54 protein-coding genes and 2 pseudogenes (1 of these 56 running past the window's edge) are annotated in these 57,671 nt (G+C 59.5%); 30 read left to right on the top strand and 26 right to left on the bottom strand.

The features are described from left to right. Positions 1-126: 126 nt before the first annotated feature. On the bottom strand, positions 127-1,035 hold the full coding sequence (locus tag J1N02_RS03975; RefSeq protein WP_256221100.1) for a hypothetical protein: 909 nt from the start codon (positions 1,033-1,035) through the stop codon (positions 127-129). 126 nt (positions 1,036-1,161) lie between these two features. Here J1N02_RS03975 and J1N02_RS03980 point away from each other — a divergent pair, with 126 nt between their 5' ends. Further along, on the top strand, positions 1,162-2,283 hold the full coding sequence (locus J1N02_RS03980; RefSeq protein WP_098479014.1) for a lactonase family protein: 1,122 nt from the start codon (positions 1,162-1,164) through the stop codon (positions 2,281-2,283). Positions 2,284-2,345: 62 nt separating this feature from the next. Here the strand turns inward: J1N02_RS03980 and J1N02_RS03985 are convergent, their stop codons facing one another. The 3 genes from J1N02_RS03985 to J1N02_RS03995 all read right to left on the bottom strand — a co-directional run bounded on the left by J1N02_RS03985 (position 2,346) and on the right by J1N02_RS03995 (position 6,134). Further along, the gene (locus tag J1N02_RS03985; protein WP_027604029.1) at positions 2,346-4,403 is read right to left on the bottom strand and encodes a methyl-accepting chemotaxis protein; all 2,058 of its coding nucleotides are present in this window, start codon (positions 4,401-4,403) and stop codon (positions 2,346-2,348) included. Positions 4,404-4,714: 311 nt separating this feature from the next. Next, entirely contained in the window at positions 4,715-5,410 is a 696-nt protein-coding gene (locus tag J1N02_RS03990) for a tRNA (adenine(22)-N(1))-methyltransferase (RefSeq protein WP_421147168.1), read from the bottom strand. Between the two features lie 13 nt (positions 5,411-5,423). Beyond that, entirely contained in the window at positions 5,424-6,134 is a 711-nt protein-coding gene (locus tag J1N02_RS03995) for a FadR/GntR family transcriptional regulator (protein ID WP_027604027.1), read from the bottom strand. A 339-nt stretch (positions 6,135-6,473) separates the two neighbouring features. On the opposite strand from J1N02_RS03995, the gene J1N02_RS04000 reads away from it, so the two are divergent. The 4 genes from J1N02_RS04000 (at position 6,474) to J1N02_RS04015 (ending at position 10,515) form a co-directional block, all read left to right on the top strand. Continuing rightward, the gene (locus tag J1N02_RS04000; protein ID WP_027604026.1) at positions 6,474-7,835 is read left to right on the top strand and encodes an MFS transporter; all 1,362 of its coding nucleotides are present in this window, start codon (positions 6,474-6,476) and stop codon (positions 7,833-7,835) included. Between the two features lie 19 nt (positions 7,836-7,854). Further along, complete coding sequence (gudD, locus tag J1N02_RS04005; RefSeq protein WP_092354974.1) at positions 7,855-9,180, top strand: glucarate dehydratase; 1,326 nt, start codon at positions 7,855-7,857, stop codon at positions 9,178-9,180. A gap of 243 nt (positions 9,181-9,423) precedes the next feature. Next, complete coding sequence (locus tag J1N02_RS04010; protein ID WP_421147169.1) at positions 9,424-9,969, top strand: hypothetical protein; 546 nt, start codon at positions 9,424-9,426, stop codon at positions 9,967-9,969. Positions 9,970-10,068: 99 nt separating this feature from the next. Then, the gene (locus J1N02_RS04015; RefSeq protein WP_027604021.1) at positions 10,069-10,515 is read left to right on the top strand and encodes a hypothetical protein; all 447 of its coding nucleotides are present in this window, start codon (positions 10,069-10,071) and stop codon (positions 10,513-10,515) included. A 15-nt stretch (positions 10,516-10,530) separates the two neighbouring features. Here J1N02_RS04015 and J1N02_RS04020 read toward each other — a convergent pair whose 3' ends face one another. The 4 genes from J1N02_RS04020 to J1N02_RS04035 form a co-directional block, all read right to left on the bottom strand. Next, entirely contained in the window at positions 10,531-10,773 is a 243-nt protein-coding gene (locus tag J1N02_RS04020) for a hypothetical protein (RefSeq protein WP_027604020.1), read from the bottom strand. A gap of 12 nt (positions 10,774-10,785) precedes the next feature. Then, positions 10,786-11,265 (bottom strand): hypothetical protein, encoded by a 480-nt coding sequence (locus tag J1N02_RS04025; RefSeq protein WP_027604019.1) that lies wholly within the window; start codon positions 11,263-11,265, stop codon positions 10,786-10,788. Positions 11,266-11,402: 137 nt separating this feature from the next. Continuing rightward, positions 11,403-11,909 (bottom strand): peptide-methionine (S)-S-oxide reductase MsrA, encoded by a 507-nt coding sequence (msrA, locus tag J1N02_RS04030; RefSeq protein ID WP_027604018.1) that lies wholly within the window; start codon positions 11,907-11,909, stop codon positions 11,403-11,405. Positions 11,910-12,004: 95 nt separating this feature from the next. Next, complete coding sequence (locus J1N02_RS04035; RefSeq protein WP_421147170.1) at positions 12,005-12,190, bottom strand: CGNR zinc finger domain-containing protein; 186 nt, start codon at positions 12,188-12,190, stop codon at positions 12,005-12,007. Positions 12,191-12,683: 493 nt separating this feature from the next. Here J1N02_RS04035 and J1N02_RS04040 point away from each other — a divergent pair, with 493 nt between their 5' ends. Further along, a complete protein-coding gene (locus J1N02_RS04040) occupies positions 12,684-13,022 on the top strand; it encodes a DUF6124 family protein (RefSeq protein ID WP_421147171.1) in 339 nt (112 codons plus the stop codon). Between the two features lie 98 nt (positions 13,023-13,120). Here the strand turns inward: J1N02_RS04040 and J1N02_RS04045 are convergent, their stop codons facing one another. Then, on the bottom strand, positions 13,121-14,848 hold the full coding sequence (locus J1N02_RS04045; RefSeq protein WP_405125572.1) for a chemotaxis protein: 1,728 nt from the start codon (positions 14,846-14,848) through the stop codon (positions 13,121-13,123). Continuing rightward, complete coding sequence (locus J1N02_RS04050; RefSeq protein WP_405125571.1) at positions 14,845-16,569, bottom strand: hypothetical protein; 1,725 nt, start codon at positions 16,567-16,569, stop codon at positions 14,845-14,847. The genes J1N02_RS04045 and J1N02_RS04050 overlap by 4 nt, the downstream gene beginning before the upstream one ends. 579 nt (positions 16,570-17,148) lie before the next feature. Here J1N02_RS04050 and J1N02_RS04055 point away from each other — a divergent pair. Then, a complete protein-coding gene (locus tag J1N02_RS04055; protein ID WP_405125570.1) occupies positions 17,149-17,496 on the top strand; it encodes a DUF6124 family protein in 348 nt (115 codons plus the stop codon). A 155-nt stretch (positions 17,497-17,651) separates the two neighbouring features. Here the strand turns inward: J1N02_RS04055 and J1N02_RS04060 are convergent. From J1N02_RS04060 to J1N02_RS04075, 4 genes and pseudogenes are all read right to left on the bottom strand, one after another. Beyond that, positions 17,652-18,368 (bottom strand): annotated as a pseudogene (locus J1N02_RS04060) (class I SAM-dependent methyltransferase). Positions 18,369-18,640: 272 nt separating this feature from the next. Continuing rightward, positions 18,641-18,811 (bottom strand): annotated as a pseudogene (locus J1N02_RS04065) (TonB-dependent siderophore receptor); the annotation flags it as partial. A gap of 246 nt (positions 18,812-19,057) precedes the next feature. Further along, positions 19,058-19,993, bottom strand: a complete 936-nt coding sequence (locus J1N02_RS04070) for a DUF4435 domain-containing protein (RefSeq protein WP_421147172.1) — start codon at positions 19,991-19,993, stop codon at positions 19,058-19,060. Further along, entirely contained in the window at positions 19,993-21,348 is a 1,356-nt protein-coding gene (locus tag J1N02_RS04075; RefSeq protein WP_405125568.1) for an AAA family ATPase, read from the bottom strand. Before J1N02_RS04075 ends, J1N02_RS04070 begins: the two co-directional genes overlap by 1 nt. 596 nt (positions 21,349-21,944) lie before the next feature. Between J1N02_RS04075 and J1N02_RS04080 the strand changes: the two genes are divergently transcribed. The 7 genes from J1N02_RS04080 (at position 21,945) to J1N02_RS04110 (ending at position 30,127) form a co-directional block, all read left to right on the top strand. Beyond that, positions 21,945-23,966, top strand: coding sequence for a methyl-accepting chemotaxis protein (locus J1N02_RS04080; RefSeq protein WP_027604013.1), 2,022 nt, complete (start codon positions 21,945-21,947; stop codon positions 23,964-23,966). Positions 23,967-24,060: 94 nt separating this feature from the next. Continuing rightward, on the top strand, positions 24,061-25,101 hold the full coding sequence (locus J1N02_RS04085) for an alpha/beta hydrolase family protein (RefSeq protein ID WP_027604012.1): 1,041 nt from the start codon (positions 24,061-24,063) through the stop codon (positions 25,099-25,101). A gap of 87 nt (positions 25,102-25,188) precedes the next feature. After that, positions 25,189-25,434, top strand: coding sequence for a helix-turn-helix domain-containing protein (locus J1N02_RS04090; RefSeq protein ID WP_027604011.1), 246 nt, complete (start codon positions 25,189-25,191; stop codon positions 25,432-25,434). Next, on the top strand, positions 25,427-26,662 hold the full coding sequence (locus J1N02_RS04095) for a type II toxin-antitoxin system HipA family toxin (protein ID WP_027604010.1): 1,236 nt from the start codon (positions 25,427-25,429) through the stop codon (positions 26,660-26,662). The genes J1N02_RS04090 and J1N02_RS04095 overlap by 8 nt, the downstream gene beginning before the upstream one ends. A gap of 114 nt (positions 26,663-26,776) precedes the next feature. Beyond that, positions 26,777-27,295 (top strand): DUF2569 domain-containing protein, encoded by a 519-nt coding sequence (locus J1N02_RS04100; protein WP_027604009.1) that lies wholly within the window; start codon positions 26,777-26,779, stop codon positions 27,293-27,295. Between the two features lie 205 nt (positions 27,296-27,500). Continuing rightward, complete coding sequence (locus J1N02_RS04105; RefSeq protein WP_027604008.1) at positions 27,501-28,727, top strand: MFS transporter; 1,227 nt, start codon at positions 27,501-27,503, stop codon at positions 28,725-28,727. Positions 28,728-28,738: 11 nt separating this feature from the next. Further along, the gene (locus tag J1N02_RS04110) at positions 28,739-30,127 is read left to right on the top strand and encodes a PLP-dependent aminotransferase family protein (protein ID WP_027604007.1); all 1,389 of its coding nucleotides are present in this window, start codon (positions 28,739-28,741) and stop codon (positions 30,125-30,127) included. Here J1N02_RS04110 and panB read toward each other — a convergent pair. Continuing rightward, entirely contained in the window at positions 30,115-30,930 is an 816-nt protein-coding gene (panB, locus tag J1N02_RS04115) for a 3-methyl-2-oxobutanoate hydroxymethyltransferase (RefSeq protein ID WP_421147173.1), read from the bottom strand. The genes J1N02_RS04110 and panB overlap by 13 nt on opposite strands. Positions 30,931-31,094: 164 nt before the next feature. On the opposite strand from panB, the gene J1N02_RS04120 reads away from it, so the two are divergent. Next, positions 31,095-31,256, top strand: coding sequence for a DUF2986 domain-containing protein (locus tag J1N02_RS04120; RefSeq protein WP_092355016.1), 162 nt, complete (start codon positions 31,095-31,097; stop codon positions 31,254-31,256). Position 31,257: 1 nt separating this feature from the next. Here the strand turns inward: J1N02_RS04120 and J1N02_RS04125 are convergent, their stop codons facing one another. Further along, complete coding sequence (locus J1N02_RS04125) at positions 31,258-32,469, bottom strand: YeeE/YedE family protein (RefSeq protein ID WP_414887374.1); 1,212 nt, start codon at positions 32,467-32,469, stop codon at positions 31,258-31,260. 130 nt (positions 32,470-32,599) lie between these two features. Here J1N02_RS04125 and J1N02_RS04130 point away from each other — a divergent pair, with 130 nt between their 5' ends. Genes J1N02_RS04130 through J1N02_RS04140 form a run of 3 tightly spaced genes read left to right on the top strand, consistent with a single transcriptional unit; the run spans position 32,600 to position 33,980 of the window. Beyond that, on the top strand, positions 32,600-32,875 hold the full coding sequence (locus J1N02_RS04130; protein WP_098479004.1) for a metal/formaldehyde-sensitive transcriptional repressor: 276 nt from the start codon (positions 32,600-32,602) through the stop codon (positions 32,873-32,875). A gap of 5 nt (positions 32,876-32,880) precedes the next feature. Further along, a complete protein-coding gene (dmeF, locus tag J1N02_RS04135) occupies positions 32,881-33,774 on the top strand; it encodes a CDF family Co(II)/Ni(II) efflux transporter DmeF (RefSeq protein WP_413682400.1) in 894 nt (297 codons plus the stop codon). Positions 33,775-33,800: 26 nt separating this feature from the next. Further along, the gene (locus J1N02_RS04140) at positions 33,801-33,980 is read left to right on the top strand and encodes a DUF1289 domain-containing protein (RefSeq protein ID WP_027604002.1); all 180 of its coding nucleotides are present in this window, start codon (positions 33,801-33,803) and stop codon (positions 33,978-33,980) included. 9 nt (positions 33,981-33,989) lie between these two features. Here J1N02_RS04140 and J1N02_RS04145 read toward each other — a convergent pair whose 3' ends face one another. Further along, entirely contained in the window at positions 33,990-34,787 is a 798-nt protein-coding gene (locus J1N02_RS04145) for a DNA/RNA non-specific endonuclease (RefSeq protein WP_027604001.1), read from the bottom strand. Positions 34,788-34,880: 93 nt separating this feature from the next. Next, entirely contained in the window at positions 34,881-36,098 is a 1,218-nt protein-coding gene (locus tag J1N02_RS04150; protein ID WP_027604000.1) for an MFS transporter, read from the bottom strand. Positions 36,099-36,220: 122 nt separating this feature from the next. Between J1N02_RS04150 and J1N02_RS04155 the strand changes: the two genes are divergently transcribed. Beyond that, a complete protein-coding gene (locus J1N02_RS04155) occupies positions 36,221-36,874 on the top strand; it encodes a TetR/AcrR family transcriptional regulator (RefSeq protein WP_421147174.1) in 654 nt (217 codons plus the stop codon). A 12-nt stretch (positions 36,875-36,886) separates the two neighbouring features. Here J1N02_RS04155 and J1N02_RS04160 read toward each other — a convergent pair whose 3' ends face one another. Then, positions 36,887-37,783 carry a LysR family transcriptional regulator gene (locus J1N02_RS04160; protein WP_421147175.1) on the bottom strand — a complete coding sequence of 299 codons (897 nt, stop codon included), beginning with the start codon at positions 37,781-37,783 and terminating at the stop codon, positions 36,887-36,889. 122 nt (positions 37,784-37,905) lie between these two features. Between J1N02_RS04160 and J1N02_RS04165 the strand changes: the two genes are divergently transcribed. From J1N02_RS04165 to J1N02_RS04180, 4 genes are all read left to right on the top strand, one after another. Then, positions 37,906-38,568 (top strand): RraA family protein, encoded by a 663-nt coding sequence (locus J1N02_RS04165; RefSeq protein ID WP_065940452.1) that lies wholly within the window; start codon positions 37,906-37,908, stop codon positions 38,566-38,568. A gap of 11 nt (positions 38,569-38,579) precedes the next feature. Then, positions 38,580-39,788: a pyridoxal phosphate-dependent aminotransferase gene (locus J1N02_RS04170; RefSeq protein ID WP_421147176.1), complete on the top strand. Its 1,209-nt coding sequence runs from the start codon at positions 38,580-38,582 to the stop codon at positions 39,786-39,788. A gap of 93 nt (positions 39,789-39,881) precedes the next feature. Beyond that, on the top strand, positions 39,882-41,159 hold the full coding sequence (locus tag J1N02_RS04175) for a cation:dicarboxylate symporter family transporter (protein ID WP_027603995.1): 1,278 nt from the start codon (positions 39,882-39,884) through the stop codon (positions 41,157-41,159). A 369-nt stretch (positions 41,160-41,528) separates the two neighbouring features. Next, on the top strand, positions 41,529-42,164 hold the full coding sequence (locus J1N02_RS04180; RefSeq protein ID WP_421147231.1) for a DUF3800 domain-containing protein: 636 nt from the start codon (positions 41,529-41,531) through the stop codon (positions 42,162-42,164). Between the two features lie 51 nt (positions 42,165-42,215). Here J1N02_RS04180 and J1N02_RS04185 read toward each other — a convergent pair whose 3' ends face one another. Next, positions 42,216-42,674, bottom strand: coding sequence for an Hsp20 family protein (locus J1N02_RS04185; protein WP_027603994.1), 459 nt, complete (start codon positions 42,672-42,674; stop codon positions 42,216-42,218). Between the two features lie 256 nt (positions 42,675-42,930). Between J1N02_RS04185 and J1N02_RS04190 the strand changes: the two genes are divergently transcribed. The 7 genes from J1N02_RS04190 to J1N02_RS04220 are packed head-to-tail and all read left to right on the top strand — an operon-like array spanning position 42,931 to position 52,256. Then, positions 42,931-43,746, top strand: a complete 816-nt coding sequence (locus tag J1N02_RS04190) for an ABC transporter permease (RefSeq protein WP_421147177.1) — start codon at positions 42,931-42,933, stop codon at positions 43,744-43,746. Next, positions 43,736-45,004 carry an ABC transporter ATP-binding protein gene (locus J1N02_RS04195; protein ID WP_027603992.1) on the top strand — a complete coding sequence of 423 codons (1,269 nt, stop codon included), beginning with the start codon at positions 43,736-43,738 and terminating at the stop codon, positions 45,002-45,004. The genes J1N02_RS04190 and J1N02_RS04195 overlap by 11 nt, the downstream gene beginning before the upstream one ends. Further along, positions 45,001-46,323, top strand: coding sequence for a polysaccharide pyruvyl transferase family protein (locus J1N02_RS04200; protein ID WP_421147178.1), 1,323 nt, complete (start codon positions 45,001-45,003; stop codon positions 46,321-46,323). Before J1N02_RS04195 ends, J1N02_RS04200 begins: the two co-directional genes overlap by 4 nt. Next, entirely contained in the window at positions 46,316-47,020 is a 705-nt protein-coding gene (locus tag J1N02_RS04205; RefSeq protein ID WP_421147179.1) for a 2OG-Fe(II) oxygenase family protein, read from the top strand. Before J1N02_RS04200 ends, J1N02_RS04205 begins: the two co-directional genes overlap by 8 nt. A gap of 11 nt (positions 47,021-47,031) precedes the next feature. Then, complete coding sequence (locus tag J1N02_RS04210) at positions 47,032-49,188, top strand: glycosyltransferase (RefSeq protein WP_421147180.1); 2,157 nt, start codon at positions 47,032-47,034, stop codon at positions 49,186-49,188. A 19-nt stretch (positions 49,189-49,207) separates the two neighbouring features. After that, positions 49,208-50,185 (top strand): class I SAM-dependent methyltransferase, encoded by a 978-nt coding sequence (locus J1N02_RS04215; protein WP_421147181.1) that lies wholly within the window; start codon positions 49,208-49,210, stop codon positions 50,183-50,185. Positions 50,186-50,198: 13 nt separating this feature from the next. Continuing rightward, positions 50,199-52,256 (top strand): glycosyltransferase, encoded by a 2,058-nt coding sequence (locus tag J1N02_RS04220; protein WP_098478995.1) that lies wholly within the window; start codon positions 50,199-50,201, stop codon positions 52,254-52,256. Here J1N02_RS04220 and J1N02_RS04225 read toward each other — a convergent pair whose 3' ends face one another. From J1N02_RS04225 to J1N02_RS04250, 6 genes are all read right to left on the bottom strand, one after another. Continuing rightward, on the bottom strand, positions 52,257-53,120 hold the full coding sequence (locus tag J1N02_RS04225) for an SDR family oxidoreductase (RefSeq protein ID WP_098478994.1): 864 nt from the start codon (positions 53,118-53,120) through the stop codon (positions 52,257-52,259). Beyond that, complete coding sequence (locus J1N02_RS04230; RefSeq protein ID WP_027603986.1) at positions 53,113-54,024, bottom strand: glycosyltransferase family 2 protein; 912 nt, start codon at positions 54,022-54,024, stop codon at positions 53,113-53,115. Before J1N02_RS04230 ends, J1N02_RS04225 begins: the two co-directional genes overlap by 8 nt. Then, positions 54,002-55,108: a glycosyl transferase gene (locus tag J1N02_RS04235; protein WP_193603316.1), complete on the bottom strand. Its 1,107-nt coding sequence runs from the start codon at positions 55,106-55,108 to the stop codon at positions 54,002-54,004. Before J1N02_RS04235 ends, J1N02_RS04230 begins: the two co-directional genes overlap by 23 nt. Then, positions 55,105-56,208 (bottom strand): non-hydrolyzing UDP-N-acetylglucosamine 2-epimerase, encoded by a 1,104-nt coding sequence (gene wecB / locus J1N02_RS04240; RefSeq protein WP_043293325.1) that lies wholly within the window; start codon positions 56,206-56,208, stop codon positions 55,105-55,107. Before wecB ends, J1N02_RS04235 begins: the two co-directional genes overlap by 4 nt. Positions 56,209-56,615: 407 nt before the next feature. Then, positions 56,616-57,095 carry a YbaK/prolyl-tRNA synthetase associated domain-containing protein gene (locus J1N02_RS04245; protein ID WP_027603983.1) on the bottom strand — a complete coding sequence of 160 codons (480 nt, stop codon included), beginning with the start codon at positions 57,093-57,095 and terminating at the stop codon, positions 56,616-56,618. Positions 57,096-57,111: 16 nt separating this feature from the next. Beyond that, positions 57,112-57,671, bottom strand: partial view of a sulfite exporter TauE/SafE family protein gene (locus tag J1N02_RS04250; RefSeq protein WP_027603982.1) — the 3' portion only. The gene runs 199 nt beyond the window's last position; only the last 560 of its 759 coding nucleotides appear in the window; its start codon lies beyond the right edge, outside the window — the gene reads right to left on this strand; its stop codon occupies positions 57,112-57,114.

A 57,671-nucleotide genomic window follows, 5' to 3' on the forward strand; every position in this document is an offset into this window, starting at 1 on the left:
CCCATCAAGAGCACCACGTTTTTCCAGGTAAATCCGGATAACAGCTTTTGGGGCCGCTTCGCAGCCCGGCGCGGGGCAAGCCCGCTCACCACAGAAGCCCGCTCACCACAAAAAGTCCGTTCACCACTACGCGGGCGTACAACCCGTTCCCCCGGCCACCTCGCCATCGGCTTGTGCCTTGTCCAACAGTTGCTGCACCCACGGCCCGTTCCGGGGATTGACCACGCCATAGCGGTCCGGGGGGAAAAACGCCCAATGATGGGCGATTGCAGTAAGGCGCTTGAGCTCATCGGCCGCCAGCCAATACCCGGTGTCCAGCAAGGGCAGCGGTTCGCCGTCGAAACGTCGGCCCAGCATCAGGTTGGTGCCGGGGGCGAAGGTAAAGGCCAGGTCCTGGCAGGGTTGCAGTTGTTTGTCCGGTGCCGGCATGCGGCCGACTCGGTTGTAGGTGAAGTCACCGGGGTATTCGTCCTTGAATACCAGCCAGTGGCCCGCCGTGGTCTTGGCGACGATCCACTGCGACACCCCGCTGCTCTGGGTGCGTTCGAGCTGGCCGTTTTTCCATTGCATCAGGGCGTTGCAGTCGGGATCGTAGTCCGAGGCCCACAGGCTGGTGCCCGATACCAGCCTGTGGCGCTCCAGCTCGACCACGCCCTGGTCCGGCATGGCCTGCCAGTAGCGCTTGATGGGATCGCGGGTATCACGCAGGTAGTTGCGCAGCCCCCAGGCCGCCGTAAAGACCACCGCCGCCAATACCTGCCAGGCAAAGGTGTCGCCGATGACACGGTCCACGTCCAGCCCTGGCGCGAACGCGGCCCCGTACAGCCACACGCCCAGCATGAACACCAGGCTGGGCAGGAACACACCAAAGCACAGCGGCGGCAGCAGCACTTCGATCCAACTGAAGTGATGCCCGGCTGCATGCTCCCGTGCCCAGGCCTGCTCCTGGGCGAGCATCGGTGCCTGTTCGCGCGGGCCAATGCCGGGATCGGGGGCCTTGAAGCGCCAGTAAAGTGCTATGGGATCGTTATGCATGCCGCGCATCATGCCCTTGGCGCGGGCAGAGATACAGCGCCCCGACCACCGATAAAACAATCATTGCCGAGACCCGCCTACAGTCATACGATGACTGATCACACCCATAACAATAAAGGATCACCTGTGAACAAACCCCTGCTCCTGGCCGCCGCTGTGGTCTGCGGCCTCAGTGCCCACGCCCACGCCGCCACGTTTGCGTACATCTCCAGCCCGGTTGACGGGCTGATTTCCCAGTACCGCCTCGACGAAAGTAACGGCGCCCTGAGCCTGGTCGAGCAAGTGACGGCCGGCGACCAGGTCAACCCCATGGCCCTCAGCCCCGACGGCAAGACCTTGTTCGCGGCGTTACGGGTCAAGCCGTTTCAGGTCCAGGGCTTCAGCATCGACCCGACAACCGGCCGCCTGACGCCGCAGTCCAAGGCGCCACTGGCCGAAAGCATGGCGTACCTGGCCACCGACCGCACCGGGCGCTATTTGCTCGCGGCGTCCTACGGTGCCGATACCCTCAGCGTCCAGCCCATCGACAAGCCTGAACCTATCCACACCTACAAGACCGGCCTGCATGCCCACTCGCTGCGCACCGACCCCAGCAATCGCTTTGCCTACGCCGGCAATCTGGGCACGGACCATGTGCTGCAATACCGCTTCGATGCCAACACCGGCGCACTCACCCCGATCGGAAGCGGCTTCGTGAGCGTGCCGGCCAATACCGGGCCTCGGCACCTGGCGTTTTCGGCCAACGGCAAGTACCTGTATGTGGTCGGTGAAATGAGCGGCACTGTCACCGCGTTTGCCATCGATGACAGTACCGGCGCGCTGACCCAGATTGGCGTGGCCAATGGCATTCCCGAGCGTTTGAAACTGGCCCATGGTGAAGTGCGTGACGCGCGCAACAATGACCTGAAAGACGACCCGACGCCGCGCATCTGGGCGGCCGACCTGCGCCTGTCGCCGGACGGCAAGCTGTTGCTGATGAGCGAGCGCACCAGCAGTTCGGTGTCGGCGTTTGCGGTGGATACCGCCACCGGCGGCCTGCGCTATGTCGACAACTACCCGGTCGAGGAGAAGCAGCCGCGCAATATCGCGTTCTCCCCCAACGGGCATTGGCTGCTGGTGACCGGCGAGAAAAGCGACAAGGTCGGCACCTATGCAGTCAGCGCCAGCGGTGCGTTGAAGCGGGTGGGGGAAGCGGCGTCGGGCAAGGGGGCGCTGTGGATTGAGGTGCTGCATACCTCGGCCAACTGACCTGAACCTGTGGGAGGGGACTTGCCCCCACCACAGGGTTGGATCTTGAGGGTTTACAGGCCTCAGCTCAGGCGAAAGCGTGCGGTGTTATCACTCAACGCCTGGCTGCCCTTGCTCAAGGTGTCCGCCGCACGGTTTACCGCGCGGGCACCGTCCAGCAGGCGCCCGGCGGCCTGGTCGACTTGCTGGATATTGCCGCTCACTTCATCCGCCGTCGCTGCCTGCTCCTCCACGGCCGTGGCGATTTGCGCCAGGGTGTCGGTGACGTTCTGCACCGCGCCGGCAATCTCGCCCAGGCGCGTGCCCAGGCCGGTGACGGACTCGGCATCGGTCAACGCCTGCTCACACGCGGCGCCCATCAGCGTCACCGCCTGGCTCACGGTGGCGCGCAGGCTGTCGACGGTGCCGGCGATCTGCGCCGTCGAGGCCTGGGTGCGTTGCGACAGGCTGCGCACCTCATCGGCGACCACCGCAAAGCCCCGGCCCTGCTCGCCTGCGCGTGCAGCTTCAATGGCGGCGTTAAGCGCCAGCAGGTTGGTCTGCTCGGCGATGCCACGAATGGTGTCGACCACCGATTGAATCTGCTGGCCTTGCTGGCTGACCTGCTGCAAGGCGTCCGAGGTGTCGGTCAGGCGCTGGTTGAGCTGCTGGATGCTGGCGGTGGTGCGCTGGCTGTCGCGGCTGCTGTCCTCGGCGATGCGCCGGGTCTGCTGGGCACTGCCCGAGGCCTGCTCGCAGCTGCGCGCGACGCCCATGGACGTGGCGGCCAACTGCGTGGCGGCGGCGGCGATCTGGCTGATCTGGTGCTGCTGGTCCTCGACTTCGCTGAGGGTGCTGCCCGATTGCGAATTCAGAGTAAGCACCGCCGAGCCAAGCTGCTGGGTTTCGTGATTGACGCCGAGCAGGCTGGTGCGCAATTGCACCACCGCGACGTTCAGCGCGGTGCTGATCGCCGCGAGTTCGTCGCGCCCTTCTACCGTCACGGCCACGCACAGGTTGCCGTCGCGCAGGGACTCGGCCAGCGTAGTGATGCCGCTGGCGCTTCGACGGATGGACGCTTGCAGGCACATGAACAGGTACAGCGCCGCCAACGCCAACAGGCTGAACGTTGCCGCCATCGGTATGAATTGCGTGTTCGCGTGCTCGTGGTAGTAGTCCAGGCGCGCATCCATCGACGTCAGCGACTGAACACGCAACGCGCCAAGCGAGGTAAGCATGGCGTCGATACTGCGCTCGAAACCGGCCGTATCCAGCTTGATGCTGCCGCCGAACACGCCGTCGTCGAGCACTTTGAGTTCGTTATCCAACAACTGCAGGCTGGTGTCGTATTGCGCTGTCCACGGTTCCATCCCGGCGTATTGCTTGGCCTTGAGCGAAGCCGCAGCCTTGACCAGTTGATCCCGCGCATCGCCGATGCGGCTGCGCAAGTCGCGCATCTGCAAACGGCTCTGCAAGGTGAACTGCCCCGAGGAAATCGAGGACTGCCCCACACTGGCCATCCGCCCGATACGCTCGATCAGGTCGGGCGTTTGCTGGGTGCCCATCTGCATGAGCATGTAGGTTTCCAACCAGGGATCGAGGATCAGGCCGGCGTCGAGGGTGATCTGTTCGCGCAGGGCCTGCATCGCCGTCAGCGCGGCGGTGAAGCGGTCGTAGCCATCCGGCCACCAACCCACGGTGCGCAGGGACGCCGAGTCCATGCCCTTGACCGTGGCCTGCAAAGCCTCGAAGCGGGCCAGGACGTCAGCGCCGGCGTTCTGGGTTTTCAGGGCATCACCGAGGGCCTGCAGGCTTTGCAGGATCAGCGGGAAATTGGCATCCACCTTATCCATCGCCGCCTTCGCCGCTGGCGTCGGGGCATGCAGGATGTCCGCCGCTTTCCAGCGCGCAGCCAGGTTACGTTGGACGGTCAATTGGCCATCCAGCGCGTCCAGGGCCAACAGTTGACGAAGGCCGGACTGCTCAGCGGAAATCACGCCTAACTTGTCGCGATAGTCCTGGCCGATCATCCACAGGCTGCCCGCCAGGGGCAGCATGAACAGGAAGAACAGGATCTGGAACTTACGCGCGAAGCCGAAACGTCCGAGCAGGCGGATACCGGGTGATAAAAGGCTGTGCATGTCCACTCCCAAAAACAACCCACGCGTTAGACGGCAGGCGAAGCCTTGAAATGACTAACGGCAAAATGCCATGTCATTGATTAGGTTGGCACTAGCAAGATACGGGCCGCTGCTGCACAGCCCTGAAACAGGGCACGCCACGCGCCAATACGGCCCGGGGCGTGCTCGAAAATGGGGCGAAAGCACCCAGTTGCGACACAGGCATCGTCACCTGCGGAGACGACCACCCGAGGCGCGCACTGAAACGCCCTCAATCACCACAGCCTATCGGCCGCCCATGGGGAGAACTTGAAGGGAGTCCAGCGGCCTATTTACGCCAGCAGCCGGGTAATCCACTGGACCTGCTGGGCGATGGCTTGCGCCTTCGCGTGCGGCACCGGCTGCCGAGCCTGTTCAAAGCCCGCCAGGGTGCGTTTTTTCAGACGCAACGCACGCTGCCACTTGGCGAGGAACGCCGGGCTGCGGGCCTGCAGGTGCAAGGGGCCGAAGTACAGCTCCTCAGCGCTGTACACCACGGGTTCGGCGCGCTCGGCCGTGATGATTTCATAGTAGAAGCGGTTTTCATGCAGCAGCTCCTCACTGAGGATGCGGTAGCCATTGCTCATCAACCAGTAGCGCAACGGCTGTTCGCCGCCGTTGGGTTGCAGGATCAGACGTTCGCGGCCGCTGAGGTGGGCCTTGCCGCTGTCGAGGATGTCGCGGATCGTCTCGCCGCCCATGCCGCAGACGCTGATCGCGGTGATCGCGTCCGCCGGCTCTATCGCCGCCAGCCCATCGGCCAGGCGCACCGTGACGTGCTGCTCCAGGCCATTGTCACGCACGGTGCGCTGCGCCGCGTGGAACGGCGTGCTCGCCACCTCGCCCGCCACCGCCGCCTCAATCACGCCACGGCGCATCAAGGCCACCGGCAGGTAGGCGTGGTCCGAGCCGATATCGGCCAGCCGCGCGCCCCTCGGCACCTGCGCGGCCACGCGCTCCAGGCGCATGGACAAGGTGTGTTCGTTCAACCTGTGTTCCTTTTTATTCGCCGGAAAATCGATCCCGGCTGTTGGTCAGATGCAACACCATCGCCGCCCTTGCGGCATCCGGGTCCTGGCGCTTGATCGCGTTGAAGATCGCCTCATGCTCCAGGTTCGCCAGTTGCCCGAGCTTGGCAAAGTCCGCCCCGCCGCGCTCGGCGCCCTTCACCTGGGTACGCGGAATCATCGCATTGCCCAGGTGCTGCATGATCTCGGTGAAGAACGTGTTGCCGGTGGCTTCGGCGATCAACTGGTGAAAACGCCTGTCCTCTTCCACGCAGCTGTCGTTGTTGGCCAGCGAGGCCTGGTAGTCGTCGAGAGCGGCGCGCATGTGGGCCAGCTGCGCGTCGGACCTGCGCACGGCGGCCAGCGCCACCGCCTGCACTTCCAGGCCCAGGCGCAGCTCGAGCATGTTGCGCACGCTGGCGACGGTGTCCACATGCAGGCGCAAGCCTTGCTGGGCCTGTTGCGCCAGCACAAAGGTGCCGATGCCATGGCGCGTCTCCACCAGCCCCGAGGCTTGCAGCTTGGACAGGGCCTCGCGCACCACGGTCCGGCTCACCCCATGCTCGAGCACGATGGTGGATTCGGACGGCAGCTTTTCACCGGGCTTCAACTGCCCAAGCAGGATGCGCTGGGTCAGGGCGTCGAGCACGCCTTGGGCCAGGTTGTTGGAGCGTCTACGGACGGGAGGTCCACTATCAATGGGCATCGTTGCGGGTCCACGGGGTTGGGCTGGAGGGAGCTTAACATCCCGATCGGGCACGAGGCGGTGTTGATTCAAAAGCCAGTCAACTTGTATGACAACCAATCTGATGCCTGCCTTACCTCAATCATCGTCACCGTGAAGAACTCGCGACAACCAACCTTCTTTACCCCGCCAAAAACCCCAATAAACATTAATCAAATAACCAAAATACCCGATAACCGTACGGTCTTATAAGAACAAATCACTCACGACCGCATTGCGAATCCCAGAAACTAACTTGTATGATGTCTATCAACAAAACACGCAAACCCGCATAAAAACAATCAGGGGGAGTTTTGAATTGTGAACAATTCAAGCCATGCATCTGCCGCACCAGAAAGTGATCCGGTCCTCGCGCGCGCCGTGAGCAAAGTGAAGGGCCATGTGCTCCCACTGTTCGTGATCATGTTCATCCTCAACTACATCGACCGGGTCAATATCGGCTTTGTGCGCACGCACATGGAACATGACCTGGGCATCGGAGCTGCCGCCTATGGCTTCGGTGCCGGGCTGTTCTTCATCGGCTACGCGCTCTTTGAAGTGCCCTCCAACATGCTGCTGCAAAAGGTCGGCGCGCGCATCTGGCTGACCCGCATCATGTTCACCTGGGGCATCGTCGCCACGCTGATGGCGTTCATCCAGAACGAAACCCACTTCTACATCCTGCGCTTCCTGCTGGGCGTGGCCGAAGCCGGGTTCTTCCCCGGGGTGATCTACTACTTCACGCGCTGGCTGCCGGGGGTTGAGCGCGGCAAGGCCATTGCGATATTCCTCAGCGGCTCGGCGGTGGCCTCGCTGATCTCCGGCCCGCTGTCAGGCGCGCTGCTGCAGATCGAAGGGTTCGGCTTCCACGGCTGGCAATGGATGTTCGCCATCGAAGGCCTGGCCTCGGTGGTGATCGGTTTCTTTGTGTGGTTCTGGCTCGATTCCAAGCCCCACGACGCCAAATGGATGACCCGTGAAGAACAGGATGCGCTGGTCAACGCCATCGACCAGGAACAGCGCGAGCGTGAAGCCCTGACCAGCGTCAAGCCGACCCTCGGCAAGCTGCTCAGGGACCGCCAGATCCTGCTGTTCTGCGCCCTGTACTTCTGCATTCAACTGACGATCTACGCGGCGACGTTCTGGCTGCCGAGCATCATCAAGAAGATGGGTGACCTGAGCGATGTGCAGGTGGGTTTCTTCAACTCGATCCCGTGGCTGATCTCGATCATCGCCATGTACGCCTTCGCGACGCTGTCGGGCAAATTCAAGTTCCAGCAGGCCTGGGTTGCGGCTGCGCTGTTGATTGCCGCAGCAGGCATGTTCATGTCCACCACCGGCGGGCCGATCTTCGCGTTCGTGGCGATCTGCTTTGCGGCCATTGGGTTCAAGTCGGCGTCTTCGCTGTTCTGGCCCATCCCACAGGGCTACCTGGACGTGCGCATCGCCGCAGCCGTGATTGCCTTGATCAACTCCATCGGCAACCTGGGTGGCTTCGTTGCGCCGACCACCTTCGGCTTCCTGGAGCAGACCACCGGCTCGATCCAGGGCGGTCTCTACGGCCTGGCCGGCACCTCGGTGCTCGCCGCGATCCTGGTGTTCTTCGCCAAGACCTCGCCCGCTGCCGCATCGGCCTCGCCGGGCGCCGTGCCCACCGGCGCTGCCATCAGCAAATCTCTCTGAGCCTCTTTAGGAATTAGCCATGAATACTCCCGTCATCACCCACTTCCAGGTCATCCCGGTGGCCGGTCACGACAGCATGCTGCTCAACCTCAGCGGCGCCCACGGACCGTTTTTTACCCGCAACATCGTGATTCTCAAGGACAGCAGCGGCAACACCGGCGTCGGTGAAGTGCCCGGCGGCGAACGCATCCGCGAAACCCTGGAAGACGCGCGCAGCCTGGTGATCGGCCAACCCATCGGCCAGTACCAGCGCGTCCTCAACCAGATGCGCAGCACCTTTGCCTCACGGGATTCGGCGGGCCGTGGCCTGCAAACCTTTGACCTGCGCATCACCATCCATGCCGTCACCGCCATGGAAGCCGCCCTGCTCGACCTGCTGGGCCAGTTCCTCGAAGTGCCGGTGGCTGCCCTGCTCGGCGAAGGCCAGCAGCGTGATGCGGTGAAAATGCTCGGCTACCTGTTCTATGTCGGCGACCGCAGCGCCACCGACCTGGCTTACCGCAACGAAGCCGACAGCGACGATGCGTGGTTTCGCCTGCGCCATGAAACCGCCCTGACCAGCGAGGCCGTGGTGCGCCTGGCCGAAGCCGCCAAGGCCAAGTACGGCTTCAACGACTTCAAGCTCAAGGGCGGCGTATTGAGCGGCGACGCAGAGATCGAAGCCGTCACCGCCCTGGCCGAACGCTTCCCCGATGCACGCATCACCCTCGACCCCAACGGCGCCTGGTCATTGAAAGAAGCCATCCGCCTGTGCCGCGACCAGCACCATGTGCTCGCCTACGCCGAAGACCCATGCGGCGCCGAAAACGGTTACTCGGGGCGCGAAGTCATGGCCGAATTCCGCCGCGCCACGGGCCTGAAAACCGCCACCAACATGATCGCCACCGACTGGCGCGAAATGGGCCACGCGATCCAGCTGCAATCGGTGGACATCCCCTTGGCCGACCCGCACTTCTGGACCCTGCAAGGCTCGGTGCGCGTGGCGCAGATGTGCCATGAGTGGGGCCTGACCTGGGGCTCGCACTCCAACAACCACTTCGATATTTCCCTGGCCATGTTCACCCAAGTGGCCGCCGCCGCCCCGGGCGACATCACCGCCATCGACACCCACTGGATCTGGCAGGACGGCCAACGCCTGACCCGCGAACCGCTGAAAATCGAAGGCGGCTATGTGAAAGTGCCGGCCAAGCCCGGCCTGGGCGTGGACATCGACATGGACGCCGTGGCCAAGGCCCACGAACTGTACAAAGGCATGGGCCTCGGCGCACGGGATGACAGCGTGGCGATGCAGTTCCTGATTCCGGGGTGGCGCTATAACAACAAGCAGCCTTGCCTGGTGCGCTGAAGCGCTGGGTTCTGGGGGCGGCTCGGTCTCCAGAACACCATCAATCCCATGTGGGAGGGGGCTTGCTCCCGATTGCGGTGTGTCAGCCAGCCATGTATCGACTGACACTCCGCCATCGGGGGCAAGCTGAGGCGGCAGACGATAGAGATGAAGCCCAAAAAAAACGTCCTGCACAGCCGCTTTACTTTGCGTAAAATGCGAGCCGTTCTCGATCAGGAAGACTCAACCCAGGAGGGGTAACGCTTGAAACCGCTTGACACCCACGCGCCACAACACGCCGACACGGCCGTCACACGACTTAAGCTCAAAGACCAACTGGCCGTAGACCCTTACAAGGCATTGGCCCTGCTGGAGAGCACCCTCCTCTGCTTTGTAGCGACGGCCCTTATGCTGTTCGTTGCACACAGCGTTGGCATCACCGCCACACTCAAGGTCAACGTCCTCTACGGCGGCACCCTGGGTGCATGCATAGGGGCGACCTACAGGATGTACCACGATGCCGCCCTTTCCGAGTGGTGCATGGCCAGCCCTGTCAGCCCTGCGGCGCTGCAAAACGCGATGCTTTCCTTGAAGTATTCCGAGACGCAGGAAGGCGTTTACTACCCCAAGAAACGTATGTTCACCCCCTTCCATCGGTGCGATTCAGAGCGGATCACGCTCACCACACTGGATGGAGGCACACGCTTCACAGGCCCCTATTTCAAGCTGAAAGCGCTGTCAGCCATGCAACTTGCTGACGCGCCCGAAGCGCAAGAAACCGACCTCACGCCACCAACGGTGCACGTCTGATCAATTTCGCGGGTTCCTGCCTTGGTATCGGAACGCCCCACTGAGTCCGTGAGGCCGTCGCGCCGCCACTGCGGGCCTCAAACGCAAGGAAACCAGGACATGGCAACAGCAAAAACCAAAAAGGCGTTTGTGTATTCGGCATGGGGGCTACTGTTTTTGAGCCTGGTCGGGGTTTTAGTCATACAGGCCTTCCAGGAACCCCCCCAGCCCAGTAAAACCACTTTCCTCAGCGACCTCATCATCGTGACCGCACGAACGACGCCCGGGAATCGAAAGATCGACGAGCATCTAACCTTCGTTCGCGCGGAAGCGGCCAACAGTCACGCCCTCAAGTTCTATTACACGTTGGTCGATTACGATACCCATCCCGAGGACGTTGACTTGGGCGTGATGAAATCAAGCATCACCCAGGCTGTCTGCGCCGCGCAAATGCCAAGGGACCAGTCCATCATTTCATTGGGTGGCACCTTCATTTACATATTCGGCAGCAAAAACGTAAAAGAGGTTGGACGGTTCGAAATCAACAAGCAGAGCTGTAATGGCTAATGAGCTGCCCCCCCTTCAACCGACTCGCTCGAACCGCCGCCGCTTCAGGAACAACCCCACCCCCAACGCCACCGCAAAGATCGACAGCAACCCCAGGTCAGCCCCCCATGGACGGACCTGGCTCGCCGCCACGCAGCCGACCGCCCCCGCCACCACCAGCAGCCCCCCCAGCCACGTGCGAAGCAGGTACGGTTTGACAAACCGATCGAGCAGAAAAAACAGCACCAGGGCCAGGACCAACTGGGTAATGTCAGACATGTGCTTCTCCCGTCAGGTCTTGATGATCAGTGTCGAGGCGCTGCGTTGCGGGCCGATGCCGCCGTTGACCTGCGCTTCGATGCTGACCAGTACGTCGCCGGCATGATAGGTGGGCAGGATTTCATTGGCATACATGCGCACACCCGCGCCAACAGGAACACCCACGTAAGGGGAAGCCACAGCAGAAGTGGCGCCGGCGAAGGCACTGGCGGCCAGGTTGGCGATCCTGGTGCGCTGGGCATTGAGGGTGTCGCCCTGTTGCCGCGTCAGTGGCTTGGAGATGCCGATCATCATCATGCACGGCAGGCTCTTGGCCAACATCTTGTCGTACACCTCGACGACCTTGCTGTTGACCTCGTAATGGGCACTTTTCGCCTCGCCAAAATGCAGCTCGCGCAGGCGTCCGCGTTCGCTGTCGGTGAGGGTGATCTGCGAAACGTTGAACACGATCCCGTGATTGCCCATGTATTGGAACGTCCCTTCGAACTTCATCGCACGCATCCTTTCGAGCCAAAGGCGGGGATTCTCTAGAAGGCGGGCAGTGGATTCAAGGCAAAAGAAACGAAATGAGGAAATGGGGGGCAGGCCGACCTCCCCTGTCGCGACCTTTCCCCCGCCGCTACTCACACTCACGCCCGCTTGGGCAGCTTCCAGTTCGGCCGGATGAAGTGGCAGGTATAGCCGTTGGGTATCCGCTCCAGATAATCCTGATGCTCCGGCTCCGCCTGCCAAAACTCCCTGGCGGGTTCAATTTCCGTGACCACAGGCCCCGGCCACAGGTTGGAGGCATCCACGTCAGCCGCGGTATCTTCGGCAATCTCCCGTTGCTGCTCGCTCAGGTAGTAAATCGCCGAACGATAGCTTGGCCCCAGATCATTGCCCTGCCGGTTCGGCGTGCTCGGATCATGGATCTGGAAAAAGAACTCAAGGATCTGCCGGTAGGAAATCACCGCCGGGTCGAACACGATCTCAATCGCTTCAGCATGGTTGCCATGGTTGCGGTAGGTGGCATTCGGCACATCGCCACCGGTATAGCCGACGCGCGTCTGCAGCACGCCGGGGTAGCGTCGCAACAGGTCCTGCATGCCCCAGAAGCAGCCGCCGGCGAGGATGGCGGTTTCGGTTGGGTTGGTCATGGTCTGTCCTTGCGGTTAATGGAGACAGGGATAGTTATGGGGCAATGCTGGGCAATACCAAGTTCAATCAAAGAAAACTGCCCGCCCCTATCGACTCAAGGTTTATTCCTGGAACGAAACGCCGCCACCTTCATCCGGTTGCCGCAGGTCGCCATGCTGCACCAGCGGCGGAGGTGTGATTTGCTCAGGTCATGGAACAACAGCACGCAATCGTGGGCCTCGCACTGCCGGACAAATTCAAACTTATCGTTCGTGACCAAGCCCACCAGCGACTCGGCCACCGGCCCAAGCAGGCTGGCCGAGCGTCCCTCGACAACAACCTCCAGTGATCAACGCAACCCAATGTAGGAGCGAGCTTGCTCGCGAAAAACGTCAACGATAACGCAGCGACTCTGGTTTCACGCGGCGCTCCAGGATTCTTCGCACGCCAGCTCGCGCCTACCTTGTAGACATGTCCTACAGCAAGCTGCAGCGCCTTGCCCCGTTGCCTACAGTTGCGTCAGAATCCGCCGGCTTGTGCGCTTGAGTGGGCGTCTCTAAGGTGGCCCGGTCGCTGACAACTCAGTGATCGGGTTTAGTAGCCCGAGGGTCAATTACACTTAGTGCATGAGCTTCATCTATCAGACGTTCCTGTCTGTACCTGATGGTGGCTGTGCGTAGGGCGCCTTCGGGTGCGCCGGCTTTGTGTAATTCCCCGGTCTACTAACCTGCGTACAGCTGCCACCCTTCTTGTGTAGTAGCGAAAGGGTGTCAGCCTCATTCAGGAATTACACCATGTTCAAAATAACGCCTAATCCTCCGAACGGCCCCGACCTGAAACTGAATCAGGCGGCGCATCGTGCGATTGATCACTACCTCAACGCGGGCGCCGAACCGCCAGGGCCGCCTCCTCCACCTTCGACTAAGCTGTTCAGCGTTGCGGACGATGTCAGCCGTGAAGTGCTGATTGCCAATAGCTATGAGACTTTTTCTTCGGTGACTGCGTTGTTGCTGGACCTGTCGGATGAGCTGACGGGGAAGCAGCGGGATGTGGCGTTGGCGATTCACCAACTGAGTGAGTTGGGGGTTTTGTTGGTGGATAAGTTGATGGAGCGGGAGGCGCACACTAGCTAACCGCTATCTACGGTAAATTTATATAGCCGAAGAGTCGTCGAGTCGTTTAGGCAAACTAAACGACTAGATGATCGGGCTTTACTCATGGACTTGAGCCCCTAGATAGCTAAGGCCCCTTCCTGATCAGTCTCACCCTCAGATTCGGGCGCTGTCAAAGCATTGATCCAGAACCCCGGCGGCACCGGTAATTGATAATGGTGACACGCGACCATAATTACTGGCCAAAAACTCGATTTAATAGCTGATAGACTCTCTAAACTCGCATCGATACGGCATGCATCTGCAATGGTTGTAATAAGTTGATGTCCCCCCTTACTCAAGGGTAGACCGCACAGAGCCCGTCCATGAGAATTAACGTCAAGATAAATATTCTCCTCCGAATTTGCATCGGGGGACCAGAGCTGCAAGGTACAATGCTTCAACTCCTCCTGAACAAGACGGCTCAAAGCTTCAACCACCTCAGTTGCACCAAGCGCATATAACCATGCAGCAATTAACGGGATAACTGTGCTTCCCGCAGTTGACTCTTTGAAATATTCGTCGGATCTATCACGTGGGTGCTCGGCTAGGTCACGATAGTCTGAAAGTGAACTGGTATAGCGACCTCGCGTATGAATGGAAAAAATTAAGCGAGATGCCATTTCTTGGAGCCAAGACGCTACCCCCGTGGCATCCAGACCGCTGACCAGCCAAAGCTGAAGGAACAGAGCAATACTAGTTCCTTGCCGATCTTTTATCGGCAAGAAAAGTACGGGGTTATTTTTTATAAGTTCAAGTCCCATTTGAGTGAGCTGGATGACGCTGTTTTTTATACGTTGTCGGCCTGCTTCGTCGCTTCGCTCTCCAGTCCAGTGTAGCCATAACCCCGCTAAGCCAATGCGCCCTAGAACCTCAAATAGAGCAAGGTTCACATCCAACGAGCTTCGGGAACCTGTAGCCATCGATATTCCATAGCTTATACCTGCATACGGCATCACTCGCTGCTCGATAAACTCCATAGAGATTGTGAGATGAAGTTTGATCATCTGTCTAACTACGATGCTCAGTGCCTTTAAATCACGCCCCTTGCTACCTAAGGTAGGTCGGAGCAACTCCCAAGCCGTCAACATTGCCAACTCGCTTACTCGATACGGCGACTCTAAATTGCCTGCACTGCGTGCCCACACAAACAGAATCCACAGACAGATATTTAGCTGGCGAGCGGCTCGCACACGAGCTTTTCCCGACACCAAACCCGATTTATATAGGTTCGCTGCCAAACGGCTAAAGTGTTCATACGATATTTCTGGTTCGTCGACCATCGCGACAGCTTTCTGAAAACTGCTACGCAGTGGCTTTGGGAGAAGCTCCTCCCTCAATATTCCTTTCAGAATCATTTCTGCGATCTTGTCGCCATTCCACTCATCAAAGCTGACTGTCGCCGTGGTGTTCTTATCGATGAAGCCTGTTAGCTTCTCTCGTACTTGTTCATTCACATCCCCTCCAAAAGCCAAACAAATAACAACCCTAAGCCCCTTGTATCTTGCCGGGATCCTATGGGGAATGTACGCATCCAGAATCTCATTCAACGAGGATCTCAAAGCCTGTGGATTGCCGTCCCAATCTTGGCGGGTGAGGTCACCCTTTTTGACCGAGAATAGAAATAGCTTCTTCTCTCCATCATCGTCTATCCCGACAGCAGCAATATCCACACCAAGCTGACTTGTTCCTCTTTGAGGCCGCGAATAGACGTTGAAACCTAATTCACTCAATAGGTCTGGAAGGATGGCATCTAGCTCGTCCCTCTCCTTGAGTGATGCCAAATAGTCACGAATCAAAAGCTTCATTTTTCCATTGCCTCCTTGCGGAAAACACGAAGGGTGTAATCGAGACCTACAGGATCAACGACCTCCATTCTTGGCATCTCGAAGGAAATACCATGGGAGTGAAGGTCGATCTCCATGGGGCGGAGCTTGTCTTGACCATCGTCGACGAAACTGATTGAACGATTCCCATAAAGCAGCACTGAGCGACTCACCATACTCAACAAAACAGACCCGCTTTGAGCTTGTTTATGGCCGTCTCGAAACTGATCGGAAATACGCAAGCTCTCTATACGGCGATGGTGCTCAGATGGTTGTAGTTCCAGAATAAGTGGCACAGACCGCTGGGCCTCCAGATCGGCATCGTTCTGAGCAAGAGCCCAAACCACTGATTTACTAGCAGCATCGTCAGGGGCTAGGTTTTCAAGATAATCCCGCACCCCACCGTAGTTTTTCAGCAAGGGATCCACTAGCAGCCTCTCCACTTCCCGAGCAGTAGCCTCCTCACAGACGCGCAGCACTGAAACCAATACGGATGCAGCCGTCGTTGGCTTGAAGAAAAACCAACCAACTGCCTTTCGACAGATGAACAATTGTGTAGCCGGAGAAAGATTCAGGTCTTCAGCTTTGAGGGTTAGTGGCACACCATCCAGCCCTGGCCCTTGAATAGCCTTAGCTAACCCGCCACAAAGACGAGGAGATCCAAGCTGAAGCCACTGAACTACCAATCTACTGAAGAGGTCTGGAGGACCTGACAGAACTGCCTGTGTAAAACTATCTAACTCTTCAAGATTCAGGCGATTATCTGAAAGTGATAGGAGCATTGTTACGAACGAAACAGCTGCATCCTCGTACCCATGCTCCAACAGTGCCCGAAGACCAAGATCAAGCGACTCGACAGTCCCCTTGTTGTCCGAGTCCAGACTGATCAAAGCTTCCAGTAAAAAAGCGACAATGTTCTCGGTCAGAGCCAGCCTATAAGCCCATAGCACGCGCGCGCATTGGTGCAAGGTGAGCGGTCCAGGTGTACTCACTAGACGGCTAATAAGCATTTCCGCATTTTCAGGGGAAACACCACAATCACGCGCCAAAATTTGCATCACCGCAAGCAGGACTCCAGCCCTCACGGAGTCTTCAATACCGTTGTCTAGCAGAGTATTAAATATTGCAAATGTCTCAGCGCACGAATCGGTATTTTGATGCTTCATACGGCCTAAGGCAGTAATAGCCGCCTGACGGCGTAAGCCCACATACTCAAATGTGAAACGACGCGCCTCGATCAAATCATCAACCGCCTCCAGAGCGAACGAAAGATGCTGACAGGCGAGTTCATGACCAGCATGCGCTGCCGCGATAACCTCCTTTGCCCGTCCTGGAACAACCGCACACCACTCGCGAAAGGCTGCATTAGGCTCATTGGCAGCTCCGTCTTGCCCTCCACGGGTTACCAACTCATCAACACAACGCATCATTCGGTCAGGAGTCGTATTCAACTTAGGCAAAAGGCAGCAAAGAAAATATGACGCTGCAAAGAAAGCAGTACCTTGGAGCCGCTGAAATTCGCCTACCTCCACAAGAGTCAATAAGTCAATGGTTCCCTCGTTGTGCAATGTGACGAAACGCTCTTCGATAATCTGAATGTCAGTCCTGGCGCTCACCCCAAATCGGCGCGCCATTTCTCTGACCAACTTTTCCCCGCGCGCGAATAAAGTGATGATCTCTTCTTTCGTCGGTGCTATGTCCATGGCCCCTTACCTCAAATAAATTGATTGACCAAATGCTCGACTGACTATGTTCTGTATAGGAACATCTTCAGACGTCTGGATGCTAGATGACATCTGAGGATCCAGGGCGATGCAGTCGGTAGAGTTCACCGAGAGATTCCTACTCTTGAGCCCATTCCCCCTTGGCAGAAGTACCTGCTGGACTTGGTGATCTGTGCATCATCGTTTATCTATGTAGTGTGTCCGACGGGAAATAAATCGTGTTGCAGAACGAGCGCAAGTCCTACAGCAAGCTGCAGCGCCTTGCTCCGTTGCCTACAGTTGCGTCAGAATCCGCCGGCTTGTGCGCTTGAGTAGGCTTCTCTAAGGTGGCCCGGTCGCTGACAACTCAGTGATCGGGTTTAGTAGCCCGTGGTCGAATTTCGCTTAGTGCACAAGCTTCATCCACCAGACTTCCCGTCTGTGCTTGATGGCGGCTGTGCGCAGGGCACCTTCGGGTGCGCCGGCTTTGCGGAATTCCCCGGTCTACTAACCTGCGTACAGCTGCCACCCTTTCGTTTAGTAGCGAAACGGTGTCGGCCCTGACAGGGAAATTCCGTTATGCACAAAGTCACGCCTAACCCTCCGAACGGCCCCGACCTGAAACTGAATCAGGCGGCGCATCGTGCGATTGATCACTATCTCAACGCGGGTGCCGAACCGCCAGGGCCGCCTCCTCCACCTTCGACGACGCTGTTCACCGTTGCTGACGATGCCAGCAGTGAAGTGCTGATTGCCAATAGCTATGAGACTTTTTCTTCGGTGACTGCGTTGTTGCTGGACCTGTCGGATGAGCTGACGGGGAAGCAGCGGGATGTGGCGTTGGCGATTCACCAGTTGAGTGAATTGGGGGTTTTGTTGGTGGATAAGTTGATGGAGCGGGAGGGGGCTGCTGGAGCGGGCAGCTAACCTTCCACCAACTCGATAGATCGCTGAGTCGTTGTGACTCACTTTGCGAAGACTCGGCGATTTTCTTTGGGAATAAATAGACCCATACCCTAACAGTCTTCACCCGAGTTCGTGATCGACTGCTTCCGGCTAGAAGCAATCATTCGCGGCCATGTTCAGACCACTTTGCAAGTCAACCACGCCCCCCAGAAAAGGCTGCTGAAGAAACGGGTAGCGTCTCCAAATCCGGCGTCATGCAAGAGTTTCTGAACCGCCGCCTCGGAATGTGGAGGATCAGCGCCTTGAAGGATTTTCCCAAGCTTGACCTTCACTTCATCCGCGCTGGCCCCATGCTGCCGCCACCGCTGCCCCCAGGCCGCAAGTAGTAACGGCTGGCTGGCATATGCGTATTAATTCCCCGCGACAATCAGCGGCGCACCCGGTTTTAGATGAGCCCGAATGTATCGTAAAATTTGTCGCTTGGCGTCATCTCCATAGAGATGATGGAGTACACCGATCAAAGTCGCTGCGTCGTATGACTCGTCTGCTGCCAGGTCTTCAACTTGCCCAAGATGCATGGCCGTTCTTTCAAGCAAGTTGTTTTCCTCTAACTGCTGCTTCGCTGCCTCCAGCATCGGTTCGGATGGGTCAACGGCCGTGAAGCGCCAACTCGGTTCAAGCTTGGCCATCGCAATAATCTCCTGCGCCGTACCGCCAGCGCCAACGACCAGTATTTTTGCCGAACTTGCATTGCCCAGGCTTGCCGCCAGCATGCACGCAGCCAAGTCTTGGTAGGCGTCATATCCAGATAGCGCAATACGGCTCTGTCGTCCGTACTCATTAGCTCGTGAGGTATCAAATTTTTCAGCTGAGTCGAGAGGGGATGATTTCAATGCGGTTCTTCATGTCCTGAAATCAAGCTACGCCAGACACAACAATAATAAAAATTCATTAATTTTATGTGACGCATTCCAGCAAGGAATGTATAGCTCAAAGATTGCTGTTTGCTTGAGCTGATTCAGCCTCTTGCAACCGGCAGAAAACGGCCAAACGCGACCGTCGGGTGTCTACGGAGCTAGGTGCGCGTCAATGCACCCTGCCTGGCGCACATAAAAAGCGGCTTACCTCTCGGTAGGCCGCTTTTTAGTCAATGGTGTGCATCTGGTCACCAGAAGTATTTAGCGCTGGTCAGCAGCGTACGCCGCATCCCTGGGTAGCACTCATAAGAATCGTCACAGGTGGCCACATACTCGGTGTCCAACAGATTTTGTCCATTGATCGAGACGGTCACGTGTTTGTTGATCGGGTAGCTGGCGCCCGCATCGAACAGCGGAAAACGGGGTCAGACCACAATTGAATTAATGGTGGTCTGACCCCAATTATTAGCAATTATTCATCAGTTGAGTGAGTTGGGGGGGTGTTGGCGGATAAGTTGATGGAGCAATAGGCGGCTGGAGCGGGCAACTAATCTTCCACCAACTCGATAGATCGCTGAGTTTTTGTGACTTACTTTACGAAGACTCGGCGATTTTCTTTCTGAATAAATAGACCCGCCCCTTAACTAAGGCTCTAAGCACAAGCTTTAAAAAGCAATTGCCTTGCCTCGATTGAGAAAACTAGAAAGACACTCCGGAGTACGTACATATTGTGCCAGCGAGGAAAGAACATGGTCCGCCATTGATGGATTTTCTAGCTTCAGTTTGTAGCCAAATTTAATAAAAACATCTTTTGACAGGGCACCATCTTCTTTTAATAGCTTAACGAACTCCCTGAGAAACAATATCTCTTGCTTTCCTCTGAATAGCATCCCAGGGCTATTTAACGTTTCTTTAAGCTGAGGACTTTGATCCAAAAACTCTTTAAATTTTGTTTTCTCCGTAAGTCTCACAGCATTATATTCGCTTCTCCGTGAGAGTTTAACTACGAGGCTTCCACCTGCTATTTTGACGTCCACTTTAAAAACTTTATCAAGGCTGATTTTTTTTGAATGCATCTCTTTTCTAATATAGAGAAAAACTGAGTTTACAGTAATTATTTTTTTGCTTCGGTGAAATGTCTTTTGTAATCTCTCGTACTCTTGAACAATGAAATTAATTATATCTGCACGGCGATCAATTTTGTAATTACTCAAACCGCACTCGCCAATTATAAGATTTTTAATCGTAGTCGAATCACAATAGAGGTTTTCAATGGAATACGATGGCGTAGTATAAACATCCGCATCTAATTCTCTTCTATCGAAATCCCTGTCCATAAGAAAAAAAACTTTGTCTGCTTTGAACATGGGGTGACTTCGAATTGACACCCTCAGTTCCAAAACTTTTGATTTCCCTCCAACTGATACAGCGTCCCAAAGATCACCAAATATAGTTGAGATTTTTGAAGTATAAAACTTAGGATCATCTTTTCCTTCAATAAGGAAAATTGCTTTTCCATAGGAACGAATACGAGAATACTCTAAGAAAAAAACTTCTGTTTCTTCTAAGCTCTCCAGCAATTTTTCTACACGAGAGCTCATCAATCCAACTCCTTAAAAAAATAAGATTGGAGATCTGATGTGTATTTTGTTAGCCCTGAAAATATGAATGGACTATGAGTCATAGCAAGCAACATAGAGCAGCTATCACAGCTTATTACATCCCTAATAAGCAATTTCTGCCATTCTACGGACAATGATAACTCTGGTTCATCAAACAAGATAAAATACTGATTATCTCGTTCTAAAACTAGTTTTGAGAAGAGAGAGACAATTTGCTTTTCACCTGATGATAGGTCCCCAAACTTGATGGGCTGGTCACTATCAGGACATGTGATAACCACACTGATCGATGTGGGATCATATTTCATGGTTTTGTTTTTGAAATACTTCGTACATATTTCTGAAAACCTAGTCAACGCTTTATCCTTCTCCCGCTGCTCGAAGAAAGCGCTATACATCTTGGAAAGAAAATAAACGAGCGTGTCGTTTTTCTTTTTTGCCACTTCAATTTTGTTTTTTACTAGTGAGATTATTTTTGACTTGTCGGAAGGAGACAAGGATCTTCCGAATCGATTTAGCACCAACTCAATATAATCGGAATTACTAGTGATTATAGATCTATCTTGATCGTTGACGGTCAAGCCGTTGACCAGTCGAGTTAAGATCTCACTATTTATTCGAGACATTGAATCGTTAGACGAGGTCAAGATTTCTTTTTTTATTGATTCAAGTTTTTCCTCAACGTCCGTCAAACCGAACTGAATATAGTCATCCCCTTGCTTCTCCTTATCGATATTTAAAGACGACAACAAATCTTCAACTCTTCGATACGTTGGTAAGTAAAGCGTTTTAAGCTTGAAGTGCTCTTCAATTTGTTGGAAAAATTCCATTTTCCTTAGATCTAGCAATAGTGACTCTTTTTCGTCAAAAAGGTCTCTAATTGCCATAGAACTGAAAGGGTATCTTGAGTCTATTTGGTTTAGCTTGGTTACAGATAATGAGGCTTGTGGCGCAAAGAGCTGACTGATTTTTTTACGAACCGTTTCAAACTTATTCTCCGCCATCACTATATCTATTATTGCCGAAAGCTCTTCGCTAGAAACTCTTCCTGAAATATGTTTGTATGCCTTTGACTCCCAGTCATACTCCAACTCGGTCTTCATTATAGATATAGGAGTTACAACACTAGAAAATTTAATCTCAATACTACCAAAACTTATTTCTCTAAGCTTTGTGATATTCCCGTTTAGAGTGGCATCGATTATCTTAAGGATGGTTGTTTTTCCTTCGCCATTCTCTGACAATAAGATCTTGTACAACTCATCAAATTTTAACTTAACGTTCTTATAACCGTGAAGTTTTGTTATTGAAAAATATTCAATAATTGGAGCCATGAATTCTTCCTTAGCAATGGCGTGATATAGAGACAATTAATAACGCTGTCAATCTGGTGCGCTGTTTTTTACAAACTCTAATATTATGTATTGAGCATCCATAACGCCCGGTTCATTCATATTCGCTGCGTTTCACTTTGACGTGGCCACATGATGGCTTATTAACATTGCGCAAGGAATAGCTTGTGACCTTTTTTTTGCCGCGTGTGCCCCCCTTCATACGTTCGCATGTTTTTCAAAAGTCAAGCGGGACACCAGAGATGTTGACCACGCAAGAGATTCAACGAGGTCATTTTGAAAAAACACTAGAGGTCATGGTTGGTAGCAGCCAGGGCAGATTAAGAGCCTTGAAATCAAGCGCTTACGCCTAATCGATTTAACTTCATCACACTTACGGATCACAGCTTCTCCTGGTGGCAATAATTGCTCAACGTCCGTGCCTGACCGATGGCAACCTGCCAATAATGGGAAACCTCCCTACACCCGCGTCCATCCGTCGCATCCCCCACCCCCCCCCTCCAGCCCCCACCCAACCTGCCGATAACCCTACTAACCACATGCCTACCCCCGCATCCCCACTCGACCGAGCCCCCCCCATGAATCCACTCTCCCTCCTGAAAAAATCCCGGCCCGCTCGCCAAGGCACCACCACCCTCACCAGCACCGCCAACAACCTGGACGCCGCACTCACGGCCCTGCGTATCACCCCCACCCTGATCACCGGCTTCATCTCCCCCCACCTGGACATCGACGCCATCGCCGCCAAGCTCAAGCGTCGTTTCCCCCAGTCCACCCTCAGCCTGTGCACCACCTCCGGCGAGCTGTGCAACGCGCCCGGTTCGCTGTATTGCGCCACCGGCGAGCGCTGGGACCGGGTGGTGTTGCAGTTGTTCGACGACAGTCTGATCGCTTCGGCCGAGGTGGTGATGGTGCCGCTGGAGTGTGAGGACATTCGCGGTGGCGGCACTCGCCTGGGGATGCAGGAGCGGATTGCCAAGTTGGTGGCGAATATCAAGCGGGTGCAGGTACGTACGTCGATCGATCATCGCGATACCTTGGCGTATGTGGTGTTCGATGGGTTGTCGGCGTCGGAGTCGTTTTTCATGGAGGCGCTGTATGAGTCGGGGCGGTTTCCGTGTTTGTTTGTAGGGGGATCGGCCGGTGGTAAGTCGGATTTCCAGAAGACGCTGATTCATGACGGCCAGCGCAGTTATCAGAACCATGCGCAGATTGTGTTCCTGAAAACGGCGGCCCATGTGCGGTTTGGGGTGTTCAAGAGCCAGAACTTTAAACCGGCGGATTTGACCTTCAGTGTGCTGACCGCGTCGGTGGAGGACCGCACGATTGACCAGGTGATCGACAGCAGCGGCAATATCAAGAGCATGGTGCAGGCGCTGTGTGATGCGTTCAGTTGCGCGCCCCAGGCGTTGGAGTCGAAGCTGGCGGATTATTCGTTTGCGATTCGGGTGGGCAGTGAGTTGTTTGTGCGGTCCATCGCGCGCATCGATTATGAGCAGCAGATCGTGCAGTTGTTTTGCGACGTGGCGCCGGGCGAGGAGTTGGTGATGGTGCGGCGTACCCCATTGCGGGAGGCGACGCGCCTGGACTATGAGCAGTTCCTGCGCGGCAAGGGTGGCCAGCCGGTGGCGGGGATTTTGAATGACTGCATTCTGCGCCGGCTGAATAACGGCGCCGAGCTGGGCAGCATGGCCGGCATTTTTGGGGATGTGCCGTTGGCGGGGTTTTCGACCTTCGGGGAGATTCTGGGCCTGAACCTGAACCAGACGCTGACGGCGATTTTCTTCTTTCGGGTGGCCAAGGGTGCGAGTTTCAGTGATGAGTACGTGGACAATTTCATCGCCCATTACGGCGAGTTCAAGGCGTTTTTCCTACGGCGTCAGGTGAAGAAGCTGGCGGGGTTGAACCATGTGGTGGTCAAGCAGATTACCGCATTCAAGAACAATGACTTCACCGACACCCTGAATACCCGAGGCCTGGACCGCAATATCCTGCCAGTCTTCGAGGGCCTGGCCGACTTGGGCCTGGTGTTGGCCCAGGCCGAGCGTCAGCAGGAGGACATCGCTTCGCAGCTCAAGCATTACTCCGGCGAGTTGCACGCCTCGATGGATGAACTGGTGGGCACGATTGGCCAGCAGAACAGCGTGTCTGCCCAGGCCGGGGCCACGGTCGAGGGGCTGTCGAGCCAGGCGGATGTCGCGGTGCAGGGGGCGCGCACGCTGGCGGGGTCGAGTTTGCGTATCCAGTCGATTGTGCAGGTGATCCAGCAGATCGCCGGGCAGACCAACTTGCTGGCGCTCAACGCCGCCATTGAAGCGGCGCGCGCGGGCGACCTGGGCCGGGGCTTTGCGGTGGTGGCGGACGAGGTGCGCAAGCTGGCGGAAATCACGCGCAAGAATGCGGCGGAAATTGGTGTGGATATCGACTTGTTGTCGAGTGAGATCCAGCGGGTGGCCCAGCAGATTGAAGACCAGTCCACCGGGGTGGGTGCGCTGCGGGAGATGCTGGATGTGCTGGAGGCGTCGAGCCGGGCGACGGAGGGTACGGCGCAACGGACCAAGACCATTGCGGATACGTTGACGGGGTTGACCCATGGGTAGGCGTTAACGGCAGGTAAAAATGGCGCGGGGCTCATGGCACTGAACGGGGGATTCAGTGCATGATGCGTCGCTCATATCAAGGACGATAACAACCGTGAAAAACGCCCTCGCCGCCCTGCTATTGCTGTGCCTGACCGCTCCTGCCTTCGCCGCCGAAAACCCCGTCGGGTTCAAGACCGTCACCCTGCCCGATGCGCAAGACAACCGACCACTCGAACTGGTCGTCTGGTACCCCGCCACCACCACCGCCAAACCCACCCTGATCGCCGACAACGCGGTGTTCATCGGTGCCCTCGCCGTACCCGACGCCCCGCCGGCTGCCGGTGAGCATCCGCTGGTGGTGCTCTCCCACGGTTATGGCGGTAACTGGGGCAAGCAGGTGTGGCTGGCCAGTGCGCTGGCGCATCAGGGCTACATCGTCGCGGCGGTCAACCACCCCGGCACCACCACCCAGGATCGCAACCCGCAAACCGCCGCGCAGTTATGGCTACGCCCGGCCGACCTGAGCCGCGTGATCGATGCGGTATTGGCCCAGCCAAAGCCATTTGGCGCGGTCGCGAAAGGCCAGATCGCCGCCGTGGGCCATTCCCTGGGCGGCTGGACCGTGCTGGAACTCGCCGGGGCGCGCTTCGATCCCGAGCTGTTCAGCCGCGACTGCAGCGTCCACCCCAAGCTCGGCGGTTGCATCGGCTACCAGGAGATGAACCCCGCCGGCACGCCAGAAGGTAAAGCGCGCTTGGCGGCGGATTTGAGCGACAAGCGCGTCACCGCCATCGTGTCCCTGGACCTGGGCCTGTCCCGCGGCTTCACCGACGCCAGCCTGGCTGCATTGCCGGTACCGGCGCTGGTGATTGCGGGGGGCGTGCCGTCGGAGGATATGGACCCGCAGCTGGAGTCCGCCGACATGGTCAAGCGGCTGCCTGAAGCAACGACGAAGTACGTGGAGATCGCCGACGCTACGCACTTCAGCTTTATGTCGATCTGCAAGCCGGGGGGCATGGCGCTGATCGAGGAGAGTTCACCGGGCGACGGCATGATTTGCCGCGATGGTGAGGGGGCTCGGCCACGGGCGGTGATTCAGCAGCAGGTGGTGGGGCTGATCAGTGAGTTTTTGGGGCGCAAAGCGCCTAACTAAAGAAAAGGCTATTCAAGAAAAAACGAATCAAATACGATGCATAAGTGTATTAACCCTCACAAATGCATTGTATAGGATGCAAACACTGTGGACGATTTAGGTTTCCTGATCAAAAACCTGCGAAAGGCGGCTGGCCTTTCCCAAAGCCAGCTCGCACTTCGGCACGGTATGAGTCGTGCAACCATCTCCGGAATCGAGAACAACACCATCCCCGAAGTGGGAATTCGCAAGGTGGCTGCGATCCTTGAAGGGTTAGGGTACGAGTTAACCGCGACACCTAAGCGTCGACGCAAAACGCTGGATGAACTGAAAGCAGAAAACGTCCATGACTAGACAAAGCGATCGGCTGCACATCGGCGCCAGCGGCGTGTATGCCGGAATACTCGGGCGCAGTGAAGAAAACCAGCGCGATTCGGTGTTTTCATATAACCAGGCAGTCACCGAAAAGAACGCGGTTTCGCTGACCATGCCCGTGCGCCTGGAGAGCTACATCTGGGCGTATGGCATCCATCCCCTGTTTGAGATGCATCTCCCCGAAGGCCACCTGAAAGCGGAGCTTGTGAGACGTTTCAGCAAGTCCGTGCGAGGTTTTGATGACTTCGCATTGCTGGGTATCGTCGGCCCCCATCAGTTGGGCCGAATCAGCGTCGCCCGAGCCACTGCGGATGAGTTACTACCTGAAATAAAACTCTCCGAGCTGCTCGTGTATGACGGGGCGAAAGATCTGTTCGACGACCTGATGAAAACCTACGCAGCCTACTCAGGCGTTTCTGGCGTTCAGCCGAAGGTACTGGTGCGCGACGCTGACGATACGAATCCTGACGTTGCGCGTCTCACCCATCGTGGCGCTACGCACTTGGTGAAGGCCTTCAATGATTCAGACTTCGCGCAACTGGCGGCCAATGAGTTTTTCTGCATGCGCGCGGCACTTCATACAGGCCTTGAAGTGCCTGAATGCCAGTTGAGTCAGCAGGGTAAGTTTCTGGTGGTCAAACGGTTCGATATCGGTGACAGCGCCTACCTTGGTTTTGAGGATATGTGCGTCTTATCCGGATGGGGGACAGATAAAAAGTACGACGGCAGCTACCAGGGCTGCGCGAAGTTGATCAAGACTTACGTCTCTCCTTCTCTTGTGACTAAGGCACTTGAGGACTTCTTTATGATGGTGGCGCTCTGCGCTGGCATACAAAATGGAGACGGGCACTTGAAAAACTTTGGCCTGCTCTATGAGAACTGCGCAGAAGATGCCGATATTTGGCTCGCGCCGGCTTACGACCTTGTGACGACCACGGTGTACCAAGTCAACGATATTATGGGTCTGTTGCTCGGTGGCTCAAAGGCTTGGCCAAAACGTAAGATGCTGGTCCAGTTCGGGCGCAGTTCGTGCAATTTGACAGAGGCTCGTTGCAATGAATTGCTCGCCAGAGTCCACAGCGGCATGAGCCGTGCAATGGTGGAGCTTTCGGACTATCGAAGCACCCACCCGGAATTTGATGTTGTTGGGGAAAAGATGACCGCTGCATGGGCGACAGGGCTGGCGAGGAGTATTGAGCCGCCGTGATTTTGCTTGCCTGGTATATGTCGTTCTTCAAGCCGGGGGGCATGGCCGAGGCCGGTGATTCAGCAGCACGGCTGACTATTTATCGTTTTAACGCTATTGAACTGCGGAGCGAACATGCAAGAAAGTAAACACCCGAAGGGACTTGGCGGTTGGTTGATCGTGGTTGGCTTGGGCCTGTTTATAGCCTTGGCGCGCCTGGGTTATGCCCTTATCGCGGTGTATTACCCAATATTCGCAGATGGCTCGTTCAGCATCCTCACCTCATCCGGCACGACGATGACTAACGCCCTGTGGGGCGCGATCCTGATTTCAGAAACCCTCGTCAATGCAGTCTTTATCGCGGCCTTTGGTTATTTGGTTTACCTGTTCTTCTGCGAACATTATTTATTCCCCAAGGTTTATATCGTCACGCTCATCGCCTCGGCTGTTTACGTTCCACTTGATGCATGGTTCAGCTCGCTTGTTCTGGTGGATGAACCCATATTCGACTACAACACGACCAAGGAAACCGTCCGCGGATTGGTGTCCACCTCGATCTGGGTCCCCTACATACTGTTCTCCAAAAGGGTCAAGGCAACGTTTGTCCAACACCGGCCGGTTGCGGCGCAAGCGCCGGGCATCGTCAGCCCTTGACGCGGTGAGCATCGAGCGCCTGCCGGATGACTGGCAGGCTGCCAAGGCGATGCCGCTGAACTACGCAGCCCCCTCACATCGATAGCACTGATGATTACTATCGAACCGCTCGCCTATAGGGTGGCCAGGCCCGATTCCTATAATCGCCTCCCAATTCTTCCCCTTCGCCTGGCCTCAGGCGACATCCCCCTTGGAACCCAGCATCATGCCAAGTGCCCTCCAGGCCCCCAGCGGCCGTCCCGAACATAATCAGCAAAGCGTCAAACAGCAGTGGCTGGCAATCCTCTCGGTCGCGGTGGGCGCTTTCGCCCTGGTGACCAGTGAATTCCTGCCGGTAGGTGTGCTCAACGACGTCGCCAGCGACCTCGGTATCAGCGCCGGCCACGCCGGACTGATGGTGACGTTGCCCGGCATCATGGCCGCCCTCGCTGCGCCGTTCCTGTCGGTGAGCATTGGCGCGATGGACCGGCGTTACCTGCTGATCGGCCTGACGTTGATCATGATCATCGCCAACTCGGTGGTGGCCTTTGCCAGTGACTTCAGCCTGCTGCTGTTCGGCCGTGTCTTGCTGGGCATCAGCATCGGCGGGTTCTGGGCCACGGCCATTGCCCTCAGTGGGCGCCTGGCGCCCAGGGGTGTGGACGTGGCGAAGGCCACCTCGATCATCATGATGGGCGTGACCCTGGCCACCGTGCTCGGCGTGCCGGTCGGCACCTGGCTCAGCGGCCTGATGGGCTGGCGCATGACGTTCCTGGTCACCGCACTGCTGGGCGTGCCGGTGCTGTTGGCGCAGGTGTTCCTGCTGCCGCGGCTCACCCCGGAGAAGGCCATTCGCGTCAGCGACCTGCCGGCGTTGTTTATCAACCCACAGGCGCGGATCGGGTTGATCGCGGTGCTGTTGATCGGCCTGGCGCACTTTGCGGCCTACACCTATGTCGCGCCGTTCTTCAAATACAGTTCCGGCTTCGACGGGCCGACGATTGGTTCGCTGTTGCTGCTCTTCGGCGTGGCCGGGGTGTTCGGCAATATCTTTGCCGGTTTCGCCGCCAACCGCAGCGTGCGTCACACCCTGTTGCTGGTGGCGCTGATGATCGGCACCAGCACCGCGCTGTTCCCCCACTTCGCCACCGGCATGACCGGCGCAGCGATGCTGATCGGGCTGTGGGGCTTCGCCTTCGGCGCCTTCCCGGCCTGTGCCAGTATCTGGATGTTTGTGGTGGCGCCCAAGGATGTCGAACGCGGCATGCCGCTGTTCGTGGCCTTGTTCCAGGTGATCATTGCCTTGGGTTCGTTCTTCGGCGGGCGCATCGTCGACCAACTGGGCAGCTCGGTGCTGTTGAGCCTGGCCACGGCACTGGTGGGCTGCGGTTTTGTTACAGTGCTGGTGCTGGGGCGCAACATCAGTAATAGCCTGGCGGCCCAGCCTGGCTAAACCGAGGGTCCATGGATACCGCCAACGACGCTTCTTTCGCCTATCAGGCGGTGTACCGCTACCTTGTCGAGTTGATCGAGGCGAGCCCTTCGGCAGGCGAACGCCAACTGCCGTCCCTGCGCCAGTTGGCCCGGCGCCTGGGCGTGTCGGTATCGACCACCAAGTACGCCTATGCGCTGCTGGAGGATGAGGGGCGTGTCCAGGCCAGGCCCAAGCGCGGCTATTTCACCCGGGCCGTGCCGGCGCCGCTGTTGAGCGAAGGTTCGCCTGATTTGCTCGACCAGGTATTCGCCAACGCCCGCCAGCCGGGCATGCTGGCCCTGAGCAGCGACGCCCCGGCGATGCTGCTGTCGTTGGAAAACCCCTTGTTGATGATGGAGCGCGAACTGGCCCGCCAGTACCCGCGCGCCCTCACGCCGCTGTACCTGCCATTCGGCGAGCCCGAGTTGCGTGCGGCACTGGCCGCGCGCTACACCCAATCCACCCAGCGCTATTGGCAGGCCGAACAGGTGTATATCGGTTCGGACCTGCACAGCGTGCTGGACCTGTCGCTCAGCGCCCTGGCGTTGCGTGGCACGCTGGCGCTGGTGGAGTCGCCGTGTTCGTGGGCGGTGCTGCGTCAGTTGCAGGCGGCGAATATCCGCGTGATTGAAATGCCCCTCGGCGCGGACGGGCGCTTCGACCTGCCCGCCTTCCAGGCACTGCTCGAGCGGGAGCCGATCCGCCTGGCGGTGCTGTCATCCAGCGTGAACGTGCCCCAGGGCGGCGTGATGCCGGCGCAGGATAAACAGCAGATCTGCCGCTGGCTGGCAGAGCGGGACATCTGGCTGTTCGAAAACGACACCTACGGCGAGCTGTATTTCGAGCCGCCCACCGCCCGCTATCGCGACTTTGCCGACCCACAGAAACTGCTGGTGTTCTCGACCTTCGACAAGGTGATCGGCGCGGAGGCACCCTACGCTTATGTGCTGTGTCGCGGGCAAGGGCCGCAGTTGCAGCGGGTGTTCCTGGAGCGGGGATTTCGCCTGTCGCCGACCCGTCAGAAAGCGATCGCGAAGCTGTTCACCTCCGGGCGCATCGATCAGCACCTGTTGATGCTGCGCGCGGCCTTGCGGGAACGGATGACGCGCATGAAAGCCCTGCTGGAAACGCACGGCGAGTGGCACGTGGTCGAACCCCATGGCGGCGCGAGTTTCTGGCTGGAGGCCAGGCGCCCGGTCGACATGGGGCACGTGTTCGAACGCCTGCTGGCCCAGCGCGTCGTGATCGCTCCGGGGCAGTTGTTCAGCCTGCACGGCAGCTGGGCGCAGCATGTGCGCCTGAGCTACACCCTCGACTGGAGCAAGGACATCACCCAGGCCGTGCAGCTGTTGGCCCAGGCGATCCGTCAAAGCCCGTAGCAGTGTTGCGCTTGGGGGAAGCGGCCCTGGCGCACGTCGTCGGCAAACCGCTCGCACGCATCGCGAATCACCGCGCCGACATCGGCGTACTGCTTGACGAAGCGCGGCAGATGCTCGCCGCCCAGGCCCAACAGGTCTTCGGTGACCAGCACCTGGCCGTCGCAGGCCGGTGAGGCGCCGATGCCGATGGTGGGCCTGTTCGAGTCCAGGGTGATCTGCCGCGCCACGCCTTCGGCCACACCCTCGAGCAGCAGGCTGAAAGCGCCCGCCTCCAGATTGGCGCGGGCGTCTTCGGCAATCACTGCGCCGGTTTCAGCCGTGAGGCCCTGGGCCTTGAACCCACCCATCACGTTGACGAACTGCGGCATCAGCCCCACGTGCGCCATCACCGGAATACCACGCGCCACCAGGAACGCCACGGTGCCCGCCAGCGCCTGGTTGGCTTCCAGCTTGACCGCATCGCAGCCGGTGCGCGCCAACACCTGGGCGCAATTGCGGAACGCCTGTTCATGGGATTCCTGATAGCTGCCAAATGGCATGTCGGCAATCACACAGGCCAGGCGCGTGCTGTCGACCACGGCACGGGTGTGGCCGATGATTTCTTCGAGCTGCATGCTCAAGGTCGACGCCCGGCCATAGCCGACCATGGCCGTGGAGTCACCGACCAGAATGAAGTCCACCAGCGGATCGATCAGCCTGGCGATGGCGCTGGTGTAGGCCGTGAGGGAGACGATTTTCTGCTGGCCTTTCATGGCGACCAGTTGGGGCACGGTCATGCGTTTGGTGCGGGTGTGCAGGCTCATGGTGTGTTCCTTATCGCGTTCAATACTCGGGGAATGCGGGGCCCGAGTATTGGCGAAAGGCGCGGCGATTCAATGCACAGATCGGCGCTAAAAAGCGACCCAGGCAGCCGTCGCGGTTTTTTAAGCTGGTATCATCCGCGCACGTACACGCCAGGTAACAACCCATGAATCGCCAGAAAAAACTGCAACAGCTGTTCAAGGCCAAAGCGAAAAAGGCCAGCGCCAAATTGGCACCGAAATCCAAGGATAAGTACATCAGCAAGGCCGAGCGGGAAAAGCTGGCGGCTGAGGCCGCCCAGGCGCCAGACATTTCCCCCGAGGGTTAACTCAGCAACCGCTCAGCGCTTCGGGCCGGCGCTCACCGGCAAAGAAAAACGGCCGCAGGCGCACGCCCACGCTGTTGCCGATAAACGCCGCCACCAGCCACACCCAGCCATGCAGGCTGCCCGAGGCGATACCGCTGAAGTACGCGCCGATGTTGCAGCCGTAGGCCAGGCGCGAGCCGTAGCCGAGCAGCAGGCCGCCGATCACCGCGGCCAGCAGCGAGCGGGCCGGGATCTTCAGGCTGGGGGCAAAGCGCCCGGCCAGGCCGGCGGCCAACAGCGCACCGAGGACGATGCCGATGTCCATGACGCTGGTGATGTCTTCCCACACCGGCGCAGCCAGGGCCTTGGCGTTGCCCGGCAGTTGCCAGAACGCCCAGCTGGCCACGTCCACACCCAACCCGTTTGCCACCTTGGCGCCCCACAGCGCGAAGGCCGAGGTAATCCCCCACGGCCGCCCGGCCAGCGCCAGGGTGGCGTAGTTGAGCAACGCCAAACCAATCGCGCCCCATACCAACGGCCATGGCCCACGCAGGAAGCGGCGCAGGCCTTGGTGTTCGCTGGTCACGCCGGCTTCAAGCTGGCCGTGGCGGCGCTTTTCCAGGCGCACGGTGACGGCCGCGATGAGCGCAAACATGGTCAGGCTGGCGAGCAACGCCGGCACCACGCCGAAGCTCTTGACGATGGACACCGCCGGGAACGCCGGCAACGCAAACCACCAGTCCACATGGTGGGTGGCGATCAGCGAGCCGCAGATAAAGAACAACAGCGTCACCAGCATGCGCGCATTCCCGCCGCCCACCGTGAACAGCGTGCCCGAGGCACACCCGCCGCCCAACTGCATGCCGATGCCGAAAATAAACGCACCGAACACCACCGACACCCCGGCCGGCGCCACCAGCCCGACCACCGGTTGCCCGAACAACGTGCCCGCCCCCAGCGCCGGAAAAAACAGCAGCACCGCCAGCGCGAGCATCACCATCTGCGCCCGCAGGCCAGCGCCACGGCGATCATTGATAAACACGCGCCAGGCGGAGGTGAAGCCGAAGGCAGCGTGGTAAAGGGTCAAGCCCAGCGCGGCGCCGACCACCAGCAACAGCACCTGGCGCGAACCGACGCTGTTTTGCAGGAACAAGGCGCCCAGCACCAGGATGACAAAGGCCACCAGCGGCGCGACAGGCTTGCGCGCAGGGGTGAGGGAAAGAGAGGTGCTCATGGGGTATCTCGGTTTGATTTGAAGGAGTGATTGCGAAGGGGCGAGTATAACCTGTGGGCGCTGCGGTCACCTTGTATAGGGGGGTGGGGTATGAAACACTCCGCCGCACTATAGGTAGGAGGGGTATACCGTGGGCCATATCGCAGCCAACAAAGACAGCCTGATAAAACGGGTCAAGCGCATCGCCGGGCAGATTCAAGCGGTGGAAAAAGCCCTGGCGTCGGACGCCGACTGCACCAAAACCCTGCACCTGGTGGCCGCTACGCGCGGTGCCATCAACGGCTTGATGGAAGAAATCATCGAAGAACACGCCAGGGCGCACGTGGCCGATCCTTCCCTCAGCGAGGAGGAACGCAGCAAGGGCGTCGAAGAACTGCTCGAAGCCATCCGGCGCTACGCCAAATGACGCTCATGCCCCACCAAGCCCACGACCATGTGTTCCTCGGCGCTGCCCACGACGAGAACGCCAGGCGCACCCTGTGGGTGGTGATGCTGACGGTGGTGATGATGGTGGCGGAAATTGCCGCCGGCTACCTCACCGGCTCCATGGCCCTGCTGGCCGACGGTTTTCATATGGCGACCCATGCCGGTGCCTTGGGCATTGCCGCCGCAGCCTATGCCTATGCCAAACGCCACGCGCGCAGCCCGCGCTACAGCTTCGGCACCGGCAAGGTGGGCGACCTCGGTGGCTTCGCCTCGGCGCTGATCCTGGCGCTGGTGGCCCTGGGCATTGGCGTCGAGTCGGTGATCCGCCTGCTGGAACCCACCGAGGTGCAGTTCGGTACCGCCACCCTGATTGCCATCGTGGGCCTGGTGGTGAATATCGTCAGTGCGCTGTTGCTGGGCCACGGTCACAGCCATGAGCACGATCACGAGCACCACCACGGCAGCGACAACAACCTCAAATCCGCCTATGTGCATGTGCTCGCCGATGCGCTGACCTCGGTCCTCGCCATCGCCGCCTTGCTGGCCGGGCGTTACCTGGGCTGGGTGTGGCTGGACCCGGTGATGGGTATCGTCGGTGCCATCGTGATCGCGCGCTGGGCCTGGAGCCTGATGGGGGTGACCGCCGGTGTGCTCTTGGATCAAACCGATGAGCACGTCGCCGCCGAGATCCGCGCGTTGGTCGAGCAACCCGGCGACGCCAGGATTACCGACCTGCACGTGTGGCGCGTGGGCCCCGACGCCCACGCAGCGATCGTGAGTGTGCTCGGCCAGGCGACCACGGATGCCGACACCCTTCGCGAGCGTCTCAAGGCGGTGCATGAAGTGAGCCACCTCACCATTGAGTTTCGTTCGGCGTAAGCCTTTACCCCCACCCAGGTGAACCCTTGGCTAAAGACATCGAAAATCCCTGCGTCTCCACCTGCCAGCTCAGCGGCGACCTGTGCGTCAGCTGTGGCCGCAGCAAGGACGAGATCCGCAAGTGGAAACGCATGAAGCGCCCCGAGAAAATGGCCGCCGTGCAACGTGCAACCCAACGCTTGAAAGCGTTGAAAAAAGCCAGGTAAGCCGCTTGATCAGGAGCGCCCCACCGACCCGGATACCGGAAGGTTACCCAGCAATTTGAGCCCGGTGCTTTTCACGAAGGTGTCGTAGTCCATCGGCTTCTGAATGCGCGTTTCGGCGTTGGGCAGCACGTAGGCCCAGGCGCGCTGGCTGGAGGCGTCGTACACCAGCTTGAACAGGCGCGTCGGCACCCACACCTTGTTGTCGCCGATGGTGCTGTAGCCCGGGTCGAACAGCGGCCCGGTAAACACATACACGTCACCGCCCGCGCGCACCGCGAACTTGCGCACGTCGGCCTCGACCTTGCTCCAGATCTTGCGGTTGTTGGTGGGGTCCTGGGGCACCATGTTCGACAGCGCAAACGATTGGGCCATGGCCTTGGCATCGGGGGCATCGGCGGCCGGGGATTGATGGCCGCGATCCATGGCCGGTTGCTGGCCATGGTAATCGCTCAACTCGGCCCGCGCGCCCTTGGGAATGCGCGGGTCCGCGTAGAAATGGTTGGTCCGTTCCTCGCCTTTGGCGTCCTTGAGCTGGCGGGCGTTGAGGCGCTCGACCACCACCAGCGGCGTCTTGCTGGTTTGCGAATACAGCACGGCGAAATGGTCGGAGCACAGCGCCAGGGGTTTCATGCTGGCGGGGATGGTTGCGGTTTTGATCGGCGTCGCGCCAGGGAATACATCGGCACAGCTGTCGAACGACAACTGCCGTTCCTGAGTGGAATAAAGGTCTATCGCACCACGGGCATGCGCCCCGGCCGAAAACAGGATAAAGGCCGATAGCCCAACTGCAATGTTGCGTAGGTGCATGGATTGAATCTTCGATGGAAAGTGAAGCGGCAGGCTCCGCGTACGGAGCCAAGTAAATGATATTTCGAGGATTATGGACTAGCAGATGTCAAATTAGTGCCCGAGCGACGCCGGTTTTCCCGCACCCCGCACGCCCGGCTTGAAGCCATGGGCGCTGGCCACCCAGGCAATGGCAAACGCCACGGCCACCAACAGCAGCATCGCCCACGCAAATGCGCCCACGCCCCAGGTGTCCAGCAGCACGCCACCGACCACGCCGCTGCCGGCAATCGCGCTGTTCCACGCCACCACGTTCAGCGACAGCGCCACATCCGCGCCCTCTCCCGCCGCATCCGCCAGGGCGGTTTGCAGCAAGGTCGCGGCGCCGCCGAAGCTCAGGCCCCAGACCGCCACGCCGAGGTAAATCACCTGCGGCATCGTTCCCAGTAAGCCGAACACCAGGCTGATGAGCGCAAAGCTCGCCAGGCTTGCCAGCACGGTGTTGCGCAATAACGGCTCGACCAGCCTGGCCGTGAGCCAAATCCCCGCCAACGCAGCGATCCCGAAGACCAGCAACACCAGGTCCACGCGCTCGGCCAAACCGGCCGGCGCCACGAACGGTGCGATGTAGGTGTACAGAATGTTGTGGGCCAGCATCCAACTGATCACCACCGCCAGCACAGGGCGCACCCCCGGCGTGGTCAGCACCTTGCCCAGCGACAGGCGTTGATGGGCGGGCTGCGGCGCGTAGTCCGGGACTTTCACCAGCACCCAGGCGATCAGTATCAGGCTCACGGCCGACATCAGGCCGAAGGTGGTGCGCCAGCCCACCAGGCCACCGAGCCAGGTGCCCAGCGGCACCCCCAACGACAGCGCAATCGGCGTGCCGACCATCGCCAGCGCCAGTGCCTTGCCCTGTTGGTGGGGCGCAACCATGCGCCGGGCGTAACCGGCCAGCAGGCTCCAGGCCAACCCCGCCGCCACCCCGGCAAAGAAGCGCGCCACCAGCGTCACGCCATAGTGGGACGACAACGCAGTGATCGAGTTGAACAGCAGGAAACCGACGATGGTCAGCAGCAGCACATTGCGCCGACGCCAGCCGCGGGTGGCGATGGTCATGGGGATCACCGCCAGCACCGAGCCCAGCGCATACGCGGTGACCATCTGCCCGGCCATCGACGGCGAAATCGCCAGGCCATCGCTGATCAACGGCAACAGGCCGGCGGGCAGGGTTTCGGTGACGATACAGATGAAGCCGGTCATCGCCAGGGCGAGCAAGGCACCGATGGGCAGGCGCTCGGATGAGGCCGATAAGCTGAGTGAGGGGGTCACGGGAAACTCCTTGGGCAAGACTTAGATACTGATCGATATAAATGTTGCGGGCGACCACCCCGCGTTGTCAACGACTTATGTATCGACTAGTATTTATCTCGCTTTCCCACCGGAGACCTGACATGGCACAAATGGGCCGCCCCCGCACCTTCGACCGCGAACACGCCGTGGAACAGGCCATGCACCTGTTCTGGCAGCATGGCTACGACGCCACCTCCCTGGCCCAGCTCAAGGCGGGTTTGGGCGGCGGGATCTCCGCGCCGAGTTTCTACGCGGCGTTCGGTTCCAAGGAGGCGTTGTTCGACGAGTGCGTAAAGCGCTACCTGGCGACCTACGCCCAGGTCACCGAATGCCTGTGGGACGAAACCCTGCCCCCGCGCCAGGCCGTCGAAACCGCGCTGCGCCAGTCGGCGCGCATGCAATGCGAAGACGGGCACCCCAAGGGCTGCATGGTGGCGCTGGGCGTGATGAGTGCGCCCAGCCCGGAGAATGCGCGGGTGGCCGATGCATTGACCCAATCTCGCCTGCGCACCCGGGCCGGGATTGTGGCGTGTGTGGAGCGCGCGATTCGCCTGGGCCAGTTGCCGCAGCAGACCCAGCCAGCGGTGATGGCGAGTGTGTTTGACAGTTTTTTGCAGGGGGTGTCGATCTTGGCGCGGGACAACGTGCCCCATGCCACCCTCGACGCGGCGATCAGCCAGTTGCTGATGAGCTGGGATGTTGCGGCGTCTATCGCACCGCCCAGTCCTCACAGCCCTGCAGCAAAAAAACCATAACCTACGAGCCGACTAGAACAGCAACCGCGAAAAATCGCAGCACGCCTGCGCCATCCGCGCCACGTCCTGGTTCAGGCCGAATTGCCGGTCCAGCCGGTGCAATGCCACATACTGGATACTCGGCAACTGCGGCTGTGTAATCAGCGCACGCAACGCCCCCTGCTCGATCAAGTGCGACAGACACGCCTTGGGCAAATAACTCACGCCGATCCCCGACAGCGCCAACCCCACCTGCACCAGCAGGTTATGGCTGGTGAGGGTGCGCGGCATCTGCACATTGTGCGCGGCCAGCCAACGCTCGTAGATCAGGCCGGTGCCCGACTGCGAACCCTGGGTCAGCACGGTGTAATCGGCCAGCACTTCCAGGCTGACGGGGTCGGGGTGCGGGATCAGGCCAGGCGCGCAGATCCAGGCGTTTTCCACGCTTTGCAGGACGGTGCTGTGGAAGCGCGGGTCGCTGTAGACGTCCGGCACAATCACCAGGTCGAGCTGGTCGCTTTCCAGCTTGCGAAACAGTTCGCTGCTCAGTTCAACTGACGGTTCGATCTGCACCTTGGGGTAGGCCTGGCGCAACGCTTCCACCAGCCCCGGCAGCCAGGTCAAGGCGGTGAGTTCGGTGACGCCGAGGCGAAAACGGCGCACCAGCACCTCGCGGGCGCTGACCCGTTCGAGCAGTTGGTCGCGGCTGTTGAGCAGGTCGCGGGCATAGTCGAGCAGCTCACCGCCCTTCTCCGTCAGCCGGGCGTTGCGCTTGCTGCGGTCGAAAATCTCGACGTCGAAGGTGTCTTCCAGCTCCTGGATGCGCTTGGAGATGGCCGACTGAGACATGTTCAGCTTGTTTGCCGCCGCTTCGAAGCTGCCGAGTTCGGCGATCCAGTACAGCGCATCGATTTGCTTGAAGGTGATCATGGCGACCAACTCATGAGAAAAAGCGATGCTATCACATCATAAAATATCGCTAAAACTCTCCCGTCATCACTCCTAAGATCCGGCCATAGCCCATCGCTATCCAACAATTATGGAGATTTGCCATGTCCTTGCCCGGTTCACGCATCCTTCCCAACGCGCCCATGGCGCCGGCCGAACTGGTCGAGGCGTTTGCCCATGTCGTCACCCCGCATATCAGCGACAACCTCGGCCGTCATATCGGCGCCCGTGGCCTGACCCGCTACAACCGCAGCGGCAAGCTGGTGGGCACGGCGATCACGGTCAAGACCCGCCCCGGTGACAACCTGCTGATCTACAAGGCCATGAGCCTGCTGCAACCCGGCCATGTGCTGGTGGTGGACGGCCAGGGCGACACCAACAACGCGGTGATCGGCGAGTTGATCAAGCTGTATGCCCAACAGCGCGGTTGCGTGGGGTTTGTGATCGACGGCGCGATTCGCGATGTCGCCAGCTTCGAGGACACCCCGTGCTACGCCCGCGCCGTGGTGCATACCGGCCCGTACAAGACCGGCCCCGGCGAAGTGAACGTGCCGGTGTCCATCGGCGGCATGGTGGTCAACCCCGGCGACCTGCTGGTGGGCGATGAAGACGGCCTGGTCGCGTTCTCCCAGGCCGATGCCGCCGAGGTACTGCGCCGCGCTGCACAACATGCCGAGCACGAAGAAGCGGTCAAGGCAGAGATCGCCAGCGGTGCGGTGCGCCAGAGCTGGATCGACAAGGCCCTCAACAACGCCGGCCTGGCGTGAAGGAGTCCGAGATGAGCACTGCATTTTTGTCGGACCGCGTCCTGGGCATCGCCCCCTCCCCCAGCATCGCCGCCAACGCCCTGGTCACCGAATTGCGCGCCCAGGGCCGCGACATCGTCAACTTCACCGTGGGCGAGCCGGACTTCGACACCCCGGCGCACATTCTCGAGGCCGCCAGCCTGGCGATGCACAGCGGTGACACCCATTACACCGCCACCACCGGCAGCCTCGCGCTGCGCCAGGCCATCTGCCTGAAACTGCAGCGCGACAATGATCTGGTGTATGGCCTCGATGAAGTCGTTGCCGGTTGCGGCGGCAAGCACATCATTTATCACGCGTTGGCCGCCACCTTGAATCGCGGCGATGAAGTCATCGTGCACACGCCGTATTGGGTCTCGTACCCGGACATCGCACGGCTCAACGACGCCACGCCGGTGATCATTGCTGGCGATGAAAGCCTGGGTTTCAAGCTGTCGCCCGCCGCCCTCGAAGAAGCGATCACCCCACGCACCAAATGGGTGATCCTCAACAGCCCGAACAACCCCAGCGGCGCGGTGTACAGCGAAGCCGAGCTGCTGGCCCTGGCGCAGGTGCTGCGCCGCCACCCCCATGTGCTGATCATGGCCGATGAGATCTACGAGCACTTCGTCTACGGCGACGCCCGGCATGTGCCGTTGACACGCCTGGCGCCCGACCTCAAGCCACGTACGCTGATCATCAATGGCGCGTCCAAGGGCTATGCGATGACCGGTTGGCGCCTGGGTTTTGGTGCGGGGCCGGCGTGGCTGATCGCGGCCATCGCCAAGCTGCTGTCGCAGACCACCACCTGCCCCAGCTCAGTGAGCCAGGCCGCCGCCGTGGCTGCATTTGCCGGTGACCAGGCGCCTATTGCCGCGATGCGCGAAGAATACCGGCAGCGTCGTGCCCTGATGCTGGAGCGACTGGCGGGTATTCCCGGCCTGGGCCTCATCCCGCCCGATGGCGCGTTCTATGTGTTCGCCAACGTCAGCGGCCTGATGGGCAAGCTCACCCCCCAGGGTGATCGCCTCGACAGCGACACCCAACTGGTGGACTACCTGCTGCGCGACTACGGCCTGGCCACGGTCAGCGGCGCGGCGTACGGCATGTCGCCGTATGTGCGTCTGTCGTTCGCAAGCGCCCTGGACGTGATCGAAGAAGGGTGCCGTCGCCTCAAAGACGCATGCCACGACCTGCGCTGACGGCCACCCGTAACACCCGGCGACCAGCGGACGGTCGCCTTTTGACTGCCTAGAACAACAACTTAAAAATCATTGATCAAATGAGGCATTCCCATGCACACGCCCCGTATCGCGCTGGTCTGGCAAATCATGATCGGCTTGCTCGCCGGTATCGCCATTGGTGCCCTGCTGCACCGCTTTCCCGAGTCCCGGCCGTGGCTGGTGGACAATCTCCTGCAACCGGCGGGCGATATCTTTATCAAGCTGATGAAGATGATCGTGGTGCCTATCGTGTTTGCCTGCATGGTGGTGGGCATTGCCGGCCACGGTGACGGCAAATCCCTGGGCCGTATCGGGGTCAAATCCCTTAGCTATTTCTTCTGCATCACCACCCTGGCGATCATCATCGGCCTGGTCATGGGCAACCTGCTCAAGCCCGGCGCCGGCACTGAACTGTCCAGCCTGCATGCGGCGAATATCACCCTGCCCACCAGCAACGGCGCCGGTCATAGCCTGGGGCAGATCATCGTCGGCATCATCCCCGACAACGTGGTCAACGCCATGGCCCAGGGCAGCCTGTTGTCGGTGCTGTTTTTTGCGGTGATGTTCGGCCTGGGCGTGGCGCGCCTGCCCGCCGAACGCAAGGACCCGGTCATCGCACTGTTGCGCGGCGTCAGCGATGCCATGTTCAAGGTCACCTCGATGATCATGGCCTACTCGCCCATCGGCGTGTTCGGCATGATCGCCGTGACCGTGGCCAACTTCGGCTTCAGCTCATTGCTGCCGCTGGCCAAGCTGATCATGGTCAGCTATGTGGCCATCGCGTTCTTTGTGCTGGTGGTGCTCAACCTGGTGGCGCGCGTGTGCGGGATCAACCTGTTCGCGCTGATGCGCCATATCAAGGATGAGTTGGTGCTGGCCTTCTCCACCGCCAGCTCGGCGGCGGTGATGCCGCAACTGATGAAAAAACTCGAAACCTACGGCGTGCCTCCTTCGCTGGTGAGCTTTGTGGTGCCGGTGGGTTACTCGTTCAACCTCGACGGCGCTTCCCTGTTCCTCGGCATCGGCACCCTGTTCGTCGCGCAGTTGTACGGCATCGACCTGAGCCTGGGCGATCAGGCGTTGCTGGTGGTGACCATGGTGCTCACCTCCAAGGGGGCTGCCGGAGTACCGGGATTCATGTTCGTGATCCTATCGGCCACCCTGGCCAGCGCGGGTTTGCCGCTGGAAGGCATCGCGTTTATCGCCGGGGTGTATCGCTTGATGGAGATGCCGACCACAGCGCTGAATGTGCTGGGCAATGCCTTGGCGCCGTTGGTGATTGCCAAGTGGGAGAGGCGTGAGGGGCGGGCGGGGCATGAGTCGGGCGGCGACACTATTCCTTTGCACTGAAGAGAGGCCCAGTCGTTTCCTGATGATGTGTAGGATCTGCCTGATTCCCCCAATCCGGTTGGAACCAGCAGTATTTTTCCGCTAAATTCCCCCCAACGCATATGGGAAACCATGTGCCCACCTTCCGAGGCCCGTTGCGAGAAATCGCGCGGGCTTTCGTGTTTTTCACGGCTGGGGAAATCACATTTGGTGCAATACATTGCTTATCTGGATGAGTTTGGCCATGTAGGCCAGTACGTCTCACGAAAACACTCAATGTACAAAACCAGCCCTGTATTCGGGCTCGGCGGTATGCTGCTTCCCGCCAATGAAGTGCGTGAGTTCGCAATCTATTTCTAAAAACTCAAATGTCAGTTACTTGCTTGGGATCTGGAGCACAAAAACCCTGAACACTTACCCGCCTATCATTGGGAAAAGAAAGGTTCTGCGCTTTTTACAGTGGCCAATGTAAGCAAATATAGGGAGCTGAGAAGGTCTTCGTTCCGTTTACTGAACCATATTCAGAAAATCGGTCGGTACGTTTTTTACACGGGAGAACACAAACCTACTGAGCACACGAAACACAACTCGACCGAAACATTCCAGCGGGTGTTGGTACAGTCCATCCGCAAGATTGATCGCTTCTGCACTTTAAACAACGCCTCTTTCATCGTTCTGCTGGATGAACAAAAAGCAGGAAATGAATGGCGTGAAAGAAACGTTGAAGCGTACACGCTGGCAATGTTTGAAGACGCTTCGGAGAAATGCCGCACATTAATTGAGCCGCCGCTTCAAGGTGAAAGCTATCTTTTTCAAACGTTACAGTGCGCTGACTGGCTGTGTGGACTGATTGGTCGGTTGACGACCTATGCCGTCGCGCCAGAAGAGTTCGACGACTGGGAGCTATTTGACACCTATTTCGCAACGCGCATCGCCAACGTTGCCCTACCTTGCAGCGGTTTGGATCATAAGAAAGCAGCAAAGGTTACAAAAGTAGTCGCTCAGTTATCAGCAAATGACTGTTAATCATTGGGTCCAATAAAGGCGCTCCGAAGAGCGCCTTTATTCATTCCAGCCTTACTGCTCGCTGATGGATTTCACCTCGGCCTTGGCAGCACCGCCAATCGCAATGCGCTTAGGCTTGGCTTCCTCCGGTACCACCCTGAGCAGGTCGATGCTCAGCAACCCGTTGGCGAGTTGTGCGCCCTGCACTTCAATGTGGTCGACCAGGCGGAACGACAAACGGAACGCGCGCTGGGCGATGCCCTGGTGCAGGTAGGTGATGCCCTCATCGTGTTCGCGCTTGCCGCCGGCGACGGTCAACACGCCTTTTTCCACCTGGATCTCCAGATCATCCTCCACCAGGCCTGCCGCCGCGATGACGATCCGGTAGTGATCTTCACCGTGCTTTTCGACGTTGTGAGGTGGGTAGGTGGTACCGGCCTCGCTGCGAAGCGCCGATTCAAAAAGGTCGTTGAAGCGGTCAAAGCCGACGGAATGACGGAACAGTGGGGCCAACGAAAGAGTAGTAGCCATTGCAAAATCTCCTGAGTTTTCTCCAAGTGATTTGACACGCGACCCGTATTCGGCATCGCGTAAAACCTAAGTAGGTTCAGGGGAAAAAATTTCAAGCAGCGCCAGCAAAAAAATTTATCCGCTGCTGTGATTGCGTGCAGACAGGCTGACGCAATGAGCCTTCCCCTAGGTCGAACAACCACTCAACGCCACATAGCAAAACGACAATTGTTGACTAGACTCATGGGCGCACTGCACTGGCAATGGGAATCGCTGCATGAGTGAAACAAACGCGCGGACAGGGATGTTTTCCAGCCCGTGGCGACACAGGGAGTTGTTGTTTTCCATGGTCCAGCGGGAAGTGATTGGGCGTTATCGAGGCTCCATCATAGGGCTGTTGTGGTCGTTCCTTAACCCGCTATTCATGTTGCTGGTCTACACCTTCGTGTTCAGCGTGATGTTCAAGCTGCGCTGGCCCGCGGGCGACGGTTCGCGCACCGAGTTCGCGCTGCTGGTGTTTGCCGGCCTGCTGGTGTTCAACGTGTTCGCCGAATGCGTGGGACGTGCGCCAGGCCTGATCATCGCCAATGCCAACTACGTCAAGAAAGTCGTGTTCCCCCTCGAGATCCTGCCGTGGGTGGTGCTGGGCGCCGTGTTGTTCCACACCCTGGCCAGCCTGGTGATCTGGCTGGTCTTCCACCTGGTGTTTTTCGGCTGGCCGCCCCTGACCAGTGTGTTGCTGCCCCTGGTGTTATTGCCGCTGGCGCTCTTCACACTGGGAGTCACCTGGCTATTGGCAGCGCTGGGGGTTTACCTGCGTGATGTCGGCCAGGTGGTGGGCGTGCTGACCACGGCATTGATGTTTGTCTCGGCGATTTTTTACCCGACCAGCGCATTTCCGCCAGCCTACCAGGGCATCCTTCACCTCAACCCGCTCACCCTGGTGGTCGAACAGGCCCGTGACCTGCTGTTCTGGGGGGTGGTACCAGACCCTTTCACCTGGGCCTGCGGCCTGCTGGTGGCTGGTGGTATCGCCTGGCTGGGGTTCACCTGGTTCCAGAAAACCCGCAAAGGATTTGCCGATGTGCTCTGACATCGCCGTACAAACGGCCCACCTGAGTAAGAGCTATCACATCTACGACACGCCCAGGGATCGCCTGTGGCAGCTGTTGTCGCGCGGGCAAAAGCAGTTCTATCGAGAATTCTGGGCACTGCGGGACGTGTCGCTGCAACTGTGCAAAGGTGAAACGGTAGGGATCATTGGCCGCAACGGCAGCGGCAAATCGACGCTGCTGCAACTGATCTGCGGCACCCTCAGTGCCACCTCCGGCAGCATTGAGAGCCATGGCCGCGTGGCGGCGTTGCTGGAGCTGGGCTCGGGGTTCAATCACGATTTCACCGGGCGTGAAAACGTCTATATGAACGGTGCCGTATTGGGGCTCAGCCGCGCGGAAATCGATGCCCGTTTTGCCCAGATCACTGACTTCGCCACTATCGGCGAGTTTATCGACCAGCCCACCAAGACCTACTCGAGCGGGATGCTGGTACGCCTGGCCTTTGCCGTCGCGGTGTGCGTGGACCCCGACATCCTGATCGTCGATGAAGCCCTGGCAGTGGGCGACGCGTCCTTCCAGTTCAAGTGCCTCAATCGGCTGGAAGCGCTCACCCAGCAAGGCACGACGCTGCTGTTCGTGTCCCATGACATGGCCATGGTCAAGCGCTTTTGCAATCGGGTGATTTACCTGCGCGAAGGCCAGGTGCGTGCCAGTGGCTCTCCCGAAGAAATGGCCGAACTCTACCTGCTGGAGATGCGTGACGAACAGCGTCGCTGGGCCAGCGGCGGCGCGGTGGCGGTCGCCCCCAAGGCGTTTCTTGCCCAACAGGCTGGCATCGCCTTTGGCACCGATGAGGGGCATATCGTTGCGGCCTGCTTTACCAACACGGACAGCCTGTATTCAAGCTTTGTGTATGGCGAGACCATCGAACTGCGCATCGAAACCCGGGTACGCGAAAGTATCGAGCTGCCGACCCTCAGCGTGACGATCCAGGAGGCCCGCCTGCTGGTGATCGGCGGTGCCAACCTGCCGCTGCACCTGGAGGCAGCGCACAACGGCTGGCGCAAGGCGACGCTCAACGTCCGCTTCCCCGCCAACCTTGCGGCGGGCAAATACCACATCACGCTGAAACTGATGAACGGCCACCTCGAAGAAACCGCGCAGCTCATCGAGAAGCAGGTCGCGCTGCTGGCGTTCGACACCTTGCCGGGTACCCGGGAATTCCTTGGTTTCGTCGATCTGGGAATAGAGGCCGGTCCTGCCCCGCACACGAATGAACCGGGGGTGCTGCAATGAGCCGAGAGTGGCAGGTCGGGATCTTCGGCACATTCGATGTCGCCAATTATGGCGACTTGCTGTTTCCCATTCTCGCCGAGGCGGAATTGACCCGGCGCCTGGGCGCGATAACGCTGCACCGGTTTTCCTATCACGGGAAAACACCGCCCGAGTGGCCGTACGAGGTCACCTCGCTGACTCGTTTGCCGGACATCGCCGGTCAGTTGGATGGAGTATTGATCGGCGGTGGTTTCATTGTGCGTTTCGACAAGCTGGTGGCCAGCGGTTATTACCCCCCGGATGCCACCATTCACCACCCCACCGGCTACTGGCTGACGCCCGCGCTGATCGCGCTGCAACATGGCATCCCGTTGATCTGGAATGCGCCGGGCATGCATTGCAACGACATCCCGCCGTGGGCCGCGCCACTGGTGCAATTGACCCTCGAACACAGCCCGCACATCAGGGTACGCGATGCGCTGTCCCAAGCGGCCCTGGCCCAGCTGTCGCCGACGGCCCAGGTCGAGGTGCTTCCCGACACGGCCTTTGGCCTGCCACGGGTGCTCGACCCTCAATCGCCTTCTGCCCCGTTCCTGGAGCTGTGCAGCAGCGCCGGCCTGACCCAACCCTATCTGGTGGTGCATGCAATGTGGGGGTTGGACAGCTTCCTGCAACTGTGGCGAACCCATGCCGGGCAGTTCGAGGACGTGCAACTGCTGCTGCTGCCCATAGGGCCGGTACTGGGCGATCACGAATCCGTACTGGGCGACGGCCTTGCGCGCGCGCGTTGCCTGCCCTTCTGGCCAGAGCCGCTGCTGCTGGCAGAACTGCTCGCCCATGCCGAAGGGGTAATCGGGCACAGCTACCACCTGGCGATCAGTGCATTGGCCTTTGGTGTGCCGATCTTCTGCTCGGCGGACCTGGGCACCGGCAAATACACTGCGCTGCCGAGCCATGGACGAATATTCCAATTACGCCGGGACCAGCCGATTGATCCGCAGTGGTTTCGCGCACAGTTGGGCAAGCAGCCGGTGTCCCAGGTGACCGCCGACGCGATGGTACAGATCGACGCACACTGGGACCGCGTGGCCGAGTTGATCCGCGAAGGTCCCAGGCCCACGCAGCCCGCGCTCAATCGCTACTGGCAAGCCTTGCCGGGTGTTTTCGAAGACCTGCACTCACATCTCGAAAGCCAGGCCGCCGAGCGGCAACACGAACGCGAGCAACATCAACAGGCACTGGAAACGCTGTACCGCTCCAACTCGTTCAAGCTGACGGCGCCGTTGCGCCATCTGCGCCGAACCCTGAACAAATGGCTGGGAGCCCTTCGACATGATTGACCTGAGCAAACTGACGGCCCACCGCCTGCAGACCGTGCCTTTTTCCTGGGCGCAAATCGGTGCGCTCTACACCCCCGACGATGCCAAGGCGCTGGCCGAAACCTACCCGCACGACCACTTCAAGACGGTCTCCGGCTACGGCGGGGCCAAGGACTACGAATACGAGGCGCGGCAATTGATCGCCATGGGCAGCCACGAAGTGGTCAATCCACAAGCCTTGAGCCCGCAATGGCTGGCACTGGCCAATAGCCTCTGTTCGCCGCAGTACCGCCAGGCCCTCTCCGCGCTGACCGGGGTGGACGTAACCAAGGTTCCCATGGAAGCCAACCTGTTCCACTACGGCCCCGGGGCCAACCTCGGGCCGCACCCAGACCTGGATGACAAACTGGTCACGCACATTTTGTACTTCAATCAGACCTGGGACCCTGCCGACGGCGGCTGCCTGCAGATCCTCGGCTCTGCCAGGCCCACCGATATCGTTGCGCAAGTGACGCCCGAGGTCGGCAACTCGGCGATTCTCGTGCGTGCCGACACTTCCTGGCATGCGGTTTCACGGGTGGTGGAGGGTTGCCGTTCTTCCAGGCGCAGCGTGACAGTGACGTTCTACCGCCCCGGCGCTACCAGCTCGATGTGGCCGGCCAACGACCCGACACCTCTGCACACTTACGGCGAACAGCACAACACCACGTTTTCGTGAAGGACCGCACCATGGACAAGGACAATCTGGCCACGCTGGAGCGCGAAAGTGCTCACGTGGAACGCGATGCGGCCATCAGGGAACGAGACGCGGCGCTGGCTTACATCGCCATGTTGAAAAATACCCGTTCGTGGCGGATCACCAAGCCCTTACGGGCGCTGCTGCATTGGTTAAGGTATCGGTCATCCCACACCGACGCCGACATCCCCGACTTTCTGCACGGGCAATATCTGCCGGTGCGCACGGCGTTGAAAAACCCGCTGTCGCCAACGGCGGATTTATCGCCACCAGAGGCGCGCTTCGACATTCTCTGCTTCGCCAATATCGACTGGGCCGCCCGCTTCCAGCGCCCCCAGCAGTTGATGAGCCAGTTCGCCCGTCACGGCTACCGCGTGTTCTACATCATGCCCTCCCGCAGCGCCGAGCCTGGCCAGGCCTACAGCACCTTGGAAGTGGCACCCGGGGTATTCGAGGTGACATTGCAGCGCGACGAGTTCGTAGACTGCTACACCCAGCGCATGTCGGAAAAACACCTGCAAACCTACGCCAACGCAATCGATGCGCTGGCCAAGGATTGGCGCATAAAAACTGCAGTCAGCGTGGTGCACCTGGCGTTCTGGTCTACGCTCGCGCATCGGTTGCGCGGCACCCACGGCTGGAAAATCCAGTACGACTGCATGGATGACTGGGTGGGCTTTCCGGGGATCGGCGCGACGTTGCTGGAGGAAGAACACACCCTGGTCCGAGACGCCGACCTGGTGACGGTCACCGCCGCGCTGCTGCAGGAAAAATGGGCCGCGATGAGCCGCAACTGCCTGTTGCTGCGCAATGGCGTGGATGTCGAGTTCTTCGAGCGCAATTGTGTGCCCAACCCCTTGATGGCGGAGATCGAGCGGCCGCTGATCGGCTTCTACGGTGCCCTGGCCGAATGGGTCGATTTGCCCTTGGTCGCGGGCATCGCCCGGCTGCGGCCGGACTGGAACTTTGTGTTGATCGGCGACATTTTCGTCAAGGACCTGGCCGGCCTGGACCGCCTGCCCAATGTGCATTTACTCGGCAGGAAGCCCTATGCACAGATGCCGTTGTACCTCTACCACTTCAATGTCTGCCTGATCCCGTTTCGCCTGTATAACGTGACCCATGCGGTCGACCCGGTGAAGTTCTACGAATTCATCAGCGCAGGTAAACCGGTGGTGTCGGTGCCGCTGGAAGAAATGCAGATCTATGCGGATTTCGTGTATTTCGCCAGCGAACCACAGGCCTTTATCGAGCAGATCGAGCGCGCCCTGAACGAAACCGATACCCAGGCCGCTACCCGGCGCGTGGCACTCGCCAGCGCCAATGACTGGCGCCACCGCTTCGACGCCAACCTCAGTGCGCTGGAGTCCTTGCACCCGAAAGTGTCGATCGTGATCGTTACCTACAACAACGTCGAACTGACCCAGGGCTGTATCCAAAGCCTGTTGCGCAACACCACGTACCCCGATTACGAGCTGATCATTGTCGACAATGCGTCCTCGGACGACACGCGCAACTACCTGCGTTACCTGGGGCGCACCCAAGCAAACGTCACCCTGGTGCTCAATGACCGCAACCTGGGCTTCGCCGCCGCTAATAACCAGGGGCTGCGCCTGGCGACCGGGGAATACCTGGTGCTGCTCAACAACGATACCGTGGTGCCCAAGGGCTGGGTCGATCCGTTGCTGCGCCACCTGCAAGACCCGCAGATCGGCCTGGTCGGCCCGATGACCAACTCGGTAGGCAACGAAGCGAAAGTGCTCGTCGACTACGTCGGCCTCGAACACATGGAAGCCTTCGCCGATCAGCACGTCGCGCGGCATCGTGGTCGCAGCTTCGATATCAGCATGCTCGCCATGTTCTGCGTGGCCATGCGCCGCGAGGTGCTGGAACGCATCGGTTGGCTGGATGAGGCGTTCGGCATCGGCATGTTTGAAGACGATGACTACAGCCGGCGCATCCAGGCGGCCGGCCTGAGGACCGTGTGCGCCGAGGATGCCTTCATCCACCACTACGGGCAGGCGTCCTTCAAGAAGCTGATCGCCAGCGGCGAGTATCAAGCGCTGTGGGACAAGAACCAGGCGTACTTTGAAAGCAAATGGGGCACATGGACGCGCCCTGAACCGCAGCGCAAATCGGGTACCCCTTGACCAACCAAAGGAAGACACCGTGCTCAAGCGAATCATGAACAAACTCAACGGTAAGCGCGAAGGGATCGGCGCCGACAAGCAAGTCACGGCGGATCACTGGTCAGAAAACATGGCCGGCTCCGACGCCTTTTCTGCGGATGTCTATTGGCTGGCGGTACCGACCGTGCAACGCCGTCATCAGCATAAGGCAACGGCGGGCAGCGGCCATCCGGGCTGGGTGCAGTACTGCCTGAAGGAGTTTCTCGGCAACCCGGCGCCAGGCACACGGATGCTGAGCATCGGCTGCGGCACCGGCACCCTGGAGCGCGAACTCTACAGGCTCAAGGCGTTCGAGCACTGTGACGGCGTGGATATAGCGCCTGCCGCCCTCGAGGTGGCCAGAGCCGAAGCGCTGGCGATGGGCGCGTCGACGATCCATTACGCCCTGTGTGATATCGAACGCACTGACCTGCCGGGCAATCACTACGACGCGGTCTGGTTCAATGGCTCACTGCACCATATCCGCGAGCTGGAAGTGGTCTGCCAGCGGGTTCGCCATAGCCTTAAGCCTGGGGGCTGGCTGTTTTTCAATGAATATGTCGGGGCCAATCACTTTGCCTTTGATGCCCAGCAACGCGCGGCCATCAGCCATGCGTTCGGCTTGATTCCCGAGCATTTGCGCCGATCATTCGTGAAGGGTTCATACGGCCAGGTTCAACAGGTCGTGCCACTGCCCGACCCCGCCGAGGTGGTGAAAGTCGACCCGTCGGAAGCCGTGCGTTCGGCAGATATCCTGCAGGTGGTACAGGAGCACTTTGATGTGCGTGCGCTGAACCTCTGCGGCGGTTCGCTGCTGCAGTTTCTGCTGCACGGTATCGCCGGCAACTTCACCGCGGACAACCCGCAGTCCCTCAGGGTACTGCAGATGTTGTTCGACATCGAAGACGGGCTGATCGAGTCGGGCACGTTGAAAAGCGACTTTGTGGTGGTCGCCGCATCGCCGAAAACGTCCGGATGAGGTCGCCCCGCCCATGCTGATCGAGCGACGCACATCTGGCCGGCAGCGCTGGCGCGCGGTGTATCACCGGCTGCCGTTGCCGGCCAGCGCGAAAAAACTCCTGGCAGTCATCTACCGACGGGCACTGCTGCCCGCTGTGCGCGCACTGCGCGGCGTCCTGCAACCGATGAAAACCTTCGCCAGCCCATCGTCAGCGCCTCAGCCACAACAGGCCGGACTGGCGGATTACATTATCTGGGGCGCTATCGACTGGGACTTGCGCCACCAGCGCCCGCAGCAACTGGCCCAGGTGCTGGCCGCCACCGGCCGGCGGGTCATCTACGTGTCGGCCTCATTGATACATGCGCCCCAAGCCGGCTTTGAACTCGACTCGCTGGACCAGACGCAGCGGTTGTTCCAGGTCAAGCTGTTCGCCCGTGGTGCACCGCTGATCTACACCGCAGCGCCTGACGCCGCGCAGGTTCGACAGTTGTGCTGCAGTATTGGCGAGGTACTCCTCTGGGCCGGCTCAGCCCGGGTCATTTCACTGGTGCAGCACCCTTTCTGGTGCGACATCGCCGGTGAATTACCCAACAGCCGATTGATCTACGATTGCATGGACCATCATCAAGGCTTCGGCGACAACGGCCCGAGCATCCTGCAGCTGGAGCAACGGCTGGTGCGCAACGCGGACGTTCGGCTGTTCACCTCCGACTGGTTGGCCGAGCAATGGCCGGCCCAGGCCAATGAAACTCGCGCCATCCTGCGCAATGCCGCCGACCTCACCCGGTTCTGCACCCCACCTGCCTCGATCTACCGGGATCGCTTGCAACGTAAGGTGATTGGCTACTACGGCGCCATTGCACACTGGTTCGACCAGGCGCTCGTCGCCCGCATCGCCGAGGCGTTTCCACTGCATGTGGTGCTGCTGATCGGCGCCGATACGGTGGGCGCGCGGGCGCAATTGAGTGGCTATGCGAACGTAGAATTCACCGGCGAAGTGCCCTATGCCACCCTGCCCTATTACCTGCATGGCTTCGATGTGGGCATCGTGCCGTTTCACATCACGGCCCTGACGCTCGCTACCAACCCGGTCAAGGTCTACGAGTACCTGAGTGCCGGGAAACCGGTGGTCTCGGTCGACCTGCCAGAAATGCAACAATTCGGCTCCCTGGTGCAGGTTGGCCGCGACGGCCCGGCGTTCATTGCCGCGATCACGCGGGCATTGCTGCCAGCGACGACCGAACAGATTGCCCAGCGCCAGGCATTCGCTGCCCGACAGACCTGGACACACCGCGCCGATGCACTCATCAGCCTGGCCGAACGCCGCGACCACGCGGCACGCATCAGCGTGATCGTGGTGACCTACAACAACCTGTCGCTGACGCGGGCGTGCCTGGACAGCCTCGAGCACGACAGCGAGGGGCCTGAACTGGAAATCATCGTGGTGGACAATGCGTCCAGTGACGGCACCGCTGAATTTCTCTCGCAATGGGCGGCCGACAGCGGCCAGACGATCGTACTCAACACCGACAACCGCGGTTTCGCCGCCGCGAACAACCAGGGCCTGGCGATCGCCAGCGGTGAGTACCTGGTGCTGCTCAATAACGACACGCAGGTCACCAGCGGCTGGGCGAGTACCTTGCGCCGCCATTTACAACGCAATCCCGAGCTTGGCCTGATTGGCCCGGTGACCAACAACATCGGTAACCAGGCCAGGATCGACATCGGCTACACCGACCTCGCAGACATGCCACAAGCGGCTCGGCGCTTTACCTGCCGCCACCTTGGCGAGGTGGTCCGGCTGCCGACCCTGGCGTTCTTCTGCGTGATGATGCCGCGCAGTACCTACACGCGAATAGGCCCGCTCGACGAAGTCTATGGCCGTGGATTCTTCGAGGATGACGACTACTGCCGACGTGTCGAACATGCCGGCCTGGTGAATGCCTGCGCCCGCGATGTGTTTATCCATCACCAGCTTTCGGCATCGTTCGCGCTCATGAACCAGGATGAACGCCAAGCCCTGTTCGAGCGCAACAAGGCGATCTATGAAGCCAAGTGGGGCCCGTGGGTGCCCCATGAATATGAGTAACTAACGCAGGTCGTCCTGTGACAATAAAAATCCCCTGGGCGCGAAGCCAAGATCCCGGGCAGCCTCGGTATGCTCGAACACCAGGTCCTGGTTCATGCGCTGCGCCATCGCCGCCGACCAATGGCGGTAGCGTGGCAGTACTCGCAACAGCCACAACGTCATCCGGAACAGCCAGAGCGGCACCGTGAGAAAACGCGGGCGGCGCTTCTGCGCGGTGAACACGCGGGAGACCATCTCCCGATAGGGCAACGTTTCTGCGCCGCTGAGGTTGTAGGCATGGCGGCACACCTGGGGTGCCTGCAACGCACGCACACAGGCGCTCGCCACATCCTCGGCATGCACGGGTTGACGCAGCCCCATCGCGCCACCCAACAGCGGGAAAAAGCCGAAGCGCCGAATAAAGCGCGCGATCTCGGTGATGTTTTTGTCGCGGCCCTGGCCGTAGATCAAGGTCGGACGCAGGATGCCCCAGTGCACCCCGTGGTCCTGCGCCCACTGCTCAACACGCGCCTCGGCATCGCCCAACAGGTTGGCGAGGCGCCGCTCTGCGGAGTCGACGGAGTGGCTTTTGCTAAAGCGACTGGTGGAAGACAGGGCCACGACCTTGCGCGCTCCGCAGGCCTGCAGCAGCGCAAAATGCTGCAGCAGCGTCCAAATCGGCGCCACGCAGATCCAGTAGGGAATCGGCGCGGCATACGCGCTTACACCCGCCTCAGGAAGCCGTTGCCAACTGACCGTATCGCTGCCGTGCCGGGGCTGGCGGGAAAAAGCGACGACCTTGAACTGTTCGCGCACAAGCAACGCAAGCAGGCATCGGCCTACCAGGCTACTGGCCCCCAGCACACCGACCGTGACCTCAGGCATGCCCACTCCGGGATCGTCCCAGCAACCAATTGAATCCATGGTAGAGACAGACCAAACCGAAGCGCAGCCACACCCCCAGGACCACCCACCACCACAATCCCTTGGGGTAGTTGGCCCTGAAGAACTTTGCGTAGAACCGCACCATCCCTCGGTGTTTGTGCCACTCGACAAAAAACCGTCGATTCCGGCTACAGGCGCCCCGCCAGTGCATGACGCGCGCCTGTGGCACAAACACGACGCGCCACTGTTTGAGCTTGAAGCGCATGCACCAGTCCAGATCCTCGCAATGCAGAAAATAGCCTTCATCCCAGAGGCCCACAGACTTCAACGCTTCACGCTTGACCAGCATGCAGGCACCGGAAATGGCTTCCACCGCGGCGGGCTCGGTGGGCAGCGGCTCACGATGCAACAGGAAGTCGGCGCACAGCGTGGGAAACACTCCATCCAGGCGCGATAAGCCAAAAGCCCGGACGAATGCTCTCCTGGGGGTCGGAAACACCCGGCGCCCGCCCGGCTGTTCGGACCCATCGGGGTTGCATAGAAAGCCCCCCACCATGCCCGTGGCGGCATCCGCGTGCAGCGCTTCCATCATGCCCTGCAATGAGCCCGGCAGCAGGACACAATCCGGGTTCAGGAACAACAATGCGCCGGCACTCGACACCCCCACACCGGTATTACAGGCCGAGGCAAAGCCCATATTCCGCTGATTCCGGATGATGCTCAGGCCCGTATAGGCCGGGCACTCATCCAGGTACGCCAGGCTGCCGTCAGTCGAAGCGTTGTCCACCACAATCACCCGCCGCGCGCCTTCCCTGAAGGCCGACGCCACGCATTCGCCGAGCAGCGTGCCGACGTTGTAGTTGACGACGATCACGTCGCAGTCATGGATGAAGCGTGGCGGCATCAAAACGCGCTTCCCATGAGTGTTGCAGTGCAAATGCACGGGCTTCGTCCGCATTGCGCTCACACTCCAAGGCGGCCTCGGCCAGCCCGGCAATATCGCTGTGCGAGTGACTGATAAAAACACCCGGCAGCCCTGAACGGCCATGCATCTCGCCGAAGTCAGTCGAGATCACCGGCAATGCCAGGCCGCGGTATTCGTAGTACTTGATCGGATCGACCGACGCGGTGAGCAGGGTCTTTTTGAAAGGAATCAAGCCCACGTCGAACTCGGCCATGGCGGCCAACGCCGCGCCATGATTATCGGCAGGCAACACCGCTACGTTGCTCGGCAAATGCGCGGGCGCGGCGCCGAAGATCGGCCCCATCAAACGAATTTCATCGTTGGGCCTGGCTTCGGCCAAAGCCGCCACCCAGGCCCAGTCAAACCAGGTGGCCAGGGTGCCCACGTAGCCAAAAACCTTTCGACTCGATGACATCGGCGCCCGCTTTACGGCAGAGATCGCCGCCAAGTCCAGGCCGTTCAGCACCAGGCACACCTCGTTGCGATAACGCCGCCACTGTGCGTCGAGCACGGAACTCGACGTCCAGATGACGTCCACGTGCTGGGCGATCAGCCGCTCACGGCGCGCCAGGGCCGATCGCGAGAGGCCGGTATAAAACGCCGGGAAATCGTCCATTGCGTCATACAAGGACGCGCAGTGACGAAGCCGCTGCAACAACAGATGTGCCAGGACCGAGGGCTTGCCGACCACGAGCAAGGCTGGAGAGGCGTGGGTGAATTGATCGATCCTGCTCAATGCATGCCGCCAGCAAAAGCGGTTCACCCAGCCCGAGCACGGTAGAGGTTCTATCGGTAGACCGCCAGGCTTGATCAGCGTGAGCCATGGCGGCGTGCCACTGGATGGACTGGTTTGCGCGCAGGGCGCAGCCGCCTTGAGATCGCTCCACCTGGGCAGCCGCGTGGGATAAGGATCGACCCACAGCACCGACGCCCCTGTGCGGCCGTGCACCCAATCGACAAACTTGTGCGGCCGCTGGGCGAAGCTGTGCCAGGGCAACGGCGAGAGAAATACCAGGCGCTTCAAGAAAAGTGCTCGCGCAGGACCTTCACGATACGCCCGGCAGCCTGCCCATCGCCGTAGGGCGAAACACCTCGCACCATGCCACGGTAGGCCGATTCATCGTCAAGCAGGCGCTGCGCCTGCTCGATGATACGTTCATAGTTGGCCCCCACCAGCTTGACGCTGCCCTGCTCCACCGCTTCCGGGCGCTCGGTTTCATCCCGCATGACCAGCACCGGCTTACCCAGCGCCGGCGCCTCTTCCTGGACGCCTCCCGAGTCGGTCAGGATGAAATACGCCGCTTTCATGGCGGCGATGAACGCCGCGTAACCCAGCGGCGCGCACAGCCTGAAGTTCGGCATGCCTGCCAGGCACGCCTGGGCGACGTCCTGGATATTCGGGTTCGGGTGCACAGGGTAGAGAAACTGAACCCCAGGGTTGTTCTCGGCAAGGGTGCGCAGCGCTCGGCAGATGTCGAGAAACGGCGCGCCAAAATGCTCCCTGCGATGGGCCGTCACCAGCACCAGGCGCTTGCTCGGATCAAGATCAAGGCCGATCTCCACCTCACTGGCCGCGGTCATGATCAGGGCATCAATCACCGTGTTGCCCGTGACGAAAATGTCCCCACTGGCTACGCCTTCTTTCAGCAGGTTTTGCCGGGTGCCTTGCGTTGCCGCGAAGTGCCAGTGCGCTAATTTACCGGCAATGACCCGGTTGGCTTCCTCGGGGAACGGATGCTGCAGATCCCAGGTGCGTAGGCCGGCCTCAATATGCCCCACCGGTATGCGCCGATAAAAACAGGCCAGGGCACAGGCCATCACCGTGGTGGTATCGCCTTGCACCAGCACCGCATCGGGCCGTTCTTCGAGCAGGACAACATCCAGCTTGAGCAATAACTGCCCGGTCAGGGTGGCCAAGGTTTGATTGGGTCGCATGACGTCCAAGTCGATATCGGGCTCGATGCCGAAAAACGCCAGGACCTGATCCAGCATGTCGCGATGCTGTGCCGTGGCGACCACACGCACATCGACCCAGCCCTGCTGCTTCAAGGCCAGAATGACCGGGGTCATTTTGATCGCTTCGGGACGCGTTCCGACCACACAAAGAATTTTTTTTACCGACACATCAAGCCTATTTCCCTATTCGATAAGTGGCTGAATCGCTCAGGCGTTCAAGCTCATGCTCACGCACATTCCGCTGTGCTGTTTTGATGCTGTGATGGTGAAAATCCGGACTGCGGACAGCGAGAGTGCGGCGTCGAGACAGGTTCGTAGCGGGTCTCGACACCCATACTGCAGCATAGACACAGACTGCAATACCTGCACGGTGGATGGACTAAAGGACGGTCTGGTCCCGAGGAGTTCCCGCAAATCTACGCCAGGGAATGAGCGCACCGGTTCATGCCTGATGCGGTTGCCCTGGAAATGACGTGACCGACCTGTCGTTCGAGCCTGAAGACCGGCCAGATACAGTGCATAGCAGGCCACCGCGGCTATCGTTTTTTTTGGGCCGCGTCTGTGAAAACGTCTGCTCAGGCCTGGCTGATATCCAGCAATCGAGGCATGGCGATCGCCAGATAGTCCTGCGTATCGAGCACCATCGACGCATCCAGCCGCCCCGCGTTAAAGGCTATTTCGGCGTAGCCTGTGGTCAAGGCCGGATCGACGATCAATTGAATCCGCTCATCGAAAACAAACGGAGGGATGGCGCCGATCCGGCACCCGGTCAGCTCCATGGCGGTTTCGGCCTTCACCAGCTCGGCTTTTTTCCCGCCCAGGGCCGCTCCGACTTTCTTCATGTCCAGCTTCTGGTCGCCCGGCAGTATCACCAGCGCATAGGGGCCGGCCTGGCCCTTGAGGGCGCAAAGCATGGCCTTCGCGCCTTGGCCGGGCTCGGTGCCACGGATTTCGGCGACGCGCGCCGACTGGCCCTCGGCATCGTGCATCAACACCCGGTAAGAGGCTGAGCGGGCATCGAGTAATGCCACGAGGCGATCGAACATGGGATGCATGGAGTTTTCCTCTGGTTTACAGGAACAGGTCGTAGGACAGCTTGCTGATCAGAATCACCAGTAACACCAGGAATAGAGCCCGGACAAAGGGCACGCCTTTATGAACCGCCAGCCAGGTGCCGGTGAGCGCGCCCAGGATGTTGAATGCCGCCATGGGGATTGCGATCAGGTAGAGCACGTTACCCGTCGGAATGAAGAATATCAGTGCCGCTACGTTGGTCGCGATGTTGACTAGCTTGGCCGATGCCGAGGCATGGAGAAAGTCGAAGGCGAAGCAGCGGATAAACAGGAAGATCAGGAAGCTGCCAGTGCCGGGACCGAACAGACCGTCGTAGAAACCGATGGCGCCGCCGATGACGATCGCCAGCAGTTTTTCCTTGGTACCGATGCGCATGGGTTTGTGCAGGGCGCCGAAATCTTTTTTCCAGAAGGTGTAGATCGCCATCAGCACAATCAACACCAGCACCGCCGGCCGGATCATCGACTGGGGTACGAACGACACCGTGGCGGCTCCGAAGAAGGCCATGACAAAGGCCGCGCAGGCGGCGGGGATCACAAGCCCCCAGTCGATCACCA

This window comes from Pseudomonas sp. NFX5 (assembly GCF_049132125.1).
GTDB classification, from domain to species: Bacteria; Pseudomonadota; Gammaproteobacteria; order Pseudomonadales; family Pseudomonadaceae; genus Aquipseudomonas; species Aquipseudomonas marginalis.

Bases quoted from the DNA above. Each gene is read 5' to 3' on its own strand.
- J1N02_RS03975 (WP_256221100.1), bottom strand. From the start codon at position 1,035: ATGCATAACGATCCCATAGCACTTTACTGGCGCTTCAAGGCCCCCGAT.
- J1N02_RS03985 (WP_027604029.1), bottom strand. From the start codon at position 4,403: ATGCACAGCCTTTTATCACCCGGTATCCGCCTGCTCGGACGTTTCGGC.
- J1N02_RS03995 (WP_027604027.1), bottom strand. From the start codon at position 6,134: ATGCCCATTGATAGTGGACCTCCCGTCCGTAGACGCTCCAACAACCTG.
- gudD (WP_092354974.1), top strand. From the start codon at position 7,855: ATGAATACTCCCGTCATCACCCACTTCCAGGTCATCCCGGTGGCCGGT.
- J1N02_RS04015 (WP_027604021.1), top strand. From the start codon at position 10,069: ATGGCAACAGCAAAAACCAAAAAGGCGTTTGTGTATTCGGCATGGGGG.
- J1N02_RS04020 (WP_027604020.1), bottom strand. From the start codon at position 10,773: ATGTCTGACATTACCCAGTTGGTCCTGGCCCTGGTGCTGTTTTTTCTG.
- J1N02_RS04025 (WP_027604019.1), bottom strand. From the start codon at position 11,265: ATGAAGTTCGAAGGGACGTTCCAATACATGGGCAATCACGGGATCGTG.
- msrA (WP_027604018.1), bottom strand. From the start codon at position 11,909: ATGACCAACCCAACCGAAACCGCCATCCTCGCCGGCGGCTGCTTCTGG.
- J1N02_RS04040 (WP_421147171.1), top strand. From the start codon at position 12,684: ATGTTCAAAATAACGCCTAATCCTCCGAACGGCCCCGACCTGAAACTG.
- J1N02_RS04045 (WP_405125572.1), bottom strand. From the start codon at position 14,848: ATGAAGCTTTTGATTCGTGACTATTTGGCATCACTCAAGGAGAGGGAC.
- J1N02_RS04050 (WP_405125571.1), bottom strand. From the start codon at position 16,569: ATGGACATAGCACCGACGAAAGAAGAGATCATCACTTTATTCGCGCGC.
- J1N02_RS04055 (WP_405125570.1), top strand. From the start codon at position 17,149: ATGCACAAAGTCACGCCTAACCCTCCGAACGGCCCCGACCTGAAACTG.
- J1N02_RS04070 (WP_421147172.1), bottom strand. From the start codon at position 19,993: ATGAGCTCTCGTGTAGAAAAATTGCTGGAGAGCTTAGAAGAAACAGAA.
- J1N02_RS04075 (WP_405125568.1), bottom strand. From the start codon at position 21,348: ATGGCTCCAATTATTGAATATTTTTCAATAACAAAACTTCACGGTTAT.
- J1N02_RS04080 (WP_027604013.1), top strand. From the start codon at position 21,945: ATGAATCCACTCTCCCTCCTGAAAAAATCCCGGCCCGCTCGCCAAGGC.
- J1N02_RS04095 (WP_027604010.1), top strand. From the start codon at position 25,427: ATGACTAGACAAAGCGATCGGCTGCACATCGGCGCCAGCGGCGTGTAT.
- J1N02_RS04100 (WP_027604009.1), top strand. From the start codon at position 26,777: ATGCAAGAAAGTAAACACCCGAAGGGACTTGGCGGTTGGTTGATCGTG.
- J1N02_RS04105 (WP_027604008.1), top strand. From the start codon at position 27,501: ATGCCAAGTGCCCTCCAGGCCCCCAGCGGCCGTCCCGAACATAATCAG.
- J1N02_RS04110 (WP_027604007.1), top strand. From the start codon at position 28,739: ATGGATACCGCCAACGACGCTTCTTTCGCCTATCAGGCGGTGTACCGC.
- panB (WP_421147173.1), bottom strand. From the start codon at position 30,930: ATGAGCCTGCACACCCGCACCAAACGCATGACCGTGCCCCAACTGGTC.
- J1N02_RS04120 (WP_092355016.1), top strand. From the start codon at position 31,095: ATGAATCGCCAGAAAAAACTGCAACAGCTGTTCAAGGCCAAAGCGAAA.
- J1N02_RS04125 (WP_414887374.1), bottom strand. From the start codon at position 32,469: ATGAGCACCTCTCTTTCCCTCACCCCTGCGCGCAAGCCTGTCGCGCCG.
- dmeF (WP_413682400.1), top strand. From the start codon at position 32,881: ATGCCCCACCAAGCCCACGACCATGTGTTCCTCGGCGCTGCCCACGAC.
- J1N02_RS04145 (WP_027604001.1), bottom strand. From the start codon at position 34,787: ATGCACCTACGCAACATTGCAGTTGGGCTATCGGCCTTTATCCTGTTT.
- J1N02_RS04155 (WP_421147174.1), top strand. From the start codon at position 36,221: ATGGCACAAATGGGCCGCCCCCGCACCTTCGACCGCGAACACGCCGTG.
- J1N02_RS04160 (WP_421147175.1), bottom strand. From the start codon at position 37,783: ATGATCACCTTCAAGCAAATCGATGCGCTGTACTGGATCGCCGAACTC.
- J1N02_RS04165 (WP_065940452.1), top strand. From the start codon at position 37,906: ATGTCCTTGCCCGGTTCACGCATCCTTCCCAACGCGCCCATGGCGCCG.
- J1N02_RS04170 (WP_421147176.1), top strand. From the start codon at position 38,580: ATGAGCACTGCATTTTTGTCGGACCGCGTCCTGGGCATCGCCCCCTCC.
- J1N02_RS04175 (WP_027603995.1), top strand. From the start codon at position 39,882: ATGCACACGCCCCGTATCGCGCTGGTCTGGCAAATCATGATCGGCTTG.
- J1N02_RS04185 (WP_027603994.1), bottom strand. From the start codon at position 42,674: ATGGCTACTACTCTTTCGTTGGCCCCACTGTTCCGTCATTCCGTCGGC.
- J1N02_RS04190 (WP_421147177.1), top strand. From the start codon at position 42,931: ATGAGTGAAACAAACGCGCGGACAGGGATGTTTTCCAGCCCGTGGCGA.
- J1N02_RS04195 (WP_027603992.1), top strand. From the start codon at position 43,736: ATGTGCTCTGACATCGCCGTACAAACGGCCCACCTGAGTAAGAGCTAT.
- J1N02_RS04200 (WP_421147178.1), top strand. From the start codon at position 45,001: ATGAGCCGAGAGTGGCAGGTCGGGATCTTCGGCACATTCGATGTCGCC.
- J1N02_RS04205 (WP_421147179.1), top strand. From the start codon at position 46,316: ATGATTGACCTGAGCAAACTGACGGCCCACCGCCTGCAGACCGTGCCT.
- J1N02_RS04210 (WP_421147180.1), top strand. From the start codon at position 47,032: ATGGACAAGGACAATCTGGCCACGCTGGAGCGCGAAAGTGCTCACGTG.
- J1N02_RS04220 (WP_098478995.1), top strand. From the start codon at position 50,199: ATGCTGATCGAGCGACGCACATCTGGCCGGCAGCGCTGGCGCGCGGTG.
- J1N02_RS04225 (WP_098478994.1), bottom strand. From the start codon at position 53,120: ATGCCTGAGGTCACGGTCGGTGTGCTGGGGGCCAGTAGCCTGGTAGGC.
- J1N02_RS04230 (WP_027603986.1), bottom strand. From the start codon at position 54,024: ATGCCGCCACGCTTCATCCATGACTGCGACGTGATCGTCGTCAACTAC.
- J1N02_RS04245 (WP_027603983.1), bottom strand. From the start codon at position 57,095: ATGCATCCCATGTTCGATCGCCTCGTGGCATTACTCGATGCCCGCTCA.